55 protein-coding genes and 1 pseudogene (1 of these 56 only partly in view) are annotated in these 56,268 nt (G+C 60.0%); 23 read left to right on the top strand and 33 right to left on the bottom strand.

Translation table 11 applies throughout. The annotated features are described in order from the left end of the window. The 3 genes in view from BK662_RS01795 to BK662_RS01785 are tightly spaced (each overlapping or abutting the next) and all read right to left on the bottom strand, a layout consistent with a single transcriptional unit that may run on beyond the window. Positions 1–371, bottom strand: the beginning of a protein-coding gene (locus BK662_RS01795) for a sugar transferase (protein WP_123356224.1). The gene continues 376 nt to the left of window position 1, outside the view; the window shows 371 of its 747 coding nt (coding positions 1–371); it begins with the start codon at positions 369–371; its stop codon lies beyond the left edge, outside the window. Further along, the gene (locus BK662_RS01790) at positions 368–1,426 is read right to left on the bottom strand and encodes an NAD-dependent epimerase (protein ID WP_123356222.1); all 1,059 of its coding nucleotides are present in this window, start codon (positions 1,424–1,426) and stop codon (positions 368–370) included. The genes BK662_RS01795 and BK662_RS01790 overlap by 4 nt, the downstream gene beginning before the upstream one ends. Then, the gene (locus BK662_RS01785) at positions 1,423–2,775 is read right to left on the bottom strand and encodes a UDP-glucose dehydrogenase family protein (protein WP_123356220.1); all 1,353 of its coding nucleotides are present in this window, start codon (positions 2,773–2,775) and stop codon (positions 1,423–1,425) included. The genes BK662_RS01790 and BK662_RS01785 overlap by 4 nt, the downstream gene beginning before the upstream one ends. A gap of 379 nt (positions 2,776–3,154) precedes the next feature. Between BK662_RS01785 and BK662_RS01780 the strand changes: the two genes are divergently transcribed. The 6 genes from BK662_RS01780 to BK662_RS34705 all read left to right on the top strand — a co-directional run bounded on the left by BK662_RS01780 (position 3,155) and on the right by BK662_RS34705 (position 9,856). Then, a complete protein-coding gene (locus BK662_RS01780) occupies positions 3,155–4,852 on the top strand; it encodes a sulfatase-like hydrolase/transferase (RefSeq protein ID WP_123356218.1) in 1,698 nt (565 codons plus the stop codon). A 184-nt stretch (positions 4,853–5,036) separates the two neighbouring features. Further along, entirely contained in the window at positions 5,037–5,705 is a 669-nt protein-coding gene (locus BK662_RS01775) for an ABC transporter ATP-binding protein (RefSeq protein ID WP_123356216.1), read from the top strand. 1 nt (position 5,706) lies between these two features. Continuing rightward, complete coding sequence (locus BK662_RS01770) at positions 5,707–8,178, top strand: ABC transporter permease (RefSeq protein ID WP_123356262.1); 2,472 nt, start codon at positions 5,707–5,709, stop codon at positions 8,176–8,178. Then, entirely contained in the window at positions 8,168–9,241 is a 1,074-nt protein-coding gene (locus tag BK662_RS01765) for a lipocalin-like domain-containing protein (RefSeq protein WP_123356214.1), read from the top strand. Before BK662_RS01770 ends, BK662_RS01765 begins: the two co-directional genes overlap by 11 nt. A gap of 188 nt (positions 9,242–9,429) precedes the next feature. Beyond that, positions 9,430–9,672 carry a hypothetical protein gene (locus BK662_RS01760; protein ID WP_123356212.1) on the top strand — a complete coding sequence of 81 codons (243 nt, stop codon included), beginning with the start codon at positions 9,430–9,432 and terminating at the stop codon, positions 9,670–9,672. A 10-nt stretch (positions 9,673–9,682) separates the two neighbouring features. Beyond that, positions 9,683–9,856 (top strand): hypothetical protein, encoded by a 174-nt coding sequence (locus tag BK662_RS34705; RefSeq protein WP_176466896.1) that lies wholly within the window; start codon positions 9,683–9,685, stop codon positions 9,854–9,856. A gap of 501 nt (positions 9,857–10,357) precedes the next feature. Here the strand turns inward: BK662_RS34705 and BK662_RS01755 are convergent. The 5 genes and pseudogenes from BK662_RS01755 to BK662_RS01735 form a co-directional block, all read right to left on the bottom strand. Beyond that, entirely contained in the window at positions 10,358–12,226 is a 1,869-nt protein-coding gene (locus BK662_RS01755) for an ATP-binding protein (RefSeq protein ID WP_123356210.1), read from the bottom strand. A 298-nt stretch (positions 12,227–12,524) separates the two neighbouring features. After that, positions 12,525–12,749: a hypothetical protein gene (locus BK662_RS01750; protein ID WP_123356260.1), complete on the bottom strand. Its 225-nt coding sequence runs from the start codon at positions 12,747–12,749 to the stop codon at positions 12,525–12,527. A 4-nt stretch (positions 12,750–12,753) separates the two neighbouring features. Next, positions 12,754–13,028: pseudogene (locus tag BK662_RS01745) on the bottom strand (type VI secretion system tip protein VgrG); the annotation flags it as partial. A gap of 198 nt (positions 13,029–13,226) precedes the next feature. Then, the gene (locus tag BK662_RS01740) at positions 13,227–13,745 is read right to left on the bottom strand and encodes an Hcp family type VI secretion system effector (RefSeq protein ID WP_123356209.1); all 519 of its coding nucleotides are present in this window, start codon (positions 13,743–13,745) and stop codon (positions 13,227–13,229) included. 105 nt (positions 13,746–13,850) lie between these two features. Then, the gene (locus tag BK662_RS01735; RefSeq protein ID WP_123356207.1) at positions 13,851–14,045 is read right to left on the bottom strand and encodes a hypothetical protein; all 195 of its coding nucleotides are present in this window, start codon (positions 14,043–14,045) and stop codon (positions 13,851–13,853) included. 101 nt (positions 14,046–14,146) lie between these two features. Between BK662_RS01735 and BK662_RS01730 the strand changes: the two genes are divergently transcribed. Continuing rightward, positions 14,147–14,824, top strand: coding sequence for a type 1 glutamine amidotransferase domain-containing protein (locus BK662_RS01730; protein ID WP_123356205.1), 678 nt, complete (start codon positions 14,147–14,149; stop codon positions 14,822–14,824). Between the two features lie 172 nt (positions 14,825–14,996). Here the strand turns inward: BK662_RS01730 and hglS are convergent, their stop codons facing one another. From hglS to BK662_RS01705, 5 genes are all read right to left on the bottom strand, one after another. Beyond that, positions 14,997–16,388, bottom strand: a complete 1,392-nt coding sequence (gene hglS, locus BK662_RS01725; protein WP_123356203.1) for a 2-oxoadipate dioxygenase/decarboxylase HglS — start codon at positions 16,386–16,388, stop codon at positions 14,997–14,999. A 136-nt stretch (positions 16,389–16,524) separates the two neighbouring features. Then, positions 16,525–17,742, bottom strand: a complete 1,218-nt coding sequence (gene glcF, locus BK662_RS01720) for a glycolate oxidase subunit GlcF (RefSeq protein ID WP_123356201.1) — start codon at positions 17,740–17,742, stop codon at positions 16,525–16,527. Between the two features lie 12 nt (positions 17,743–17,754). Further along, positions 17,755–18,804, bottom strand: coding sequence for a glycolate oxidase subunit GlcE (gene glcE / locus BK662_RS01715; RefSeq protein ID WP_123356199.1), 1,050 nt, complete (start codon positions 18,802–18,804; stop codon positions 17,755–17,757). After that, entirely contained in the window at positions 18,804–20,303 is a 1,500-nt protein-coding gene (glcD, locus tag BK662_RS01710; protein ID WP_123356197.1) for a glycolate oxidase subunit GlcD, read from the bottom strand. Before glcD ends, glcE begins: the two co-directional genes overlap by 1 nt. Positions 20,304–20,483: 180 nt before the next feature. After that, complete coding sequence (locus BK662_RS01705; protein WP_123356195.1) at positions 20,484–21,413, bottom strand: alpha/beta fold hydrolase; 930 nt, start codon at positions 21,411–21,413, stop codon at positions 20,484–20,486. 208 nt (positions 21,414–21,621) lie between these two features. Between BK662_RS01705 and BK662_RS01700 the strand changes: the two genes are divergently transcribed. Both BK662_RS01700 and BK662_RS01695 read left to right on the top strand, forming a co-directional pair. Continuing rightward, positions 21,622–22,695 carry a diguanylate cyclase gene (locus BK662_RS01700; RefSeq protein ID WP_123356193.1) on the top strand — a complete coding sequence of 358 codons (1,074 nt, stop codon included), beginning with the start codon at positions 21,622–21,624 and terminating at the stop codon, positions 22,693–22,695. Between the two features lie 289 nt (positions 22,696–22,984). Then, on the top strand, positions 22,985–24,226 hold the full coding sequence (locus tag BK662_RS01695) for a M20/M25/M40 family metallo-hydrolase (RefSeq protein WP_123356191.1): 1,242 nt from the start codon (positions 22,985–22,987) through the stop codon (positions 24,224–24,226). A gap of 353 nt (positions 24,227–24,579) precedes the next feature. Here BK662_RS01695 and BK662_RS01690 read toward each other — a convergent pair whose 3' ends face one another. From BK662_RS01690 to BK662_RS01655, 8 genes are all read right to left on the bottom strand, one after another. After that, a complete protein-coding gene (locus BK662_RS01690; protein ID WP_123356189.1) occupies positions 24,580–25,449 on the bottom strand; it encodes an oxaloacetate decarboxylase in 870 nt (289 codons plus the stop codon). A 227-nt stretch (positions 25,450–25,676) separates the two neighbouring features. Then, the gene (locus tag BK662_RS01685) at positions 25,677–26,711 is read right to left on the bottom strand and encodes an arginine N-succinyltransferase subunit beta (protein WP_123356187.1); all 1,035 of its coding nucleotides are present in this window, start codon (positions 26,709–26,711) and stop codon (positions 25,677–25,679) included. 61 nt (positions 26,712–26,772) lie between these two features. After that, the gene (astA, locus tag BK662_RS01680) at positions 26,773–27,789 is read right to left on the bottom strand and encodes an arginine N-succinyltransferase (protein ID WP_123356185.1); all 1,017 of its coding nucleotides are present in this window, start codon (positions 27,787–27,789) and stop codon (positions 26,773–26,775) included. A 119-nt stretch (positions 27,790–27,908) separates the two neighbouring features. Beyond that, positions 27,909–29,258 (bottom strand): APC family permease, encoded by a 1,350-nt coding sequence (locus BK662_RS01675; RefSeq protein WP_123356183.1) that lies wholly within the window; start codon positions 29,256–29,258, stop codon positions 27,909–27,911. 57 nt (positions 29,259–29,315) lie between these two features. After that, a complete protein-coding gene (locus BK662_RS01670; protein WP_123356181.1) occupies positions 29,316–30,068 on the bottom strand; it encodes an N-formylglutamate amidohydrolase in 753 nt (250 codons plus the stop codon). Next, complete coding sequence (locus BK662_RS01665; RefSeq protein ID WP_123356179.1) at positions 30,052–31,383, bottom strand: type I glutamate--ammonia ligase; 1,332 nt, start codon at positions 31,381–31,383, stop codon at positions 30,052–30,054. The genes BK662_RS01670 and BK662_RS01665 overlap by 17 nt, the downstream gene beginning before the upstream one ends. Continuing rightward, on the bottom strand, positions 31,380–32,024 hold the full coding sequence (locus BK662_RS01660) for a cysteine hydrolase family protein (protein ID WP_123356177.1): 645 nt from the start codon (positions 32,022–32,024) through the stop codon (positions 31,380–31,382). Before BK662_RS01660 ends, BK662_RS01665 begins: the two co-directional genes overlap by 4 nt. Positions 32,025–32,026: 2 nt before the next feature. Further along, positions 32,027–32,881: a MurR/RpiR family transcriptional regulator gene (locus BK662_RS01655; RefSeq protein ID WP_123356175.1), complete on the bottom strand. Its 855-nt coding sequence runs from the start codon at positions 32,879–32,881 to the stop codon at positions 32,027–32,029. Positions 32,882–33,222: 341 nt separating this feature from the next. Between BK662_RS01655 and BK662_RS01650 the strand changes: the two genes are divergently transcribed. Together BK662_RS01650 and cobF are read left to right on the top strand one after the other, a co-directional pair. Beyond that, the gene (locus tag BK662_RS01650; RefSeq protein WP_123356172.1) at positions 33,223–33,795 is read left to right on the top strand and encodes a histidine phosphatase family protein; all 573 of its coding nucleotides are present in this window, start codon (positions 33,223–33,225) and stop codon (positions 33,793–33,795) included. Next, positions 33,795–34,550 (top strand): precorrin-6A synthase (deacetylating), encoded by a 756-nt coding sequence (gene cobF / locus BK662_RS01645; protein WP_123356170.1) that lies wholly within the window; start codon positions 33,795–33,797, stop codon positions 34,548–34,550. Before BK662_RS01650 ends, cobF begins: the two co-directional genes overlap by 1 nt. Positions 34,551–34,731: 181 nt before the next feature. On the opposite strand, the gene ftrA is transcribed toward cobF, so the two are convergent. Next, positions 34,732–35,706 carry a transcriptional regulator FtrA gene (ftrA, locus tag BK662_RS01640; RefSeq protein ID WP_123356168.1) on the bottom strand — a complete coding sequence of 325 codons (975 nt, stop codon included), beginning with the start codon at positions 35,704–35,706 and terminating at the stop codon, positions 34,732–34,734. 101 nt (positions 35,707–35,807) lie between these two features. Between ftrA and BK662_RS01635 the strand changes: the two genes are divergently transcribed. After that, positions 35,808–36,242, top strand: a complete 435-nt coding sequence (locus tag BK662_RS01635) for a rhodanese-like domain-containing protein (protein ID WP_123356166.1) — start codon at positions 35,808–35,810, stop codon at positions 36,240–36,242. 146 nt (positions 36,243–36,388) lie between these two features. Here the strand turns inward: BK662_RS01635 and BK662_RS01630 are convergent, their stop codons facing one another. Further along, entirely contained in the window at positions 36,389–37,045 is a 657-nt protein-coding gene (locus BK662_RS01630) for a type 1 glutamine amidotransferase (RefSeq protein WP_123356164.1), read from the bottom strand. Between the two features lie 307 nt (positions 37,046–37,352). Here BK662_RS01630 and aotJ point away from each other — a divergent pair, with 307 nt between their 5' ends. Both aotJ and BK662_RS01620 read left to right on the top strand, forming a co-directional pair. After that, complete coding sequence (gene aotJ, locus BK662_RS01625; RefSeq protein ID WP_123356162.1) at positions 37,353–38,132, top strand: L-arginine-binding protein AotJ; 780 nt, start codon at positions 37,353–37,355, stop codon at positions 38,130–38,132. A 224-nt stretch (positions 38,133–38,356) separates the two neighbouring features. After that, positions 38,357–39,073: an alpha/beta hydrolase gene (locus BK662_RS01620; protein WP_123356160.1), complete on the top strand. Its 717-nt coding sequence runs from the start codon at positions 38,357–38,359 to the stop codon at positions 39,071–39,073. Positions 39,074–39,084: 11 nt separating this feature from the next. Here the strand turns inward: BK662_RS01620 and BK662_RS01615 are convergent, their stop codons facing one another. Both BK662_RS01615 and BK662_RS01610 read right to left on the bottom strand, forming a co-directional pair. Next, on the bottom strand, positions 39,085–39,672 hold the full coding sequence (locus BK662_RS01615) for a DcrB/PsbP domain-containing protein (RefSeq protein ID WP_123356158.1): 588 nt from the start codon (positions 39,670–39,672) through the stop codon (positions 39,085–39,087). An 87-nt stretch (positions 39,673–39,759) separates the two neighbouring features. Continuing rightward, the gene (locus tag BK662_RS01610) at positions 39,760–40,515 is read right to left on the bottom strand and encodes a hypothetical protein (RefSeq protein ID WP_123356156.1); all 756 of its coding nucleotides are present in this window, start codon (positions 40,513–40,515) and stop codon (positions 39,760–39,762) included. Positions 40,516–40,663: 148 nt separating this feature from the next. Here BK662_RS01610 and BK662_RS01605 point away from each other — a divergent pair, with 148 nt between their 5' ends. Next, entirely contained in the window at positions 40,664–41,983 is a 1,320-nt protein-coding gene (locus tag BK662_RS01605) for an Nramp family divalent metal transporter (RefSeq protein WP_123356154.1), read from the top strand. Positions 41,984–42,128: 145 nt separating this feature from the next. On the opposite strand, the gene BK662_RS01595 is transcribed toward BK662_RS01605, so the two are convergent. From BK662_RS01595 to BK662_RS01585, 3 genes are read right to left on the bottom strand one after another with little or no spacing between them, the layout of a single operon-like run. Next, positions 42,129–43,307, bottom strand: a complete 1,179-nt coding sequence (locus BK662_RS01595; protein ID WP_123356150.1) for an acetyl-CoA C-acetyltransferase — start codon at positions 43,305–43,307, stop codon at positions 42,129–42,131. 11 nt (positions 43,308–43,318) lie between these two features. After that, a complete protein-coding gene (locus BK662_RS01590) occupies positions 43,319–43,984 on the bottom strand; it encodes a CoA transferase subunit B (RefSeq protein ID WP_052965168.1) in 666 nt (221 codons plus the stop codon). A gap of 36 nt (positions 43,985–44,020) precedes the next feature. Further along, the gene (locus BK662_RS01585; protein WP_123356148.1) at positions 44,021–44,719 is read right to left on the bottom strand and encodes a CoA transferase subunit A; all 699 of its coding nucleotides are present in this window, start codon (positions 44,717–44,719) and stop codon (positions 44,021–44,023) included. A gap of 249 nt (positions 44,720–44,968) precedes the next feature. Between BK662_RS01585 and BK662_RS01575 the strand changes: the two genes are divergently transcribed. Continuing rightward, complete coding sequence (locus BK662_RS01575; RefSeq protein ID WP_123356144.1) at positions 44,969–45,865, top strand: LysR family transcriptional regulator; 897 nt, start codon at positions 44,969–44,971, stop codon at positions 45,863–45,865. A 129-nt stretch (positions 45,866–45,994) separates the two neighbouring features. Here the strand turns inward: BK662_RS01575 and BK662_RS01570 are convergent, their stop codons facing one another. Further along, complete coding sequence (locus tag BK662_RS01570) at positions 45,995–47,041, bottom strand: class I SAM-dependent methyltransferase (protein WP_123356142.1); 1,047 nt, start codon at positions 47,039–47,041, stop codon at positions 45,995–45,997. Positions 47,042–47,337: 296 nt separating this feature from the next. Here BK662_RS01570 and BK662_RS01565 point away from each other — a divergent pair, with 296 nt between their 5' ends. Together BK662_RS01565 and BK662_RS01560 are read left to right on the top strand one after the other, a co-directional pair. Further along, positions 47,338–48,177: an HvfB family MNIO-type RiPP peptide maturase gene (locus tag BK662_RS01565; RefSeq protein ID WP_123356140.1), complete on the top strand. Its 840-nt coding sequence runs from the start codon at positions 47,338–47,340 to the stop codon at positions 48,175–48,177. After that, positions 48,170–48,928, top strand: coding sequence for an HvfC family RiPP maturation protein (locus BK662_RS01560; RefSeq protein WP_123356138.1), 759 nt, complete (start codon positions 48,170–48,172; stop codon positions 48,926–48,928). Before BK662_RS01565 ends, BK662_RS01560 begins: the two co-directional genes overlap by 8 nt. Before the next feature lie 320 nt (positions 48,929–49,248). On the opposite strand, the gene BK662_RS01545 is transcribed toward BK662_RS01560, so the two are convergent. Further along, positions 49,249–50,556: an ATP-binding protein gene (locus BK662_RS01545; RefSeq protein WP_123356136.1), complete on the bottom strand. Its 1,308-nt coding sequence runs from the start codon at positions 50,554–50,556 to the stop codon at positions 49,249–49,251. After that, a complete protein-coding gene (locus tag BK662_RS01540; RefSeq protein WP_123356134.1) occupies positions 50,553–51,293 on the bottom strand; it encodes a response regulator in 741 nt (246 codons plus the stop codon). Before BK662_RS01540 ends, BK662_RS01545 begins: the two co-directional genes overlap by 4 nt. Positions 51,294–51,598: 305 nt before the next feature. On the opposite strand from BK662_RS01540, the gene BK662_RS01535 reads away from it, so the two are divergent. The 5 genes from BK662_RS01535 (at position 51,599) to BK662_RS01515 (ending at position 54,814) form a co-directional block, all read left to right on the top strand. Next, entirely contained in the window at positions 51,599–51,862 is a 264-nt protein-coding gene (locus BK662_RS01535) for a DUF2790 domain-containing protein (protein WP_123356132.1), read from the top strand. Between the two features lie 48 nt (positions 51,863–51,910). Continuing rightward, positions 51,911–52,141 carry a hypothetical protein gene (locus BK662_RS01530; RefSeq protein WP_123356129.1) on the top strand — a complete coding sequence of 77 codons (231 nt, stop codon included), beginning with the start codon at positions 51,911–51,913 and terminating at the stop codon, positions 52,139–52,141. A gap of 152 nt (positions 52,142–52,293) precedes the next feature. Then, positions 52,294–53,505 carry a cytochrome c biogenesis protein DipZ gene (locus BK662_RS01525; RefSeq protein ID WP_123356127.1) on the top strand — a complete coding sequence of 404 codons (1,212 nt, stop codon included), beginning with the start codon at positions 52,294–52,296 and terminating at the stop codon, positions 53,503–53,505. A 186-nt stretch (positions 53,506–53,691) separates the two neighbouring features. Continuing rightward, complete coding sequence (locus BK662_RS01520; RefSeq protein ID WP_123356125.1) at positions 53,692–53,964, top strand: DUF4242 domain-containing protein; 273 nt, start codon at positions 53,692–53,694, stop codon at positions 53,962–53,964. A gap of 37 nt (positions 53,965–54,001) precedes the next feature. Then, the gene (locus BK662_RS01515; RefSeq protein WP_123356123.1) at positions 54,002–54,814 is read left to right on the top strand and encodes a class I SAM-dependent methyltransferase; all 813 of its coding nucleotides are present in this window, start codon (positions 54,002–54,004) and stop codon (positions 54,812–54,814) included. A gap of 138 nt (positions 54,815–54,952) precedes the next feature. Here BK662_RS01515 and BK662_RS01510 read toward each other — a convergent pair whose 3' ends face one another. Both BK662_RS01510 and BK662_RS35085 read right to left on the bottom strand, forming a co-directional pair. Beyond that, entirely contained in the window at positions 54,953–55,879 is a 927-nt protein-coding gene (locus tag BK662_RS01510) for a universal stress protein (protein ID WP_123356121.1), read from the bottom strand. 304 nt (positions 55,880–56,183) lie between these two features. Continuing rightward, a partial coding sequence (locus tag BK662_RS35085) for a DUF488 family protein, N3 subclade (protein WP_446033145.1) occupies positions 56,184–56,268 on the bottom strand: 85 nt, incomplete at its 5' end.

Here is a 56,268-nt window from a genome sequence, read left to right as displayed (position 1 = left end):
AGGTGCCGCAAGGATTCCTTGAGCTCCTCGGCGTTGCTCACCATGGTGCGGAACTTGTACATGCCGAACAGGCGGCCGCGGTAACCGGTGCGCTTTTGCACGAACATCACCGGCCCCGGGCTGCTGAATTTGATCACCAGCGCCAGGCCCAGCAACACAGGGGAGAGCAGCAGCAGAATCACCAGCGCACCGAGGCATGCAACCACCCGGTTGGTTCGCGACAGGGTCCAGGGGCGACCACCGTCACGGCCGGTCAGCCAGCCGCGACCCTGCATGTGGATCGCCGTGTCCAGGCGCATTCGGTGTTCGGGGTCCAGACGTTTGTCACGCTGCATGTGATTGAGCAACACGCCTTTTTCTTGTCCAGTCATAGTGGCCTCCGCTGAAGCCCGGACGCGAGTGGCGATGGGGCGTTGCGCAGTGGGTAGTAGTCGCGGAACCAGGCGATGAATCGTCCGAGTCCTTCATCCAGCTCGATCCGTGGCTGGAAACCGGTGGCTTGGGCCAGATCGCTGGCATCGGCGCAGGTGTTGAGCACGTCGCCCGGTTGCAGGGGCAGCAACTCGACGAGGGCTTTTTGTCCGAGGTGTTTCTCCAGCAGCGCCAGGTAGTCCTTGAGCTCCACTGGCTGTTGTCCGCCTATGTTGTAAATGCGCCATGGCGCCATGCTGCTGGCGGGGTCCGGTTGTTCGCGGTTCCACTGCGGTGTCGCTTGGGGCGCGCGTTCGATCAGACGGGCGATGCTTTCGATGATGTCGTCGATGTAGGTGAAATCACGCTGGTGCTGGCCGTAGTTGAACAGCTTCAGCGGCTGACCTTCGGCAATCGCCCGGGCGAACTGGATCGGTGACATGTCTGGCCGGCCCCAAGGCCCGTACACAGTGAAAAAACGCAAACCGGTGCAGGGAATGCCGAACAGATGGCTGTAGCTGTGGGCCATCAACTCATTGGCTTTTTTGGTCGCGGCGTACAGCGACAACGGGTGGTCGACGCAGTCCTTTACCGAGTAAGGCGTGTGCTGGTTGGCGCCGTACACCGAACTGGACGAGGCATAGATCAAGTGCTTGACCGGGTGGTGGCGGCAGCTTTCGAGGATGTTCAGGAACCCGCTCAGATTGCTGTCGAGGTAGGCCCGGGGATTTTCCAGGGAATACCGCACTCCGGCCTGGGCGGCGAGGTGAATCACCACTTCCGGTTGTTCACGAACAAATAGGGCGTCGAGGGCCGTGGCGTCGGCCACATCGACTTTCGCCAGCGGAAAATCGCCGACGAGCCCACGTACCCAATCCACGCGGTCGTGTTTGAGTTGCGGGTCGTAGAAGTCGTTGAAATTGTCCAGGCCGCACACCCGATGCTCGTCGCGCAACAACCGCAACACGCAATGGGCGCCAATGAAACCGGCCGCTCCGGTGACGAGTATCTTCATGACCGCGGCGCCTCGGGAACGATGTGCCGAAGCCCGATGCCGCTGTAGTGCAAACCGGCCGCCGCCACGTGCTCCGGGTTGTAAAGGTTGCGCCCGTCGACGATCACCCGCGCGCGCAGTTTGCTCGCCAGCAGGTCGAAATCGACCACACGGAAATTCTTCCACTCGGTGCAAATCACCAGCGCGTCGGCATCTTCCAGAGTGTCGTCGCGGGTGGCGCACAGGTGCAGGTCATCGCGGTAGCCGTAAATGCGCCGGCACTCGGACATGGCTTCCGGATCGTAAGCTTGCACGCTCGCACCTTCGGCCCACAACGCCTCCATCAGATAACGGCTGGGGGCTTCGCGCATGTCATCGGTATTGGGCTTGAAGGCCAGGCCCCAAATCGCGATGGACTTGCCGACCAGGCCATCGGGAAATAGCGCCTGCAGTTTGCTGAACAGAATGTGCCGCTGGCTGTCGTTCACGTCGGTGACGCTGCGCAGCAGACGCAATGGCATGCCGTTGTGTTCGGCGGTGTGCAACAGGGCACGCAGGTCTTTGGGAAAGCACGAGCCGCCGAAACCGCAGCCGGGGTAGATGAAGTGATAGCCGATGCGCGGGTCCGAGCCGATGCCTTTGCGCACCGCTTCGATGTCGGCCCCCAGCAACTCGGTGAGGTTGGCCAGCTCGTTCATGAAACTGATGCGGGTGGCGAGCATTGCGTTGGCCGCGTACTTGGTCAGCTCGGCGCTGCGGTTGTCCATGAATATGAGCTTTTCGCGGTTGCGGCAGAACGGCGCATAGAGTTCGCTCAATTGGTTGCGCGCTTCATCGTCATCGGTGCCGACGATGATCCGGTCCGGGCGCATGCAATCGGCCAGGGCGCTGCCTTCCTTGAGAAACTCCGGGTTGGACACCACCCGCACGTTCAACGCCTCTTTGCCACGGCGTTGCAGTTCTTCGTTGGCGGTGCTTGCCACTTGGTCCGCAGTGCCCACCGGCACGGTGGACTTGATGATCAGGGTGCGATCGGACTCCATGAAACTGGCGATCTGCCGGGCGACACTCAGCACATGGCTGAGGTCGGCGGAACCGTCTTCATCGGCGGGTGTACCCACCGCGATGAAAATCAGTTCGGCGTGTTCGACCGCGTCACTGGCCTGAGTGGAGAAGAGCAGGCGACCGGCCTTGATGTTGTCTTCCAGTGTGCCAGACAGTCCCGGTTCGCTGATCGGGGGCACGGCTTGTTGCAGTTGCTTGATCTTGTTGGGGTCAATATCAACACACAGCACACGATGTCCGACATCGGCCAATGCCGCAGCTTGTATCAGACCGACGTAACCCGTACCAAATACGCTCACGTCCATACTGGCGTGCCTCGTAAAACGGTGGATGTAACTGAAATGAGACTGTCAAAAGGGGTATAGCCCAGCCGTGGGAAAGCGAGTCAGCAAAATGACGGGTAACGCGACCGGGAAAACCCCGATTTCACGGGCTATTTGCCATCAAGTGCTTGCCGCTGCTGGATTTGCCGCGGTTTTGAGGGGTTGCTGAGGGTTTGAAGAAAACGATAAACGGTCTTAAGGCTTGAAACACAAGGGTTACAGACGTGTGAGTGTGTCAGATTTGAGGCAACGTTTTTTTGACGCTTTAGAAAAAAAACCGGCATTTCTTGCGCTTCGAAGGCTCGGTGCTAGTGTCAGAAAATGGCCGATCATCCATTGGCCGGGAGACGCTGTAATCACCATGATCCGATACCTCAAGGAACTGTTGCTGGTTCTGTATTTACTCAAAAACTACGACGACTACGTTGATCGCCTCACTGCTCTGGGCATCGGTTACCCGGTGTTGCTGTATGGTGGGATGTTCGTGGTACTGACGGTGACGCTGTTCATGACCGCGTACATCCGCCAGACGCTGATCCGTCATCTGTTCGCGTTGGCGATGTTTGGTTCGGCAGTGTTCTTTGACGTCTATACGCAAGTGACTGCCGGTTACATGACTTACAGCAGTTTTGTGTCACTGGTGTATTCCGGTGGGTTCATTCAAGAAGCGGCTTACCAGTATCGCGATGCAATCATCAGCGCGATGGTCAGTGGTCTTTTGCTGCTGTTCGGTATCGGGCTCAAACCGCGTCGACGGGCGCCATTGCCGGGTACGCTGTTGGTGGCGGCGCCTGTGCTCGGGGTGCTGATGCTCAGCGTAGTACTGTTCGTACGGGCCGGTGAGGGTGCCCGTGGCTTGCCGATCATGTACACGCCGTTGGCCTATTTGAATCTGTTCACCTATGAAGCGCTGCACAACACCGTTGGCCCGCGTGAACCGGTGAGCCTGACGCGCATCGATCAGCCGGTGGGGCACGACATTGTGCTGATCATCGACGAGAGCATTTCCGGCAACTATCTGGACATCAACACGCCGTTCGGTGTGCACAGCAACCTCAAGGAACCGCGCCCGGGCGTGGACATTTTCAATTACGGCTACGCGGCATCCATCGCCAATTGCAGCGCCGACACCAATGTCACCCTGCGCTACGGTGGCACCCGCGCCGACTACATGCGGATCAACAGCACGCTGCCCTCGATCTGGCAGTACGCAAAAAACGCCGGGCTGCGCACCGTTTACATCGACTCCCAGCGCACTGGTGGCAACTTGCAGAACCTGATGAACGCTGCCGAGAAAAAGGACATCGACGAGTTCGTGCAATTCGACCAGACCAGCGTGCGCGATCGCGACATGGCAGCGGCGGCCAAGCTGATCGATCTGCTCAACGACGGTAAGCCGGAGCTGGTGGTGATCAACAAGGTCGGCGCGCATTTTCCGGTACACGACAAGTACCCGGACGCGTTCATGGCTTACCGCCCGACATTGCCCCGTGGGCAGTTTGTCGAAGTGGCGGACACGGGCAACCGCGATGGTTTCAACGGTCAGCCGGATGATTGGTTGCTGTACCGCAATGCCTACAAAAATACCGTGTTGTGGAATGTCGGCGAGTTCTTCGCTCGGGTTTTCGCTCAGGCGGATTTGAGTCATGCGCTGCTGATTTACACCTCGGACCACGGGCAGGATCTGCACGAGCGCGGTAACCCGGGGCTCAATACCCACTGCGGCGGTGATCCGGTGGAGGAGGAGGGGGTGGTGCCCCTGGTGGTGATTTCGGGCAGCGGTTTGAAGACCCTGGACTGGCAGGCACAGTTGCCGGCCAACAAGGATCGCTCCAGTCACTACAACATCTTCCCGACGTTGCTGCAGGTGATGGGTTATGACCTGGCGGGAATTGAGGCGGTGTATGGCAAACCCTTGAGTGTGCCGACGGCGGACGATTTCACGTTTAACTATCGGTTCAATGCGCGGTTGGGGGCTACGCCTGAGTGGAAGCATATTGACCTGAACAGCATTGTGACGCCGGGGCAGGTGGTGCCGAGTGTGGCGGTGGGGCAGTGAGGTTGTTTGTTGGCTGATCTGACCTCATCGCGAGCAGGCTCGCTCCCACATTTGATAGGTGTGAACGCAAATTTTGTGTACACCAAAAATTCAATGTGGGAGCGAGCCTGCTCGCGATAAACGATAACTCGGTGTCGCTGCCGTCCGCTATCCTAGGCCCACTGTCTTCAACGAGTCTCCCCTCATGCTTTCGGTCCAGGGCGTCTTCAAAAGCTACGCCACCCCCCAAGGCCCATTGCCCGTGCTACAAGGCGTCGACCTCACGTTGAAGCCCGGCAGCAGTCTGGCGCTGATGGGGGAGTCGGGCAGTGGCAAAAGCACCTTGCTGCACCTGATTGCCGGGCTGGACAAGGTCGATCGTGGCAGCATCCGCAGCGGTGAGCATCGGCTGGAGCAGATGACCGAAGGCCAACTGGCGAACTGGCGCCGCACCGAGATCGGTCTGGTGTTCCAGCAGTTCAACCTGATCGGCAGTTTACGCGTCGAAGACAATCTGGCGTTTCAGGCGCGTCTGGCCGGGCGCCACGATCCACGTTGGCAAGCGCATCTGGTGCAACGTCTGGGGTTGGGAGATTTGCTGCGACGCTATCCGGAGCAACTGTCTGGTGGGCAACAGCAGCGGGTCGCATTAGGTCGCGCCCTGGCATCGCAACCGAAACTGCTGCTGGCCGACGAGCCCACCGGCAGCCTCGATGAAGCCACCAGCGATGAGGTGTTGAAGTTGTTGCTGGAACTGCTCGACGACAGCCCGACGACGTTGTTGATGGTCACTCACAGCCCACGGGTCGCCGCGCGGTTGGCAGACAAAGTGGTGCTGCACGGTGGCCGTCTGGCTGGCGCGGACGAGCGCTGAGGTGCGGGTTTTTCGCGAAACGTTGCGGGCGCTGCTCAGCCATTGGCGACAGCACCCGGTGCAATTTTTCAGCGTGCTGACCGGGCTCTGGCTCGCCACCAGTCTGCTGACTGGCGTGCAAGCGCTGAACAGCCAGGCGCGAGAAAGCTACGCCCGGGCCAGTCAGCTGATCGGCGGCGAGCCGCAAGCCAGCCTCAGTGCTCCCGGTGGTGGGGTGTTTTCCCAGCAAGTGTTTGTCGACCTGCGTCGTGCGGGGTGGCCGGTATCGCCCGTGTTGCAAGGCCGGGTGACGCTCAAGGGCCATGAAGACCAGCGCTTGCAGTTAATGGGGATTGAGCCGGTATCGCTGCCGGCCGGTTCCGCAGTGGCCGGTCGGTCGTTGCCGATCGAACAGGTTGTGGAGTTTTTCACCCCGCCGGGCAGCACCTGGATTTCACCGCAGACTTTGCAGGCGTTGGGCTTGCACGAAGGTGACACCCCGGTGGCCCAGAGTGGAGTCGCCTTGCCGCCGCTGCATGCACAGACCGACATGGCGCCCGGTGTATTGCTGGTGGACATCGGCTTCGCCCAACAGATTCTGCAATTGCCCGATCAATTGTCACGCCTGCTGCTGCCCAAGGATTTCAGCGCGACCCTGCCTGGTGAGCTCAAGGGCCAACTTCAGTTCAAAAGCAGCGGCGAAGAAAACAATCTTGCGCGCCTGACCGAGAGCTTCCACCTGAACCTCGATGCCTTGGGCTTTTTGTCATTCGTGGTCGGCCTGTTCATCGTTCACGCGGCGATCGGCCTGGCGCTGGAGCAACGCCGAAGCTTGCTCAGAACCCTGCGCGCCTGTGGGGTCAGCGCACGCATGTTGATTGCCTGCCTTGCCGTCGAACTGGGTGGGTTGGCGCTGATCGGTGGTATCGCCGGCGTCGTCAGCGGCTACCTGCTGGCCGGCGTGCTGTTGCCGGACGTCGCCGCCAGCCTGCGTGGCTTGTACGGTGCCGAGGTGCCGGGGCAGTTGAATCTCTCCCCGCTGTGGTGGCTCAGCGGTATCGGCCTGAGCCTGTTCGGTGCCTTGCTGGCCGGTGCCAACAGTTTGCTGCGAGCGGCGCGTTTGCCGTTGCTGGCGCTGGCCAATCCGCAAGCCTGGCATCAGGCCCACGCGCGCTGGTTGCGGCGTCAGGGTTGGGTCGCTGCGATAACTGCGATGATCGCGTTATTGGCGTTAAGCTTCGGCGACAGCCTGAGCAGCGGCTTCGTGCTGATGGCTGCGTTATTGATCGGCGCCGCACTGGCCTTGCCGGTGGTGTTGAATAGCGTGCTCAACTGGGTGCTTGGGCGCAGTCGTTCGGTGCTCGGCCAATGGTTTCTCGCCGACTGCCGTCAGCAACTGCCGGCCCTGAGTCTGGCCTTGATGGCGCTGTTGTTGGCGCTGGCGGCAAACATCGGCGCCGGCAGCATGACCGCCGGTTTCCGTCAGACGTTCAGCAACTGGCTCGAACAACGCCTGACCGCCGAGCTGTACCTCAATCCGCAAAATCCCGCCCAGGCTCGAGAACTGCACATCTGGCTCAAACAACAACCTCAAGTCACGGCGGTGCTACCGAACTGGCAAGTGTCGATCCAGTTGCAGGGCTGGCCGGCGGACGTCTTTGGCGTGATCGATCACCCGACTTATCGTCAGCACTGGCCCCTGCTGGAAGCCTTGGGCGACGACCCTTGGGAGCGACTGGCCAAGGACGACGCGCTGATGCTCAGCGAGCAACTGGCCCGGCGCTTGAAGGTTCACCTTGGTGATCACCTGACGATCCCCACACCGAATGGCCCATGGTCGCCACGGATCGTCGGAATCTACGCCGACTACGGCAATCCCAAGGGGCATCTGCTGGTCAACATCAATCATCTGCTGCGCGGCTGGCCGCAATTGACGCCCAGTCGTTTCAACCTGCGCATCGAACCGGCATCGATCCCTGGGTTCCTGACCACGCTGCAAACCCGCTTCACCCTGGACGACAGCCGCATCGTCGATCAGACCCGGCTCAAAGGCTGGTCCACGCAAGTGTTCGAACGCACCTTCGCCGCCACGGCCGCGCTCAACAGCCTGACGCTGTGCGTCGCGGGCGTGGCGCTGTTCATCAGCCTGCTGACCCAAAGCCAGAGCCGCCTCGGGCAACTCGCGCCACTGTGGGCGCTGGGCGTGACCCGTCGACAATTGATGCTACTTAACCTCGGACAGACCTGGTTGCTGGCGGTACTGACGCTGGTGCTGGCATTGCCCTTGGGCATCGCATTGGCGTGGTGCCTGGACACGGTGATCAACGTTCAGGCCTTCGGCTGGCGCTTGCCGTTGCGGGTGTTTCCGCTGCAACTGTTGCAGTTGATGGGCCTGGCGTTGCTCGCGACGTTGCTCGCGTCAGCGTGGCCGTTGTACTCGCTGTATCGCACGCAACCGGCGGATCTGCTGAGGACGTTTACTCATGAAGATTAAGCTCGGTGTGTTGTTCCTGGCCGCGCTGCTGAATGGATGCGACAACACGCCTGCGCCGGAAAAAGGCTTCGCCGGCCTCGGTCATCAGGCCGAGGCATTTACCCCGGTGGTACCCGAACGAGTCTTCAATTTTCCGGCAGACCACGGCGCGCACGATGGCTTTCGCATTGAATGGTGGTACGTCACCGCCAACCTCAAGGATGATCAGGGCCAGGAATTCGGCGCGCAATGGACGCTGTTTCGCAGTGCCTTGAAAGCGACTCCCGAACAATCGGGCTGGAGCAATCAGACCATCTGGCTGGGCCACGCGGCCGTGACTTCTGCCACGGCCCATCATGCCGCCGAACGCTACGCCCGAGGCGGCGTCGGCCAGGCCGGCGTGAGCCTGGCGCCGTTCAACGCATGGATCGACGACTGGCGTTTCAGCAGTCAGGCCACCGATGAAGACCCTCTGGCGAACCTGCAACTCAGCGCCCGCGACAAGACTTTCAGCTACCAGCTTCGACTGACCTCCACACGTCCGCTGGTACTTCAGGGAGATAAAGGCTTCAGCCAGAAATCCGAACAAGGCCAGGCTTCGTATTACTACAGTCAACCGTTTTTCCAGGCCAGCGGCACCCTGGAAATCGACGGCAAAACCTACACCGTCAGCGGCCCGGCCTGGCTCGACCGCGAGTGGAGCAGCCAACCCCTGACCGCCAACCAGACCGGTTGGGACTGGTTCTCCCTGCACCTGGACAGCGGCGAACAAGTCATGCTCTACCGCATGCGGCAAAAGGACGGTTCGCCGTACCTCACCGGCACCTGGATCGATGCGCAAGGGCAGACGCTGTTATTGCATGCCGACGATATCAGCCTCACACCGCAAGACACCGCCAACGTGGCCGGGCGTTCGATGCCCGTGCGCTGGTCGATCAAGATTCCCGCCAAGCACCTCAATATCACCATCGGCGCCATCAACCCCAAGGCCTGGATGGACTTGCGCATTCCCTATTGGGAAGGTCCGGTTCGGCTCAGTGGCAGTCATGGCGGACAGGGGTATCTGGAGATGACCGGGTATTAAGATCAAAAGATCGCAGCCTTCGGCAGCTCCTACGGTTATGCGTACGCCGCAATGTCACGGGTGTACTCGGTCGGTGTAGGAGCTGCCGAAGGCTGCGATCTTTTGATCCTGCTCTTAATGCGTCCAACCCACAGGAACTCCGAGAGACCTCCATCTCTCTACCGTAATAATACCGGCAGGAGCCCGCCATGAGCGACGACCTCAAACCGCCCACCCTTGTCACCTGGCAGCGGCTGTTCGACGACAAGGCCTACTGGCAGCAATCTCCCGACGCGCATTACAGCGAATTGTTGCGCATCGCCGACGATCTGCTGGGGCAGGGCGCCATCGACCTCGATCAATGGCAGATCCTCAAGACCAAGGCCGATCAATCCCACAAAGACTCGCCCGCCGTGAACGTCGCCCACGAAGTCGACGATCCCGAAGCCTGAGGAAAACCCCATGAATCCGAAACCGACCACCCCCTCGGAAAACCCTGACGAACCCCGGCCACCAGGCGAAGTCGAGCGCGACAACGACGCCCTGCGCCCCACCGACCCGACCCGGCGCAAGGAAAGCGGCAAGGGCACAGACAGCGGCGAATCCACCGCGCAAGAAACTGCGAACACTCCCTGAGTAGCGTCTATGCAGGCGAAAAATGAAAGATCTGAACGTAGAACAGAGCGTTGTGGTGATCGACACCGATAGGTTTGAAAGTGACCCGCTAGCACCAAGTCGATCATTACTTGTACATATTGATTATTTTTGTGCAGATGGTTGTATAAGAACAATCAATTTTAATGGTCGAACTGGGGAGTTTGTGAAGTTTGTAGACGTTGTGTAAGCAACGCCCTACAAAGTATTGTGTGTATAAAATTTCATGTTTATACATGAGGACATATCAGCCAATTTCTATTAAAATCCTTCCCGTTCGCCCGGTGTCAGGGCTCTTTACCGGTGCATGGATTGCCAGGCCATTACACTGGGCGAACACCTCCTCTGGAACGCAATGTTTAAAAGTTTCGGACATAAAAAATGGGCGACCTTGAAGTCGCCCATTTTTATTGGCTGGGTTAAAAGGGGGGCATTGGACACCCCACCAGAGGGTTGTCATGGCGTTTGTAGCCTGAGTCCATTTCAACCCGAAATTGTATCCATTACCGGAGTGCTGGCCTGGAGCTGCTGCCGGTAGTTGACTGCACGCTGTAGCACTCGGCTCAAGGCCTGAAAATTTGCCGGTTTGGTCAAAATATCATTGGCACCGGCGGCCCTGAAACGTTCTATCTCGCTCGAAAAAGCACTCGCGGTGAAAGCAACGATGTAGCAAATATCGCCCAGTGGTAGTTTGCGGATTTTACGGATGGCCTCCAGCCCATCCATGACAGGCATGTTGATATCCATAAAAATGATATCTGGAGTCGAAGTCATACACTTATTTACCGCCTCCAGGCCATCTGACGCAAGGTCGGGTGTATAACCCAGCTCTTGTAACATCGCCATGGCAACTTTCTGACTCACGGGATGGTTTTCTACCAGCAGGATATCGAGCGGGTAATCCTCGGCAAAAGATGAGTCGAAACCAATCGATGCATGGTCGTCCCGGATGGGTAGTTCCGAGACTGAAAAAAGCTCCATGGGGAGTGAGAAGGAGAACGTCGATCCGACGCCAGACTGACTGGTAAAGGATAAAGTCCCCTGCTGCGCCTCGACCAGATTTTTGCAGATGGAAAGACCGAGCCCACTCCCGGTAAAGCGTTGACTGGCCAGTCCTTTAAACTGAGTAAAGGGCTTGAACAGGCTGTCTTGCCGTTCGATGGGGATACCTATGCCGGTATCGCGTATGGAGAATTCGAGTCGGGCTCGCGTGCCGTAACCGCTAGTCGTGACCATGAGCGATACTTTTCCGGCTTCGGTGAATTTAACCGCATTGCCCAGCAAGTTGATCAATATCTGGCGAAGGCAATTGGTATCGGTTTTGACCAAACGAGGTACGTCTGGTGAGACTTGGACCTCAAGTACTATTGGCTTGTCCTGAATGTTTTGCCGGATCATTTCAATACTGGATGAAACCAGAGCTCTTATTTCGAAGACACGAGGCTTCAATTCAAGTTTGCCTGCTTCGATTTTTGCAAGGTCGAGAATGTTGTCGATAAGAGACAGCAGGGCTCGTCCGCTTGTATTAATCGTTTTTAGCAGACTGCTTTGCTCAGGGTTCAGGGCGGACCTCGCCAGCAACTCGGTCGCGCCGATAACACCGTACATGGGCGTGCGGATTTCATGACTCATGGTAGCCAAAAATCTGGTTTTTGAACGATCAGCGTCCTCGGCGGCATTTTTTGCCTTATTCAATACTTCTTCGTTTATTTGCAGTTGCTGGAGATGAGCGCGCATGCGAAAAAGGCTGAAGACGAGAAATACCAGAATGGCCAGGATGATATGGTGCAGGGAGTCTTGATTAAGTTGCTGGTAGTAATCCGCCAACGTCATCTCCGCACCCGCGATATAAATCGTACCGTCCTGCGATTTCATCGGGACGAAGACAGCGCGAAAATTTCCCCAGTGATCCGAGTAGTCGATCCAGGTGGGGTCGGTGCGTTCAAAACTGTCGAGCAAAGCCTGACTGGCATCCGGGTAGGGATCGAAAAAGCGTACGAAATTCTTCTCCAGGATCTCTTTTTCCGATGCGCTGGAGCTGACTAGATAGGCCTTGCCCGAGCGTTTGACCACGCTGTAGACAAAGGCAGTACCCATGGAGTCGTTAAACCGGGAGAGCCGCTGGATGGCATTCCAGTCTTCTGCTTCGGATTTGGACTGTTTGTCGATCAGATTGTCATGGTAGCGGTCGCCAAGGATGGCCGAAGCGCCCAACGCGGCATGCAGCAGCTTGTTATTAATATTCTCCGTGAGGATTCCTTGAGTCTCGACGTAGAGATAGTAGATATAGCCACTGACACCTACGGTGTAGACCAAGAGAAAAATCCATGTTTTCCGTTTGAGTTTGAACATAAATCACAGCCTCCATACTGTAGGCCCAAGCATAATTTGAAGAGGGGCTGAAAACCATTGTTTTGTTTTTTGCTGCTTTTCAGGTGAGGCGGTGAGGTGTTACTTGACCGAATAGCCAGTTTTTTTGTTTTTTGTGTTCACGGTGCTGAGTCGGTTTTTTGGATTGATCAGAAGTTTAAAGACAGTTTTTAACAAACTCTTGCGAAGTGCTGCGTGCATAAGTCTGGGAGGCAGTGTTTAAAAGTTACGGATATAAAAATGGGCGACCCTACCTGGGGCGTCTATTTTTATTGATGATTTAAAGTTGCGCTCGCAACCGCCGTCCGACCACATCCAGCAAATCGCAGCCATCGCGCAACGGGATGGCCAACACCCGCGCAAACTCTTGCAACAGCGCAGCATCACCAATCGCTTCGCCCAAGGAAAGCGTTTCCAACAGTTGAGTGACGCTGCGAATGCGATACGTCGCCGTGTCGTGCAACACGTCGACAGGCGCTTCGGTGTCGATCAGCAGGGAAGGGATCGTACATCCGTGGGATGGCGATGTCGCCGTAACGGGCGCCGGCCCAGGCGGAGGGCACGCGCAGCCAGCAGCTGGTCTTGTCGTTGGCCGCACCGATGCGGTCCCAGTGGAACTGCACTTTGACGCGGCCGTATTGGTCGCAGTGGATCTCTTCACGCTTGGCCCGGTGACCACGGCGCTCTGGCTGCCGAGGATGCGTGGTTTGGGGTGGTTCAGCGGCGGGCGGTTGGGCACGTCCCAGGGGATGGCCTGGAAGCGGTTGCGGTAGCCCTGAGGAAAGGACCTGGAGATCGTTTTCCAGACCTTCGATAGTCAGGGCAAAGTGAGTCTGATTGACCGGCGCGAACATCCCTTGTTCCTCGTGCAGTGCAGCGGCGTTCGCGGCACCCGGGGGAGCTTGCGGACGCCAGAATTCTTGGAGGGCGCAAACAACATCGACCAGCAGAGCCGGCCGATGCTTGAAACGGTCGGCCAGACTTAGCCAGCGACCGGGGACCGCCAGTCATCGGAACCCGAAGTACCGGATACTTCGTGGGTCCAGGTGATTTTGCGGTAGGTGAATTGCACTTCTTCCAGGTGAGTGAAGTGCGAGTTCGACGGATCCTGGCAGTTGTGCATTTTGTTGTTGATGGCGACGATGGTCGCGCCTTCCAGTTTGGTGGTGTAGTAGTGCTCTTGGGTGCCTTGAGCCGAGGTGCGGTACCACTGAATAACGATTTCGCTCATGCGCTCGCCGGAGGTCAATGCCGCTTGCAGCAGTGGCGAAGACTTGTCGTATACCTTGGTGATCACGACTGGCTTGTGTACACGCTGACCGGTCGATTGGCCGGACTGTGGGTCACGCGGGAGGATCACGTCGTGGCTGAAAGCCTGAACCATGACCTGGTCTTCGTGACCTTCCTGGTAGGTGTTGCCAACGGAGTCGGCGGTGAACGCGCCGGCAGTGATCAGGCCTTGTTTCTCGCCGGTAACGGACATGTACGCTGGTGTAGCCATGGATGTGCTCCTTGCTAAAAGTCAGGGTGCCCGGGAGGCGGTATCGCCCGGTGGGTGCCTGACTGTTATCAAGGTTCGTGCCATAAATGATTAAAGCTATATAAATCAGGTGGTTGAGGCGATTTGTCCAGCGCCGAAAGGATTTTCGGCAAGGATCAGCTGAAAAGGTGCGCAAGAAGTTGCGCAGCACTGCGCAACTTCTTGCGCACTCGGCTGGAGGGCTTGATAAACCTGGCTTCCAGCGTCGCTGGGGAGCTTTTTATCGAAATAGTTGCGCAACTTCTTGCGCATCAAGGCCATGAGCCGTCACCCCCGACAATGGGCGCAACAAACAGCGCTGTCCGATGGTCAAACCCAGCGCCAAGATCACTGAACAATCCTGAAATCGACTGGAGAACGACATGAAAATCCTGATGGTTCTAACGTCCCACGATCAATTGGGTAACACCGGTAAGAAAACCGGCTTCTGGCTCGAAGAATTCGCCGCACCGTATTACACCTTCAAGGACGCTGGCGCGCAGCTGACCCTGGTTTCGCCCAAGGGCGGCCAGCCACCGCTGGACCCCAAGAGCGATGAGCCAGACGCGCAAACCGCGGCCACCGATCGCTTCCGCAAGGATTCCGCTGCCCAGTCCGCATTGGCGTCTACCGGGGTGCTGAGCACCGTGAGGGCCGAAGACTATGACGCTGTTTTCTATCCAGGCGGGCATGGCCCGTTGTGGGATCTGGCTGAAGACCCCTTTTCAATTGCGCTGATCGAATCGTTTTACAAGGCGGGCAAACCGGTGGCGGCGGTCTGTCATGCGCCGGGGGTGTTGCGCCACGTCAAGGATGCGGACGGCCAGCCATTGGTCAAAGGCAAGCGCGTGACAGGCTTCACCAACTCCGAAGAAGCCGCTGTGCAGCTGACGGATGTGGTGCCGTTTTTGGTGGAGGACATGCTCAAGGCCAACGGTGGTCTTTTCTCCAAGGCCGATGACTGGGCGAGTTACGTGATCGCGGATGGACTGTTGCTGACCGGTCAGAACCCAGCCTCGTCGGAAGCGACCGCCAAGGCGTTGTTGGCGAAGCTGGGGTAAGCCCAGATAGCCAGCGGGTCGAAAATTTTTATGTGGCGAGCGAGCTTGCTCGCGTTGGGCTGCGCAGCGGCCCCAAAATTCTGCGCACGAGCGGAGATTTTGTGAGTGCTACGCACTCAAGCGGGAGCAAGCTCCCTCGCCACAAAGTGTGTTTGACTGAAAGCTCTTTGGGTCAAGTCAGACTCGGTAATCCCAATGTCTTGCAGCACTCATCAATCGACCGCCGCTGCGTCTCGGCATACAACCCAAGTTCATCAATCGTCGATCTTCCCAAGGCTTTTTCGAACGCTTGCTGGTTCGAATGCACGCCATAGTGGGTTTGCGCCGCATCCCCCAGATTCGACTGAAAAATCCCCGCCGCACTGACCGGCAGAAAGTCTTCGTACACCAATGGTTCAACCCGCACATAGCCGCCTTTGAGCAAATCTTCCAGCGACGCGCCTTTCAGTTCATCCGCCGTCAGGCCTTTTTCCGTTACGAAGTAGCGAAAGTACGCCAGTTCCTGTTGGCGCATGTCCTCGACGGTGTCAGGGAATTCGCCGAAGTGCTGCGTCATTAGCGCGTTGTAGCGTGCGGCGTTGGCTTCATTGGGGAAGTCCTTCAGTTCATCCCGGGCAGCGTTGAGCAAGCGGTCGTAAAGCGTCCGGCCTTTGGGGGTGAGTGCCGCGCCGCGTTGCTCGATTTCACCGAAGCGGGCGCTATGGCTGCCACGGGTTTCGGTTTGATCGGTAAACGCAATCGGTTCGTCCAGCGCCTTGAAGCTGGTTTGCCGCAGCAGGATCGGGCATTGGCGGCGGGGCGGGCCTTCGATCACCGCTTTGGGGGTGATGCCATGGGCGGGCATTTGCGCCTGGACGATGTCGATGTCCAGGGTGCGTGGCGTCAGGTGGTTGATGTGCGGGCCCTTGAACGCCACCACGTCGGCGATCAGTCGATGCTGGGCGCTGAGTTGCTGGTATTGCGCGGCGGTGACGGTGGCGCTGTGGTGCCAGCGGAAGGTTTCCAGGGCTTGTGCGACAAAGTCCTGCGTCTCGTACTCAGTCAGGCCACCCTGGGTTTCAGCGCGTTCAATGAGGGTCAGTGCCGCCGGTGTGAAGATAGAGCGCTGGTCCAGCACCGACTGGGCAAAGGCCCGCAGTTCGGCGTCTTCGATCAGCTCCAGACGCAGCAGCGAGGTGAACACCCGGAACGGGCTGACCTGCAACGCCGCCTCATGCACGGCACGGAACGCGGTGGAATGCACCGGCACGCCCGCCGGGGTCAGGTCGTAATAGCCCACCGGCTGCATGCCCATCACCGCGAACAGGCGGGCGAGGGTCGCCAGTTCGGCGGCGGTGCCGACGCGGATTGCGCCATGACGCTCCAGGTCCAGCCGCTGGATTTCACCGGTACTGTGCAGCTGTCGGGCGATTTGTGGGTCGCTGTCCAGCACGTGGCGGTTGGTCTGTTCCACCAGCTCCATCAGCGCGCCGTATAGCGGCACTTCTTCGCGGTACATGTCGGACATCGCTTTGGAGAAGCGTTGGCGGATCAGGTCAGGGCTGACGAAGTTCGGATGGCTCATGAAAAGTTTCCTGGCGCAGTGACGTAACGGATGCCGGAAAAGATCGCAGCCTTCGGCGGCGCCGACAAACGAAGTTTCTGACGAACTTCATTCTGCCAAGGACTGTTCTTGCAGCGCAGGCTGTTCTTGCAACGTGTTATCGCAGCACTTGGTCCACCAATTCGATCCAGTGCCTGACCGGCGTTCGTCCGGCGCTGTTGAGGTGGCTCTGGCAGCCGATGTTGGCGGTGGCGATGACCTCGGGGTGATCGCTTTCCAGGGCGTTGAGTTTGTTGTCCCTGAGTTGCCGCGCCAGTTCCGGTTGGGTGATCGAATAGGTGCCGGCCGAGCCGCAACACAAATGACTGTCGGGCACCGCCGTGAGATTGAAGCCCAACCGGGTCAGCACGGCCTCTACCGCGCCGCCGAGTTTCTGCGCGTGCTGCAAGGTGCAGGGGCAGTGGAAGGCGATCCGCTGTTCGGTGGCTGCGCAAACCCGTTCCAAAGGTTCATCGGCCAGCACTTGCACCAGGTCCAGCGCCAGTTCGCTGACCCGCCGGGCCTTGGCCGCATAGACCGGATCGCGCTCCAGCAGATGCCCGTAATCCTTGATGAATGCGCCGCAGCCGCTCGCGGTTTGCACAATGGCTTCGGCGCCATTTTCCAGGTGCGGCCACCAGGCGTCGATATTGCGTCGGGCGCGGTCCAGGCCCATGGCTTGGGCGTCGAGGTGATAGTCCAGTGCGCCACAACAGCCGGCTTCCGGTGCCGGAATCACGCTGATCCCCAACCGATCCAGCACTCGCGCGGTTGCGGCATTGGTGTTCGGCGACAGACCAGGTTGCACGCAGCCTTCGAGCATCAGCACCCGGCGCGCATGCCGAGGGGCAGGGCGCTCGCCTGCGGCGGGAAGGTCGTGGGGCAACTTCGCCTCAACACCCCGTGGCAGCAACGGCCGGAATGTGGCGCCGATTTGCAGCAAGGTCTTGAACAGATTCGGGTTCGGCGCCAATGCCCGCAACCCTTGGCGCAACAGCCACTGACTGGCCGGGCGCGGCACCGCTTGATCGATCACGGCGCGGCCAATGTCCAGCAAGTTGTGATAATCCACCCCGGACGGGCAGGTGGTTTCGCAGTTGCGGCAGGTCAGGCAGCGATCCAGGTGCAACTGGGCTTTGGCCGTGGCGGGGGCGCCTTCGAGCACTTGCTTGATCAGGTAGATGCGCCCGCGCGGTCCGTCCAGTTCGTCGCCCAGCAGTTGGTAGGTCGGGCACGTGGCGTTGCAGAACCCGCAATGCACACAGGTGCGCAGAATCTTGTCCGCTTCTTCGGCGCGGGGCAGTAGTTTGGACTGTTCGCTGAGATTGGTTTGCATCGAGAGCGCCCCCTAGAGTTCCGCGTACATCCGGCCGGGGTTGAACAGCCCTTGCGGGTCCAGTTGCGCCTTGAGTTGCCGGTGATAGCGCAGCAGCGCCGGGGCCAGCGGCTGGAATGGTGTTTCGCTGACGCCATGGCTGAAACAGGTGGCGTGGCCGCCGAGTTCATGGGCCCGCAACTGAATGTTGTCGGCGGCGGACTTCAACCAGCGTTGCGCGCCGCCCCAGTCGATCAGTTGCTCACCGGGCAAGTCCAGAGGCCCGAGGTTGTTGGGCAATGACAAGCGCCACAGCGGCAGGCCCTCATTAAAAAAGTCTAGTCGTTGTTCGTTCAGGTCGGCCCAATAACCGGAATCCAACGGTTCGCCGCCAAGCCGTTGATGGGCGGCCGTGACCGAACCTTCGCCGCCTTCCAGCCGCAGATACAAACGCTGACCGTCATGGCAGGCGGCGCTGATGGGCAGCGGCTGCTGGCCCCATTGCGCCAGATTTTCCAAGGCGCGGGCGCAGTCGATGTCCAGGCTGATGCTCAAGCATTGCCGGGGTTTGGGCAGTACTTTGAGCGAGACTTCGGTCAGCACCCCGAGGCAGCCATAACTGCCCACCATCAGGCGCGAGAGGTCGTAGCCGGCGACGTTTTTCATTACTTCACCGCCGAAGCGCAGGTGGGTGCCGAGGCCGCTGATCACCCGGGTACCGAGGACAAAATCGCGCACCGAACCGGACCACGGGCGCCGCGGTCCGGACAGCCCCGCCGCGATCATCCCGCCAACAGTGGCGCCTTCGCCGAACGACGGCGGCTCGCAGGGCAGCATTTGCCCCTTTGCATCCAGTGCGGCAAACAATTCGCTCAGCGGCGTGCCGGCGCGAACGCTGATCACCAGTTCCGTCGGGTCGTAGCTGACGATGCCGCAATGGGCGCGGGTGTCGAGTATTTCGCCTGCAACCTCACGGCCAAGAAAGGCCTTGGTATTACCACCCTGAATGCGCAGCGGCGTGGCGTTCTCCCGCGCCTGTTTGACCTGCTCCAGCAGGGCTTCACTGGCATCGAAGTCCGGCATCAGAAACGCTCCAGCTCAGGGAACGGCAGTTGCCCGGCGTGGATGTGCATCGCACCGAATTCCGCGCAGCGGTGCAGCGTAGGGATGTTCTTGCCGGGGTTGAGCAGGCCCTTTGGGTCGAACGCGGCTTTGACGGCGTGAAACAGCGTTAACTCATCACTGTTGAACTGCGCACACATCTGATTGATTTTCTCCCGGCCGACGCCATGTTCGCCGGTGATGCTGCCGCCGACTTTCACGCACAGTTCGAGGATCTTGCCGCCGAGGGCTTCGGCCCGCTCCAGCTCGCCGGGCTGGTTGGCGTCGAACAGGATCAGCGGGTGCATGTTGCCGTCACCGGCGTGGAAAACGTTGGCCACGCGCAAGCCATATTCTTGCGCCAGGCTGGCGATGCCCTTGAGCACACCGGGCAATTCGCGGCGGGGGATGGTGCCGTCCATGCAGTAGTAATCCGGCGAGAGGCGGCCAATTGCCGGAAAGGCGTTCTTGCGCCCGGCCCAGAACCGCACGCGTTCGGCTTCGTCCCGAGCCTGGCGCACCTCGCTGGCGCCGGCCTGTTGCAGCACCTCGCGGACTCGTTCGCAATCGTCGTGGACATCGGCTTCGACACCGTCCAGTTCGCACAGCAGAATCGCTTCGGCGTCCACCGGGTAACCGGCGTGAATGAAATCCTCGGCGGCACGGATCGCCAGGTTGTCCATCATCTCCAGGCCTCCGGGGATGATCCCGGCGGCGATGATCTCGGCCACCGCGCGACCGGCCTTTTCCACGGAATCGAAACTCGCCAGCAGGACTTTGGCGACCTGGGGTTTGGGCAGCAGTTTGACCGTGACTTCGGTGATGATCCCCAGCAAGCCTTCGGAACCGGTGAACAGTGCCAGCAGGTCGAAGCCCGGCGCGTCCAGCGAATCGGCGCCGAGGGTCAGGTGTTCGCCTTCAAGGGTTAGCACGTCGAGTTTGAGTAGGTTGTGTACGGTCAGGCCGTACTTGAGGCAATGCACGCCACCAGCGTTCTCCGCGACGTTGCCGCCGATGGAACAGGCGATTTGCGAGGACGGGTCCGGCGCGTAATACAAACCGAAGGGCGCCGCCGCCTGGGAAATTGCCAGGTTACGCACCCCTGGCTGGACCCGAGCGGTGCGGGCGGCGGGGTCGATGTGCAGAATGTTGTTGAACCGCACCATCACCAGTAGCACGCCTTTGTCCAATGGCAGCGCACCGCCGGACAACCCGGTGCCGGCCCCGCGCGCCACCACCGGCACGTTGCGGGCATGACAGAGCCTGAGCAGCGCCTGCACCTGTTCCAGCTGCCGGGGCAGGGCGACCAGCATCGGCGTGGTGCGATAGGCCGAGAGGCCGTCGCATTCGTAGGGTTTGAGTTCTTCTTCGCGCCAGAGAATGTCCAGGTCCGGCACCTCCTGCTGCAAGGCCTTGAGCAGCGCGGCTTTGTCTACATTCGGCAGAGCACCGTCGATGCGTTCGTCGTAAAGAATGTTCATCGAGCGAACCTCAATGGCGAGGGAACTTGCCCCAATGCCAGTCAGTTAAGGTGCGGACTGTGGGAGCGGGCTTGCTCGCGAAGGCAGTGTGTCAGTCGACATCAATGCTGGATGTGCCGCCGTCTTCGCGAGCAAGCCCGCTCCCACAGGGAATGTGATCAGGGCTTGCCACAGGGGATCTCACCAGTTTTTCCTTCCCAAAAACTCCCGGTACAACCGCGCCGTATTGGCCGGTTGCTCAACCATCGGCATATGGCCGACACCGTCCCAGATTTCCACCCGCAGATCGGCGATGCCCTTGCTCCAGACCGGTACGCTGCTGACATCGATCAAACGGTCCTTGCGCCCCCACAGAAGCAGCGCCGGGCATTTGATGTCGGGCAGTTTCGGCTCCATCGGCGGGCTGGCGTGAAAGTCCCTGAAAATTTCTTCCAGCTCGTCGCGCTGCTGTTCATAGCGTTGGGCGACGGCGTCCAGCACGATCCCCGGCACCCATGGCGGTGAGACCATGGTCATGGCGTAGAAATACTGGAACTCCTCCCGGGAATGAATCAGAAACGGGTTGTGCCCGCGGGCCAGGTGTCGCTCCATGTCACTGGGCTCCGGGGCGGTGACGCCGGCCGGGTCGAGCAGCGCCAGCGAGATAATGCGCTCCGGGTAATTGGCCGCCAGCCACGCCGCGATGTAGCCGCCCATGGAGTTGCCGATCACATGCACCTTTTCGACCCCACAGATATCGAGCAACTGGATCAACCGTTTGGCCTGGACCGGAATGTCATAGCCACCGCCGGCCTTGAAGCCGGTTTCGCCATGCCCGGCGAGGTCAGGAATAATCACCCGGTAGTCATCGACAAAGTGCCGGGCAAAGCGCAGCCAGATGTTCTTGTCGGCGCTGTAGCCGTGCAGCATCAGCACACTGCTGGAGGCTTCGTAAGGCCCGCCTTGCCAAGTCGAGACCGTCATTTCGGTGATTGGCACGACGATCTTGTGCAACCGGTACAGCCGGGCCTCCAGCGCCATGTTCAAGTCATAGAGCCAGTAACCGATGGTCGGGTAGCTCAACCAGCTCCAGGCCACGAAGACGGCGATAGTGACAACCAACAAAAGCATCAGGCTATTCCTTTGCAGTGATCAGGGCAGGTTGTTTATCGATCCCTCCCTTCATGTATAGACCAAACATTGGGCACTCAGCTCATGGCGAGGCCACGCTATTCAGACCGCCAACCGGTGATGGCTATTTGCCGTCGCCCTGATAGACTTCAAACACACTTTCAATCCCGTGTGTTGTCAGGCTCCGTTCAGTGGTACAGAGGCCGCTATGGAAAAAAAGGGAGGAAAGGGACTTTCACTGGCCAGGAGGCTTTATGGGTCGCGAATCCTGGGGCTGGCCCTTGGATTATTGTGCGTCGGCGCAGGGATGTATCCACTCGACCCGGCGCCTTGGGTGTGGGTGGTGATGCTGCTCAACGGGCTGCTCTGGCCGCATGTGGCCTATCAATGGGCGCGCCGGGCGAAAATTCCTTACCACGCCGAGCACCGCAATATCCTGGTAGACGCGTTTCTCGGCGGTTTCTGGGTGGCCGCCATGCAGTTCAATCCGCTGCCCAGCGCGGCAACGCTGTCGATGATGGCGATGCACAACGTGGCCATCGGCGGTTTGCGTTTTCTGTTGATGGGCGCCATCGCGCAGATGCTCGGGATCGGTGTCGGGCTGCTGGTGTTCCTGCCGGCCTTTGTCCCGCAAACCAGTCCGTTTCAGCTGTACGCCTGCTTGCCTTTGCTGTCGATTTATCCGATGTCCCTGGGCTGGATCTGCTTCCGTCAGGCCTACACCCTCGGCCAACACAAGCGCGAGTTATTGGCCCTGAGTCGCACCGACAGCCTGACGGGCCTGCTGAATCACGGCGCCTGGAAAGATCAGCTGGAAATCGAGTTTCAGCGTTGCCAACGCCAGCAGCAGGGCGGGGCGATTGCGCTGATCGACATCGACCATTTCAAAATCATCAACGACACCTACGGCCATGTCGCCGGAGACATTGTCCTGCGTCAGCTGAGCAAAATGCTCAAGCAGAACCTGCGGGCAGCGGATGTCGCCGGGCGCTATGGCGGCGACGAATTCTGCGTGCTGTTGCCGGACCTGCCGCTGGACCGCGCCGCCGTGGCGATGGATGCGCTGCGTGATCGTTTCGCCACGTTGGGTTACGAGCAGAACCCGGCGCTGAAAGTCAGTTTGAGCATAGGCCTGGCAGCCTTCAACCCGGCCCACGACGACGCGACCCTGTGGCTCAACGACGCCGACCGGGCGCTCTACGAAGCCAAGACCACCGGCCGCAACCGCGTCATCTGCCACAGCGATGGTAAACCGCATAAAGCGTTGTTCAATTCGGTCTGACCGATCACCACAAATCCCTTGTGGGAGCGGGCTTATGTGGCGAGGGGGCTTGCCCCCGTTGGGGAGCGAAGCGCCCCTAAAACCAGTCACCGCAATCTTGAATTAGACAGCGGTGACTGGTTTTACGACTGCTTCGCAGTCGAACGGGGGCAAGCCCCCTCGCCACAAAAGCCGCTCCCACAGGGGATGTATGGTCATTCAGGTTTGTATGTGTCGCATCCGGTGTAGAGCCTTGCGTTGTAGTCAGGTAGGGTATTTTTGACTCCCGACACGAAACAAGGATCGATTCATGACGTTCAAACGCTCTCGCTCCCTCCTGGCCACCAGTCTTGGCCTGACCCTCGCCCTCGGTGCTTTCTCCCCCATAACCTTCGCCGAACCCCATAAACAAGTCCTCGCCGATGCCGAACAGTACAAGGGTGAAGCCCTGAAACTGCTGGAACGCTTGGTGAACATCGACTCCGGCTCCGGTTATGAGCCGGGCCTGACCCAGGTGAGTGACATCGCCATCGAAGAGTTGAAGAAACTCGGTGCCACCATCGAACTCGTGCCCAACACTCCGGACAAGAGCAACCATGTGCTGGCCACGCTCAAGGGCACCGGCAAGGCGAAAATCCTGCTGATGGCGCACATGGACACCGTGTTCAAGGAAGGCTCGGCCGCCGCGCGCCCGTTCCAGATCAAGGAAGGCCGCGCTTACGGGCCGGGTGTGATGGACGACAAGGGCGGCATCGTCGCCGGGATCTATGCGCTGAAAGTCCTGAAAAACCTCGATTTCAAGGATTACGCGCAAATCACCTTCCTGCTCGACGCCAGCGAAGAAACCGGCTCGGACGTCGCCACCGACCTGATCAAGAAAACCGCCAAGGCCCACGACGTGACCCTCAACCTCGAACCGGGTCGCCCGGCCGATGGTTTGGTGGTGTGGCGCAAAGGCAGCGCCACCGCCTTGGTCGAGGTCAAAGGCAAGGCGTCTCACGCCGGCGTCGCGCCGGAACTGGGGCGTAATGCGGCCATGGAAGCCGCGCACCAGATTCTGCAACTCGGCAAACTGGGGGACGCGCAGAAGAAAACCACCATCAACTTCACCGTGCTGAACGCTGGCGACCGCACCAACGTGATTCCGGATCAGGCCACGGCCAAGGCTGACGTGCGGGCAGCGGTGCCGGAAGAGTTCGACCGGATCGAAAAGGACCTGGCACGGGTTTCCAAGGACAAACTGATTCCCGAGACTGAAGTCACCACCACCCTTAAACGCGGCTTGCCGCCGATGCCGCAAACGGCGGAGTCGGATCGCTTGATGGCCATGGCCCAAGGGATTTACGGCGAGATCGGCCGCAAGCTGACGGAAGAAGGCAGCGGCGGGGCGGCGGATGCCAGTCTCTCGGCCGGGGTGGGTACACCGACGCTGGACGGGTTCGGGATTGTCGGCGGGAATATCCATACGCCCGAGGAATACGCCGAGGTCGAGAGCGTGGCGCCGAGGATTTATCTGTTGTCGCGGATGATTATGGAATTGACCAAGAAATAGGCCATACAGCCTCCAGACTTCGGGCGCAGCTCTCTGTGACGAGGGGGCTTGCCCCCGTTGGGACGCGTAGCGGCCCCCTGCATTCTTTCAGACCACCGAGTCGACTGGATTTACGACTGCTGCGCAGCCGAACGGGGGCGAGCCCCCTCGCCACGGGGGGCGGCGGTGGTTCGGAGTAGGGAGGTTCAAGGTCGTGATTTAGCGGTGTCTCATCTGGCCTCTTCGCGAGCAAGCCCGCTCCCACATTTGATTGCTGGCGTACACAAATAATGTGTTCACAGAAAGTCCAGTGTGGGAGCGAGCCTGCTCGCGATGGCGTCATGTCGGTTCACACCATCATTTCAGCCGAACCCTCACTCCTTGACGCTCATGTATTCCTCCGCCCAACGAATGTAATCCTCAGGCTGCGTATAGGTGTGAGTCAGTTCAGTGGCGCTCAAGTCCGACGCCTGAGTGAAGAACTGCCGCTGTTCCCGCAGACTGTCGTAAGTGGCCTTGATCGCGGCGAAGTAGGCGCCATGGCCGTCGATGGTGACGCGCACGCCCAGTTCGGCGAGGCGTTTGTCGTCGCGCAGCAGCGGGTTGCCGTAGGTGACCAGCATCAGCGGCACACTCAGGTGCTCGGCGATTTGTTCGAGGTGGTCGAAGTCCCGCACGCCCACCATGCAAATCCCGTCGGCCCCGGCCTGCTGGTAATGCTGGGTGCGGCTGATGATTTCCTGAACCGGCAGGATCCCCGCGTTGGTGCGGGCGATGATCGCCATTTCCGAGTCGACCCGGGCTTCGAGCGCTGCGCGGATCTTGCCGACGCCTTCCGCGACCCCGATCAGGTCAGTGGACTTGCGGCCGAATTGTGCCGGCAACAGGGTGTCTTCGATGGTCAGGGCGGCCACGCCGGCGCGTTCGAGCTCGACGATGGTGCGCATGACGTTGAGCGCGTTGCCGTAGCCGTGGTCGGCGTCGGCAATCACCGGCAATTGGGCCACGCGGCCGATGCGGGTAGCCTGCTCGGCGAATTCGCTCAGGGTGATCAAGGCAAAGTCGGGGGCGCCCAACACCTGCAACGACGCGACCGAACCACCGAGGATCCCCACTTCAAAACCCAGGTCAGCGGCAATGCGTGCCGACATGGGATCGAAGACCGACGCGGTGTGATAGCAGGTGTGGGAAGCGAACAGTTGGCGGAAATTACGGCGCAAATCTTGATGTGAGAGCCTGGACATATGAGTTCCACCAATACAAAGGAATGGAAGGGCTTGAGCAAAAGTGTCAACGCCGAAGGAACAAAAGGCTATCACGTGGGCGGGTGAAGAATGATGACGAATTTGCCGGCCAAGGAATGCAAGATCAACAGATCGCAGTCTGCGGCAGCTCCTGCAGGATGTTCAACGATCGATGCGGGCGGGTAAAGAATGATGTAGGCGCTGCCGAAGACTGCGATCTTTTCCGATCACGCCGCCACCGCCTGCTGCTGTTGGTTGCGCAGCGGCACGGCGCGGACCGAGTTGCCTGGTTGCAATTGCAGGCGTTTGGCGGTGAGCCGGTCGACGATCAGGCTATTGCCGACCAGCCGCGCCTGGGCAGTGGTGATGCGGCAGTTTTCCAGGCGGCGGTTGTGGATCAGCCATACCGGCGCCTGGTCGTCGGGCGTGCCGATGGCCAGCTCCAAGCGTTGGCTGTCACGCACCGTGCGGATTCTCGATATGGGGGCTTCGATCACCGGGCCGGCGTCGAAGATGTCGATGTAACCCTTATGGGCAAACCCCTCGGTGGTGAGGATCTTCAGCGCCGGCTCCGTGTTCGGGTGCGGCTTGCCGATTACCGCTTGCGCCTGTTCGGTGAGCAGGCAGGTGTAGAGCGGCTGGCGTGGCATCAGTTCGGCGATAAAGGCTTTGCTGCCCAGCCCCGACAAGTGATCGGCATGGCTGAAATCCATCTTGAAAAAATGCCGGCCCAGGCTGTCCCAGAACGGTGAGCAGCCTTGTTCGTCGGCACTGCCGCGCAGTTCGGCAATGAGCTTGTCGCCGAACAGATGGGGGAACTCGGCAACGAACAGCAGGCGTCCCAGCGATAGCAATCGACCATTATTGCCGTGACGTTGATCGTGTCGCAGAAACAGCGAACAGATTTCCGATTGGCCGGTCATTTCGTTGTTCAGGAACAATGTGGGGATCTGGCGCTGAATACCCAGGTCCGGCGACGAGCTGACCGTGAGTCCGACCCGGTAGTTGTACCAGGGCTCCCGCAGGCCGACGGCTCCCGCCAGGGCACTGACGCCGACCACTTGTTGATCGTCGTCTTCAAGCACGAACAGGTAATCGGCGTCCGCACGCTCGACCTGTTCGGCAAAGGTGCGCTGAGACCAGCGCACTCGGTGGGCCAGGCGTTCCTCACTGGCCGGCAGGGTGGTGACCCCGGGGGCGGCCCGTTGCACCAGATCCAGCAAGGCGGGCAGGTCGGTGACTTGAACCGGGCGGACAATCATGATGCAGCTCCTTCTTCGCGCTTGTTCGGGCGCTGTCGTTGGGCACAGGGCCGGTGGCGGCTCACAGGGCGATCAACCGGATCGCACTGGCGTCGGTCACATTCAGGGCCGCGCACATCTCGGCGCTCAAGGCCACGGGTTGCCCGGCGCGATAGTCCAACTCGGCGACGATGGCGCGGTAATCCTTCAACGAATCGTTGCTCACCAAGTAGCTGCCGCGCGCATCGATGGCTGAGCCAGGGTGCACCGTGCCGGTCTGGCTTTGGGCGATGGAGCGAATGTTCGAGGTGCGTGCGTACAACGTCGGGCCACCGTCGAACAGGTCGATGTAGCTGTTGGTCTCGAAGCCTTCGCGTTCAAGAATGTCGAAGGCCTCCTGACCGTCGGGATGAATCCGACCGATACATGCCTGTGCCGCCGGGGGCAGCATCGGCACGTAGATCGGGTACTGTGGCATCAGTTCGGCGAGAAATGTCCGGCTCTGCAGACCGCAAAGCCGCTCGGCCTCGACGTACGGCAGGTCGAAGAAATGCTTGCCCAGCGCATCCCAGAACGGTGACTGACCCTTTTCGTCGCTGTAGCCAACGATTTCGGTGATCACCGCTTCGGCAAAGCGCGCCGTGTGTGCGGCGATGAACAGCAGCCGCGCCCGGGACAGCAATTCGGAAAACCGCGTGCGTTCCAGCGCTGTGTCGATATGGAAACCGCGCAGCAAAGTATGACCACTGAGGTCGTGGCACACCGACAGCGCCGGCACCCCATGCTCGATGTTCAGCTCCCGTGAGGCGCTGGTGAAATGACGGTTGCGCAAACTGTAGAACGGTTCGCTGAACCCTGCGGTGGCGAGGATTTCCGAGCAGCCGGCCAGACGGCGAGTCGTGAGATTTTCCAGCACGAAGAAATAATTCTCCGGGCCAGGCCCCTGGACGTCTTTCTCGAACGAAGCGCAAGAGTCGAGAATCTTCTCGCGCAGGCGTTCGGTGTCGTCCGGCAAGGACGTGACCCCCACCAGACTGTCGCGCGCCAGTTGCTGCAACTGGGGCAGGTCGGTTAACTCCACTGGGCGTAAGACCAGCATGGACATACTCCTGTATCAAAGGGTTCGGTGGTTTGCACCGAACCTGACTATCACTGTCGGTTTCCACGCGTTAAATCGGCTGTCGCCTGAATTCATGTCAGACGCTGCTCTTTTTCTTGTCAGCCATTGCTTGGGTCGGGTAGGACCGTGCTGGCACCCAGTTTGTTGAGGAAGAATAGATAGACCAGCCCCAGGGCAATCCAGATCAGGCCGAGTTTCTGTGCATCGACGCCCATGTTGTACATGATGGCCGCGACGATGATGAAGCCGATTACCGGGCAGAGCAGGTGACGAATCACCTGGCCGGACTTCTGCCGACGCCAGTAATAGTTGATTACGGTCAGGTGCAGCAACATAAAGCCGCTCAGGGCGCCGAAGTTCACCAGGGAGGTGAGGGTGTCCACCGAGTTGATGAACAGGTAGCAGATCACCAGCGACAGCGCTGCCACCAGATAAATGCTTACATACGGCGTGTTGTGTTTTGGATGCACCTTGGCCAGCACTTTTGGCAGTTTGCCGTCCCGCGCCATACCGAACAGCAGGCGCGAAACCGCCGCTTGCGAGGTAATTGCAACTGCCACGCCCCAGGCCAGGGCGGTGGCCACGGCGGTCAGGGTTGCCAGCCAGCTGCCGGCGGCGATTTCGGCGATTTCATAGAACGCAGTGTCGGCGGACTTGAAGCCCAGGCCGGCGGCCAGATCCGTGGCAATCCAGGTCTGCACGACGAAGATCACGCCCATCACCAGCAACGTGATCAGCGCTGCCTTGCCGACGCTGCGACCCGGGTCGCCCTTGATTTCTTCGGCGAGGGTGGAAATCGCATCGAAACCGAGGAACGACAGCACGGCAATCGACACCGCTTGCATCAGCAGGGCGAAGTTGAACGTCTCGGGGTTATACAGTGGCGCCAGAGTCAGCTCGCCGTTACCGCCGCCGTTGTGCAGCGCGTTCCAGGCATAGAACAGGAAGATCCCCAGCACCACCAGTTGCGCCAGTAGAAAGATAATGTTCATCCGTGCGGTGAAGGTAATGCCCCGCAGGTTGACGAAGGTGGCGCTGACCAGAAAGGCCAGGATGAAGCCGACTTTCGGGATGTCCGGGTACAAATGATTCAGCGCCATCGCCGCATAGACGTAGAGCAGTGGCGGAATCAGCAAATAATCGAGCAGCATCAGCCAACCGGCGATAAACCCGACATGCGGGTTGAGGCCGCGTTGTGCGTAGGAATATACGGAGCCCGCAATCGGAAAGGCCCGGGCCATGCTGCCGTAACTGAGGGCGGTGAACAGCATCGCCACCATGCCGATGATGTAGGCCAGCGGCACCATCCCCGGGGCTTCGGCGTTGACGTAACCATAAACGCCGAATGGGGCGATGGGGATCATGAAGATCATCCCGTACACCACCAGGTCCGTCAGTGACAGGCTGCGTTTCAACTCTTGCTTGTAGCCGAATTCTTCAATTTCCATGAAGCCCTTCTCCTTGATATGAAAGCAGCTGCACGCTGCGAGTTTGAAGCTGTTGCTCTACAGCAGTGGCGCCAGATAGTCGGTCCAGCGACCGATGTTTTCGGACGTGCGCAGCAGATCGTTGCGTACCTCGATCAACACCGACTCAAGCCCGCGTGCATCGCCGTGAACCGGCACGGTCATGTCACCCCGCGGATCGACTTTGTACGGCTGATTACCCGCGACTTTCAAAGGGTGCCGACTCAACCCGTCGATCACTCGCTGCGCGTATTCCCCGGCCTGTCCGTACAACACGCCGACTTCCAGCACTCGTGGCTGGCCGTAATATATCGGCGTGAAACTGTGAATCCCCACCACGCGAACCGGCCGACCTTGCGCCACACGGGTGTCGATCAAGGTTTTCAGGCGTGTATGAAATGGCTCGAACAGGCAGTGGCGGCGATAGTCGCGGGTGGCCTCGTCCAGATCCCGATTGCCCGGCACCTGATAAATCTCGCTTTGCAACGCAATGCTGTCCGGCGCATGGCGCGGGCGATTGAGGTCGATCAATAGCCGTGAATAGTTGGCCGCCAACAGAGTGGCGCCCAGTGCTTCGGACAAGCCCTCGGCCAGCGCCAGGGCGCCGATGTCCCAAGCGATGTGTTCGCGGGCGGCTTCGTGGCTCAAGCCCAGGTCATTCAACCCGGCCGGGATAAAACGACTGGCGTGTTCACACACCAGAATCAGCGGGTGCTCGGAGGCTTCCCGGCTCAGGGTGTAGGCAGGCTGGGTGTAGAGCCCCAGTTCGGCGGACTCAATACAGGCGCGCATAGTGCTCACAAAGATCGGCGGGCGAGAGCTGGTCCGTGAGCCTCAGTTCTTCGGTTTTAAGGGCAAACCAGGTGTCCAGCAAGACGCTCGGCAGGGCTTCGATCAGCGCCTCGCTGTTGCGCAGGCATTCCAGGGCCTGGGGCAGGGACGCCGGCAGGGCGACGATACCGCGGGCCTGGCGTTGCTCTTCGTTCAGGGAATCAGGGACTTCATCGGTAATCGCGTTGAGGGCCAGACGCTGCTCGATGCCCAGGCGCCCGGCGATCAGCAACGCGGCCATGGCCAGATGCGGCGAGGCGGTGGCGTCCATGGCGCGAAATTCCAGGTTGTACTGCGCCGCCACGGCTTTGCCGCCCAGGCTCACGGTCGGGCAAATCCGCAGTGCCGCTTCGCGGTTGCGTTGGCCGAGGCAGGCGTAGGAAGCACTCCAGTGATGGGGCTGCAAACGTTCGTAGGAAACCGGTGTCGGCGCGGTAAAGGCACAGAGCGCCGGCAAATAATGCAGAACGCCGGCGGCCCAATGCTGGCCGAGGGTCGACAGGCCGTTGGTGGTGCCCGCGTCGTACATCACCGGGTGGCCGGCCAGATCCTGCAGGCTCACGTGTAAATGCACGCCATTGCACACCGCCTGCTCGGAGGTCTTGGGGGCGAAACTCAGGTCCAGGCCCATTTGCCGAGCAATCTCACGAGTGATCTCGCGCACGTTCACCGCGCGGTCGGCGGCGGCGACGCCAAGGGCCGGGCGGCAAGTGATTTCGTATTGGTGCTTGCCGTATTCCGGCAGGAACATCTCTGGTTCCACACCGCCGGCACGCAGTGCGCTGAGCAACCAGCCGCCGAACTCGGCGCCCTGGCGCTGCGCCTCAAGAGAGAACGCCAGATGCTCAGCCGCGCCGCTGCCAAGGTTGAATTCATGTTCGAACGCGGCGTTGATCTGCAGTCCCAATTCGTCGCGATAACGCTCTACCTCGTTGCGCAACAGCGTGCGCGGACAGGCGCCCCACGGGCGGCCATCGGTTTCACGAATATCTCCATGAATGAAGTCCAGCGCCGGAGCATTGGCGTCCGGGCCGTTGTTGACGGTCACGCGGCTGCTCAAGTCGGGGATCAGCCGCAAGTCTCCATAAGCGCCCCATGGATTGCTGGAGGCGATGATGTCTTGCGGGGTCAGGGCGCTGTTGGCCGGCACCCAGCCGCAGCCCGCCACTTGATAGGCATCGAGTTCGTCGGTGGGAAAGGAACGGCCGCGCGTCACGCCGATCAGGTCGGTGGTGACGATCGTGGTCATCGGCAGTGGTGACAGGCGTGCGCTCATGGCTGCATCTCCTGTAACCGGCGGAGCACGGTTTGGGTATCGGTGATCCAGCAGTAGCCTTTGATGGCATTCAGGCAGGCGTGATGCCGTTGTTCGGTGTAGGTGGCGCAGGCATCTTCGACCAGCGTCACCAGATAGCCGCGGTCGGCGGCATCGCGCACGGCCATGTCTACGCACTGATCGGTGACAATGCCGGCGATGATCAGGTGCCGGGTTTCAAGGTTGCGCAGCACGTAGTCGATGTTGGTGGAGTTGAAGACCCCGGAAGAGGTCTTGGGCAGCACGATTTCGTTTTCGATCGGCGTCAGGTCATCGATGATTCGTGCTTGCAGGCTGCCTTTGGGCAGGTGCATGTCCGAGAGTTTGTGATCCAGCGAACGATCGCGACCATCGGCGGTGAGACTTTCGATGAGCGTGTGCAGCACGTTTTGTCGCGCATTACGAAAGGCACTGAGCAGTCGGCGTTGATTGGGCACCACTTGCATGTGGGCGCGGGTCAGAAAGTATTCGGCATCCGGCCTGTTGAGGTGCGGGTCGAACTGCGGTTCGAGCCAGGCACGCTGCATGTCCACCAGCAACAGCGCGGTGTGGTCGGCGGCAAACGGCAAGTCCCGGGGCGAGTGGTGGGGGAGCGTGAACATCCTTATTTATCCTCCAGCAGGTGAGTGTCGAAGTCGGTCCGCAGGGCATCGATGCCTTCCAGGCGATCGGCCAGATCGGGGCTACGCAGGGACAGGCAGGCAACCAGTGCTTCAACCTGGGCCAGCGCCGGAACCATCGAGTCGAAGGCCGACGCCGATTCCACCGGCGCACTGATGATCAGGTCGGCCATTTCCCGCAGCGGTGATGCGTAGACGTCGGTGAACAGCACGACCCGCGCATGTCGACTCTTTGCGGCATTGGCGACTCGCAGGGCCTGGGACTGGTAGCGGCGATAGTCGAACATCAGCACCACGTCCTGACGCTGCACGTCGAACAACCGGTCCGGTAATTGCGCGTTGTCTTCCAGGGCAAAACAGCCGGGCCGCAGCAGGCGCAGATGGTTGAGCAAATAGTTGGCGAGGAAACTGCTGAAGCGGCCGCCAAAGCAATGGATCTGATGACGGATGTCGAGCAGCCATTCGATCAAAATTCGCACGTCTTCGGGTTGGGTCAGCGCCTGGGTATCGACCAATGCCCGATGGCTGTTCGCCAGATAGTGGCTCCAGGGGTCATCTTTCTTGAGATGAGCGCGGGGTTGCAACAGGGTACGGGGAGAGCGCAGGCGGTCGTCCATGTCGCGGAGCAAGGCTTCCTGAAACTCGGCATAACCGCTGAAACCAAGCTTCTTTACCAGCCGCACAATGGTCGGATCGCTGACACCGGCATGTTCGGCCAGACGTGACATGGGGCCCAGTCCGTTACGCGGATACTGGTCCAGCAAGGCTCGTATGACTTTGCGTTCCGACGGGGTGAAGTCCAGGCCGGGATTGGTGATCAGGTCTCTGAGAGAGGGCATCCGGGCTCCTGCTGGATGGGTGTGTCGGTTTCATTTCATAAATTGCCAAAACAGTATTTATGTAACGTGTGCTACATGTCTAGTGAATTATTGTGTGGATTTTAAACGCCCCAAAATAGGGTGAAAACCCCGTGCGCAGTGGGCTACGCGGATGTCGACTGCCTTTGTAGGACATCGCCCATAGAGGTGTCAGAGATTGCTACTTATCGGGGATAAAATGGGGTCGCCAACCTTGAACGACTGCTGAAACGAAGCGCCCCGGATCGCGCTTCTTGCGGCACAATGGGCCGATTATTGGTGGCATCGTGCCGTTCTCCATCCCATCGACAGAGAAATCTTCCGTGCAGGCGACCCGCTTGACCCTGATGTGCCACGCTCGAACCGTCGCACAAAAATTGGCGTGTTTTCCTACGAATGAGCCGTTGGAAATGGATTGGCAATCGGTGAAGGGTTCGCGTTGCCGCCAGTTCAAGGGCACACCCCGTTTGCTCTGTGGCCCGGAACGGCGGACCCGGCAAACCGCTGAGCTGTTTGGCGACGACGTGGAGATTGTCGCGGCACTGGCAGATTGCGATTTCGGACGCTGGAAAGGCACGTCGATCGACGATCTGCAAACAGCCGAACCCGAGACGCTCCAGGCCTGGCTCAATGACCCGACCTCGGCGCCTCACGGTGGAGAATCGGTGGCGCAACTCGGTAAGCGGGTGGCTGGGTGGTTGAATAGCCTTGAGGCGACGCCGGGGCATATCGTTGCCATCACCCATCCTTTTGTCATCCGCGCCGCACTGATGCAGGTGCTGCAGGGCGCGGCGTTCAACCAGATCGACGTCGAACCGTTGTCGGCCATCGAGTTGCGGTTCAACGGTCGCTGGCGGCTACGCTTGATGGGCACGGACCCTGAGGGAGCACATTGATGAAAAAACTTCTGGTCATCGGTGTCGGCGCCGGCAACCCCGATTACATCACGATGCAGGCGGTGAAGGCGCTGAACTGCGTCGATGTGTTTTTCCTCATGGACAAGGGCCAGAGCAAAGACAAACTGATCGACCTGCGCCGCGAGATCTGTGAGCGCTACATCACTGGTCAGGGCTACCGCTTCGTCGAGGCCCACAGCCCGGAGCGGGAGCGCGGGGATGTGGACTACAAGGTCAGCGTCGAAGACCTGAACCGCGCCAAGCAGCAGACCTTCGAGCGGTTGATCAGCGAGGAAATGACCGACGACCAGTGCGGCGGTTTTCTGGTGTGGGGTGACCCGGCGTTGTACGACAGCACCATTCGGATTCTGCAGGCGATTCTGGCGTCAGGCCGGTGTGTGTTCGAGTTCGAGGTGATCCCCGGAATCACCAGCGTGCAGGCGTTGGCGGCGCAACATAAGGTGCCGCTGAATCGCATCGGTCGCTCGATTGAAATCACCACCGGCCGGCGGTTGGCGGCGGGGCAGGTGAGTGACGCCGACAGTCTGGTGGTGATGCTGGATGCGCAAGATGCCTACCATCACGTGGCCGATCAGGAGACGGAGATTTACTGGGGGGCTTATCTGGGGACGCCGGATGAAATCCTGATTAGCGGCAAGCTCAAGGATGTCGCGGATGAGATTGAGCGCGTGCGCAAGGCGGCGCGGCTGGAGCATGGGTGGATTATGGATACCTATTTGTTGCGCAAGTCTTGAGAGAATGGGTGTCTGGGGGGGCGCCATCGCGAGCAGGCTCGCTCCCACAGTGGATCTCTATTGATCACAACATTTGTGTACGACGCCTTCGCGGGCAAGCCTCGCTCCTACAATGGTCTTGTGGTCACCACAGATCTAATGTGGGAGCGAGCCTGCTCGCGAAGGGGCCCTCAAGCACACCTCAAAAAATCGCCTTTACCTCGCGCCCAAACCGCTCCCGATAAACCGACGGCGGCACTCCGACCATACTGCGAAACGCCACCCGGAAACTCTCCACCGAACGATAACCACAATGCTGGGCAATCTGCTCGGTGTTCTGGCGGGTGCTCTCCAGCAACTCACGGGCCCGGGCCAGGCGCTCATGTTGCAACCATGCCTTGGGTGGCAGGCCGCTGGCTTCGGTGAACCGCCGCAGAAACGTGCGTTCACTCATGGCCGCCTCGCTGGCGAGGTCGCGAACTTCCAGCGGTTCGTGCAGACGTTCCCGCGCCCATTGCATGACCCGCGACAGATCGCTGCGCGGCGTCGGGCTGACCGGTGACGGAATGAACTGCGCCTGGCCGCCGGTACGTTGCGGCGACATCACCAACCGCCGTGCCACCGAGTTGGCCACCTGAGTGCCGAAATCCCGCGCGACCAGGTGCAGGCAGGCATCGATGCCGGCGGCGCTGCCGGCTGAGGTGATCAATTGGCCCGAATCGACATAGAGCACGTCCGGGTCCACCTGAATGTCCGGAAAACGTTCGGCCAGTTCAGCGGTGTAGCGCCAATGCGTCGTGGCGCCGTGACCGTCGAGCAAACCGGTGGCCGCCAGCACGAATACCCCCGAACAGATCGACAGCAATCGCGCACCCCGGGCATGGGCCTGGCGCAGGGCGGCGAGCAAAGGTTCAGGCACCGCGGCGCTGCGGTCGCGCCAGCCGGGGATGATGATGGTCCGGGCCTCTTCCAGCAGTTCCATCCCGCCGTCGGCCAGCACCTGAATGCCGCCCATGGCACACATCGGCCCTTGGTCGACAGCGACGATACGATGCTCATACCAAGGGAAATCGAACTCCGGCCGCGCCAGGCCGAAGATCTCCACGGCGATGCCGAATTCGAAAGTACAGAGGCCGTCGTAGGCCAGAATCGCGACCAATCCAGGGGTGGGCTGCATTTGGCGGAAAATTCCCGGTGAGTGTCTTGTGCGCCACTGTAGCGGCAAGCGCGGGGCAGATAAAGTCTTCCCACACCCACCGAGACTTTGGAGTACAGCCCATGCCCAGCCTGGTTCGCGAAATTCCCGCAGCCCCATCCGCCATTGCCCTGATGCATTTCAGCAACCGTCTGACCTTCGAAACCGATTGTTCCGACGTCTACGGCAGCCAACAGGCCGGCGAGGTGGATTTTGTCCTGGTGGACGTGCGCGGACCGTTGGCGTTCGAGCGCGGACATGTGCCGGGCGCAATCAACATCCCGGGCCGACTGATCACGGCTGACGGCCTGGCGACTTATTCGAAATCCACGCTGTTCGTGGTCTATTGCGCGGGGCCCCACTGCAACGGCGCCAACAAGGCTGCGGTGAAATTGGCGGCGCTGGGTTACCCGGTCAAGGAGATGATTGGCGGGGTGACCGGGTGGCTGGATGAGGGGTTTGAATTGAGTGTTGCGGTGCAACCTGTCGTTGCGATGCCCATAAGTTGTGAATGCTGACTAATGTGGCGAGGGAGCTTGCTCCCGTTGGGTCGCGTAGCGGCCCTGAAAACACTCAACCACGATTCCCTGGGTAACTCTCATTCTCAGTATTTACGACTGCTTCGCAGCCGAGCGGGAGCAAGCTCCCTCGCCACAGAAATCCATCAGATCTCAGGTTCAGCGATTAGCTGATGAAGCCCCCACCATTCATCCAGCGTCGCCTGCAACCAATGATTGACGGCTTGATAGGCGATGCTGTCCTGTGGCCCCCGAGGCAACGGTGATTCCTCGGCAAAGTACTCATTGAGGGTCGTCACCGATTCAGCATTCCACTCCGGGTGGAACTGCAACCCCACCCGCGTGGCCCCGACGCGATACATCTGCTGCTCGCACACGTCACTGCTGGCCAGCAATTGCGCATCGCCCGGTAGATCGATCGCGTCTTCGTGCCACTCCAGCACCTTCAGCCTCTGGCCATCCGCAAAGGTCACAGTCGTCCAGCCAGTTTCGGGGCGAGACATCCGCCGCACATTGCCACCCAGACTCAGCGCCAGCAATTGCGCGCCCAGACAAATCGCAAACACCGCCGCGCCCTGATCCAGATTGCCTGCCAGCCACTGACGCTCCGCTTCCAGCCACGTCGGCCCGGCATTGGATTCATAAGGCCCGCCCAACAGGATCACCGGTGCTGCGCTCACCGGCGGCAACTGGCCGAGGTCGGCGCGAAACACCTCCAGCGTAATGCCACGGGCCCGAGCCCATTCGGCAATGGCGCCAGGACCTTCGGCAGGATGGTGCTGGATCAGGTTCAACGTGGGCATCACGCTTCTCTTCCGGGAATGGGTTGGCGGGGTCAATGTGCCGCAAAAAAAGTTCATCGCCAGTGCGACTGTTCAATCGGATCACGCCCGAAATCTTGTAGGTTTTGTCTGAAGCAAAGGATTGTCCTACAGCCCTTGCACCACCTTGGCGCACGCTTCAAGCGCCTTGAATCCCTTGGCTGTTATTCTATAACTATTTGTCGCCTAAACACAATTTGCCCTCCTGCAGCCGCTCTAGACTGCCGGCCACTTCGGTCTTCACCAGCCGAAAGTTGCCAATAAAAGCCTCCGCATACAGGAGTTATAAATGAAGAAGCGAGTGATGTTCGGTGCCCTGGCACTGTCGATGTTGTCCCTGACCGCCGTGGCCGATGACGCCAAGCCGATTCGCCTCGGTATCGAAGCCGGCTACCCGCCATTCTCGATGAAAACCCCGGACGGCAAACTCACCGGTTTCGACGTGGACATCGGCGATGCGTTGTGTGAGCAGATGAAGGTGAAGTGTACCTGGGTCGAGCAAGAGTTCGATGGTCTGATCCCGGCCCTGAAGGTCAAGAAAATCGACGCGATCCTGTCGTCCATGACCATCACTGACGATCGCAAGAAGAACGTCGACTTCACCATCAAGTACTACCACACCCCGGCGCGCTTCGTGATGAAGGAAGGCACCGACGTCAAGGACCCGCTGACCGAGCTCAAAGGCAAGAAAGTCGGTGTGTTGCGCGCCAGCACCCACGACCGTTTCGCCACTGAAGTGCTGGTACCGGCCGGCATCAACCTGGTGCGTTACGGTTCCCAGCAGGAAGCCAACCTGGACATGGTCGCCGGTCGCCTCGACGCGATGCTGGCCGACTCGGTCAACCTGGACGACGGTTTCCTGAAAACCGACGCCGGTAAAGGCTTCGCCTTCGTAGGCCCGACCTATGAAGACGCCAAGTACTTCGGCGGCGGTGCCGGCATCGCCGTGCGCAAGGGTGATAAAGAACTGGCGGACAAATTCAACACCGCCATCACTGAAATCCGCGCCAACGGCAAGTACAAGCAAGTGCAGGACAAGTACTTCGACTTTGACGTTTACGGCCATTAATCACGCTGTTCAAAAAAGGTGGCTACTGTTGACGCGGTGGCTGCTTTTTTATTTTTTGAGAAACACATTCTCGTAGGAGCTGGCGCAGGCTGCGATCTTTTGATTTTGCTTTTAAAACAAGATCAAAAGATCGCAGCCTGCGCCAGCTCCTACAGGAGGCGGTGCATCGGCGGGAAGAGATGTTAGGCTCTGCCCCGAATCCTGCGCACTGTGAAGGAAGGTTTATGTTGAAGTTGCTCGCTCTGCTCACGCTCCTGGCGTCCTCCGCCGTCCACGCTCAAGCCCCGCTGCACACCGATCTGCCGCTCAAGTACCTGGAGCAGGCCGACGCTGAATCCCGCAACCAACCCCTGGTGATTTTCCTGCACGGTTACGGCAGTAACGAACAGGACCTGTTCGACATCAAGGATGAGTTGCCGCCGCAGTACAACTACCTGTCGGTGCGGGCGCCGATGACGTTGGAGGAGGGCAGTTACCAGTGGTTTCGCCAGAAGGGTGAGGGCGCCTATGACGGCGAGACGGACGACCTGAAGGCCAGCGGCCAGGTGCTGAGGGATTTTGTCGCACAAGCGGCGAAGAAATATCACACCGAAGCGGACAAGGTATTCCTGGTGGGTTTCAGCCAGGGCGCGATGATGTCCTACGAGGTCGCGTTGCGTCATCCCGAGGTGGCAGGCGGGATTGCGGCGTTGAGCGGGCGCATCCTGCCGGTGCTCAGGGCCGAGCTCAAACCGGATGAAAAACGCCAGCAGCTGGCGATTTTCATCGGTCATGGCACCGCCGACACACTCCTGCCCTACAACGACGGTACTGAGGCCGACAGCCTGTTGCAGCGCCTGTCACTCAAGCCCGAGTTTCATGCCTATCCGGGTGTCGGTCACAGCCTCAGCGCCACCGAGATGCAGGATTTGAGCGCCTGGTTGCAGCGCCTCAATCCCTGAATCGGTCAGGTTTATTTGCCGCTGACGATTTGTTTCACCAGTGTTTCGTGGCCGGTTTTGTCGTTGGGGCGGGAAATGATCTGAACGATGGCCATCCGCGTGCCGGAAGCGGCCATCAACGTGCTGTCCAGCGTCATGCCACCGCCCTGGGTGGCGGTGCTGTCGATCTGCCGAAGGCCCAGGCCCGTGCCTTTCTGGGTCAGGCTTTTCTCGCTGGTTTTGTTGAAGTCCGGCAAGGCGTTGCGTTGCTCGGTGGCGAACGCGGACACGGTGGCGTCGAGGAACTCACCGTCGTTGTCCTTGACGTTGGCGCCGCCGGGGATGGTGTTTTCGGCCGCGATAACTACGGTTTTGGTGGTCTGGTTGGTGTACATCGTGCCCGTCGCCCCGGCGGTGCCGGTGGCCGCATCGCCGGCTGGCAGCGGGTTGGCGATGAAGCCCTTGGGCAGGGTGAAGGTGAACTTGCCGCCGAGCATCGAGACCTTCTGGGTCGGTGCTTTGTCGCTGGCAGTGGCCTTGGCCGCCTGCGCATTCATGGCGCCCAGGCTGGCAGCCGCCATCAGCAGCAGAACAACGGCTTTTTTACTCAACAATGACATTCAAACTCTCCGTGGGATGATCCGCGCTTTGATGGCGATCATCCCACGGATCGCGATCGGTAGCAGCTGCCGCAGCCTGCTGCGTTCTCACCTTGGACGCAATGCCAGCCGTTTGGTGATCACCAGCATCGCCAACGACACGCCTACCCCTAAGACAAACCCCAGCCATCCCAACGTTGGCAACGCCAACGCCAGTACCAGACAAAACGCCGCAAACGAATACATCCCGGTCGCCGTCGCCCTGAGCAACGCTGCAGTAAACGCCGGCCCGCGAGTCTGCTGGGAGAACACCGCCATCACACTGCCCAGCACCGGGAATACCGCGAGCAGCCCGCTCCAGCGTTCGCCGACGGTGCTGGCCAGCAATGTCACAGCCAAGGTGAGCAGGGCGCCGGCCATCATGCGCAGCAGCAGTTTGTCGGACTTCGGCGCCGGGCCTGAAACGATGGGCTGCACCACGGGAAACAGGTACGGCGCGGCCAGCAATGCGGTGGCGGCCGCGATTACCGAGAACACCAGCGACGGCGGAATCAGTGACAGCACAGTAGCCGCCAAGGCCCAGACCAGCAGCGAAATCGTCAGCGTCCACGGCCAGCTCAAACGTTGTGCAGCCTGGGCGTAGGTCACGCAGAAAGCAATCATCGCGAACATCGCCGATAACGCTGCCGTCGCCGCCTGAGCGGCGAACATCACGCCTTGCTCGATGGCGAGAAAAAACAGAATCGGCCCGACCACCACCGGCAACCCCGACAGCCAACCGGCCACGCCAGGGCCCCAGCGTTTACCGGCCAGGGAAATCAGCAAGAGAAATCCCGGAATCACCAGCAGTTTGAGCATCAGCACGCACGCGTCTCCGATCGGTGTGAGCCGGCCACGTTAGCATTGCGGGCGATGGATTGCTCTGCGTGGTCTCTGCGCAAGCGTTGAGCGTCTACACCGCAATGCGCGAAACGTCTAAGCTGCGCGCTTCCACCTGTTGACGGATGATTGCGTGAAATTCAGTTTGCCCAAAGTCGGCACTGCGCCGTTTTGCCCTCCGGAAGTGGCCGGCACTGTTGCCGTTGACCCGAGTGCATCCTTCTTCAAACGTGTCCTGCGCTTTGCCGGCCCCGGTTTGTTGGTGTCCATCGGCTACATGGACCCGGGCAACTGGGCCACTGCCATCGAAGCCGGTTCGCGGTTTGGCTACAGCCTGTTGTTCGTGGTGTTACTGGCGAGCCTGGCGGGAATGGTGGTGCAGTGTTTGTGCTCGCGTCTGGGCATTGCCACCGGACGTGACCTGGCGCAACTGTCCCGCGAACGCTACAGCACGCGGACCGCACGGACCCAGTGGCTGCTGGCGGAAATTTCGATCATCGCCACCGACCTTGCCGAAGTGCTCGGCTGTGCGCTGGCGTTCCACTTGTTGCTGGGTTGTTCGCTGACATTTGGCATCACGCTCACAGCGTTCGACACGCTGCTGGTATTGGCACTGCAAAACCGCGGCTTTCGCCGGCTTGAGGCGATCATGCTGGTGCTGGTGGGCACCATCGGTGCGTGTTTCTTCGTCGAGCTGTGGCTGATCAAACCCTTCTGGCCGGACGTCGCCCGTGGTTTTACCCCGTCATTTTCGGCGATTGGTGATGCCGCGCCGTTGTACCTGGCCATCGGTATTCTCGGGGCCACGGTGATGCCCCATAACTTGTACCTGCACACCTCGATCGTGCAGACCCGGATGATCGGCAAGGACCTGGCCAGCAAGCAAGACGCGGTGAAACTGGCGCGCATCGACACCATCGGCTCTCTGGCCCTGGCGCTGCTGGTCAACGCGGCGATCCTGATTCTCGCGGCGGCAGCGTTCCACAAAACCGGACACACCGACGTGGTGGACATTCAGGATGCCTATCACCTGCTTGATCCGTTGGTGGGTGGCGCTTTGGCCAGTGTACTGTTCGGCGTGGCGTTGCTGGCGTCAGGGCAGAGTTCGACCTTCACTGGCACCATCGCGGGCCAAGTGATCATGGAGGGTTACCTGAACCTGCGACTGCCTTGCTGGCAACGGCGGTTGATCACTCGTGGGCTGGCACTGATCCCGGCGTTCATCGGTGTCTGGCTGATGGGCGATGGGGCGATCGGCAAACTGTTGGTGTTGAGCCAGGTGGTGCTCAGCCTGCAACTGCCGTTCGCGTTGTATCCGTTGATTCGCATGACCAACGACCAGAAACTCATGGGGCCGTTTGTGAATCGACTGCCGACACGGGTGTTGGCGTGGGGGTTGTTTGTGGTGATCAGTGGGGCGAACAGCTGGTTGATTCTGCAGTTTGTGGCCTGACTCGGGAGAGAGGTTGTCTGGTCGGGCCTCTTCGCGAGCAAGCCCGCTCCCACATTGGAACTGCGCCGATCACAAAATTTGTGATCAACCCCGATCAACTGTGGGAGCGGGCTTGCTCGCGAAGAACGATAACGCGGTCTTGGGGCTAGCGCTCGATGGCCAGTGCTACGCCTTGGCCTCCGCCAATGCACAACGTCGCCAAACCTTTCTTGGCATCACGCTTGATCATTTCATGCAGCAAGGTCACCAGCACCCGGCAACCCGACGCGCCGATCGGATGGCCCAGGGCAATAGCGCCGCCGTTGACGTTGACCTTGTTCAAGTCCCATTCCAGATCCTTGGCCACGGCCAGAGATTGCGCGGCGAAGGCTTCGTTGGCTTCGATCAGGTCCAGTTGATCGATGGACCAACCGGCCTTGTCCAGGCAACGACGAGTGGCCGACACCGGGCCGATGCCCATGATCGCCGGGTCGACGCCCGCGTTGGCATAAGCGGCGATCTTCGCCAGCACTGGCAGCCCCAGCGCTTTGGCTTTTTCCGCACTCATCAGGATCACCGCAGCGGCACCGTCATTCAGCGAAGAAGCGTTGCCGGCAGTCACCGAGCCGTCTTTCTTGAAGGCCGCTTTCAGTTTGCCCAGGGAGTCGGCGGTGGTGCCGGCGCGAGGCTGTTCATCGGTGGCGAAGGACAGCGGATCGCCCCTGCGCTGCGGGATCAGGATCGGCGTGATCTCATCGGCAAACCGCCCGGCTTCGATGGCGGCCACGGCTTTCTGCTGGGAGGCGGCAGCGAAGGCGTCCTGTTGCTCACGGGTCAGGCTGTACTTCTCGGCCAGATTCTCGGCGGTGATGCCCATGTGGTAATCGTTGAACGCATCCCACAAACCGTCGCTGATCATCGTGTCGACGATCTGTGCATGGCCCATGCGCAAACCGGTGCGGGCGCCGGGCATGACGTAATTGGACAGGCTCATGTTTTCCTGACCGCCAGCGATGATCACTTCGGCATCGCCGCAGCGAATCGCCTGAGCCGCCAGATGCAGCGCTTTCAGGCCCGAGCCGCAGACTTTGTTCAGGGTCATGGCCGGCACGGCGAAGGGCAGGCCAGCCTTGATCGCGGCCTGACGCGCAGGGTTTTGTCCGGCGCCGGCGGTCAGCACCTGGCCCATGATCACTTCATCGACTTGCGCCGGGTCCAGCCCGGTCCGCGCCAGCAACTGGCGGATCACCGCAGCACCGAGTTCAACCGCGGACACATTGGCCAGCGCTCCCTGGAAGCTGCCGATGGCAGTACGAGTGGCGGCAACAATCACGACTTCTTGCATGGAAGGATTCCTCACTGGGCAGCGAACTGCATTTCCGGGACGTGGTCAGGCACGATCAGTTTACCAGCGGTCTTGGCGACGATTTCCTCGACGCTGACACCCGGCGCGCGCTCCTTGAGAACGAACGCGCCGTCCTTAATTTCCAGGTAGGCCAGGTCGGTCAGCACGCGTTTGATGCAACCGGCGCCGGTCAGCGGCAGGCTGCAACGCGACAGCAGTTTCGACTCGCCGTCCTTGGAGGCGTGGGTCATGGTGACGATGATGTTGTCCGCACCGGCCACCAGGTCCATCGCACCGCCCATGCCCTTGACCAGTTTGCCGGGGATCATCCAGGAGGCGATGTTGCCTTCGACGTCCACTTCAAATGCGCCCAGCACGGTCAGGTCGATGTGGCCGCCGCGAATCATCGCGAACGATTCGGCGGACGAGAAAATCGATGCGCCAATACGCGCGGTCACGGTTTGCTTGCCGGCGTTGATCATGTCGGCGTCGACTTCTGCGTCGGTCGGAAACGCGCCCATGCCGAGCAGGCCGTTTTCCGATTGCAGCATGACTTCCATGCCTTCAGGGATGTAGTTGGCGACCAGGGTCGGGATGCCGATGCCGAGGTTCACGTAGTAGCCGTCTTGCATTTCGCGGGCGACGCGCTGAGCCATTTGTTCGCGGGAAAGTGCCATTGTTGTTATTCCTTCATTCGGTCCGGGGGCAGGGGATCACTTACGCACGGTGCGCTGTTCGATGCGCTTCTTGAACGTGCCGCAAATGACCCGGTCGACGTAGATGCCAGGGGTATGGATCTGCGACGGGTCCAGCTCGCCGGGTTCAACGATTTCCTCGACTTCGACCACGGTGATCTTGCCGGCAGTGGCGGCCAGCGGGTTGAAGTTCTGGGCGGTGTGGCGATAGACCACGTTACCGAAATGGTCGGCTTTCCAGCCTTTGACGATGGCGAAGTCACCGGTGATGGATTCTTCCATCAGGTACTTGCGGCCCTTGAATTCGCGGACTTCCTTGCCGTCGGCCACCGGAGTGCCGACGCCAGTGGCGGTGAAGAACGCCGGGATGCCGGCACCGCCTGCGCGCATTTTCTCGGCGAGGGTGCCTTGAGGGGTCAGGTCGACTTCGATTTCGCCGCTCAGCAGTTGCTTCTCGAACAGCGCGTTTTCGCCGACATAGGAGGCCACCACCTTGCGGATCTGCCGGTCTACCAGCAGCACACCGAGGCCGAAACCGTCGACGCCGCAGTTGTTGGAGACCACGGTGAGATCACGCGTGCCGCGGTGCTGGATCTCGGCGATGAGGTTTTCCGGAATCCCGCACAGGCCGAAGCCGCCGGAGATCACGGTCATGCCGTCTTCAAGACCTGCCATCGCTTCCTCGTAGGAATACACGCGCTTGTCGAACCCTGCCATATGCACCTCTTTTATTCTTTGTGGGCGGCTGGCTAGCCGGATGGGGAGGGAGTGTCTCGCCGGAGGATTTATTTGTTAAGTTGATTTTTAAGGTTGATTGATAGATAAAACTCACTAATACGCAGGAGCTGCCGCAGGCTGCGATCTTTTGATCTTCTGCACCTTCAAGGGCGCCGAAGATCAAGATCAAAAGATCGCGGCCTTCGGCAGCTCCTACCTTGAATGTGCTTACCGTTGGAGGCAGTGACCATGACCGTCAAACAGATCCGTGCATTCCTGGCCGTGGCCCAGAGTTTGAGCTTTGCCGTGGCGTGCGAGCGGCTGCACTTGTCCCAGTCGGCGTTGAGCCTGACCATCAAGGCGCTGGAGGAGGGCTTGGGCGGGCGCTTGTTCACGCGCAATACCCGCAACGTCGCACTGACCGCCGAAGGCGAATCGCTGCTGCCACTGGCTCGTCGATTGATCGCGGACTGGGACAATGCCGAGGATGATTTGCGCCAACGCTTCACCCTCCAGCGCGGCCGCGTGACCCTGGCGGCGATGCCGTCGTTTGCCGGCAACTTGCTGCCGCCGATCCTCAAGACCTTTCGCGCGCGTTATCCCAAGGTCAACGTCACAGTGAATGACGTGATCAACGAGCAGGTGCTGGAAATGGTTCGCGACCGTCAGGTGGAACTGGGCGTGGCGTTTGAACCGACCCAGAGTTCATCGCTGGTGTTCACGCCGTTGTACATCGACCGGTTTGTGGCGGTGGTGCCGTTCGATTCACCACTGGCGGATCTGGGCGATATCGATTGGCAGACCTTGCTCAAGGAGCCGTTCATTACCTTGCAGCGACCGTCGACGGTGCGGGTGATGCTCGAAGAGCACTTGCAGGCGCGGGGCATGAAGTTGCCGGTGGAGTTTGAAAGCCATCAGTTGGCGACAGTCGGGCGGATGGTGGCCAGCGGATTGGGAGTCAGCGCGGTGCCGGCGTTGTGTGCCGGGCAGATGCGCGAGCTGGGCGCACGTTGCATTACCCTGCGTGACCCGGTGGTGGAACGGGCGATCGGGGTGCTGACGACGGGGCATGAACTGTCGGCGGCGGCGCAGGCGTTGTTCGATATTCTCAAGGCTGAAAACCTTGGCCAACAACGTCCCCTCTGAAATCCAGCACGGTCCCGTAGGAGCTGCCGAAGGCTGCGATCTTTTGATCTTGATTCGGCGATATTGAAATCGCTGAAGATCAAAAGATCGCAGCCTTCGGCAGCTCCTACGGTTATCAGTCAACGGTGTTTATTTACGCGCCTCCAGAATCAGGTTGAACGGCGTTTCCGTGGCCCGCCGGAATTGGGTGAATCCTGCCTCGGTGAAAACCTTGCGCAACCGTGCCTCACCCGCCTGGGCGCCGAGCCCGAGGCCGACCTCCTGGGACAGTGAGTTGGGTGTGCAGATAAAGGTCGAGGCGGCGTAGAACAGCCGTCCCACCGGGGTGGTGTTGGCATCGAGCGTGTCGTTGGCGAAGGGCTCTACCAGCAGCACCGAGCCGTCGGGTTTGAGCGATTCAAAGGCATGCTTTGCGGCGCCGACCGGGTCACCCATATCGTGCAGGCAGTCGAAGTAGCAGACCAAGTCATAATCGTCGCCCGGATAGCTCTTGGCGGTGCCCTGGAAGAACCGCGCCCGGCCTTCCACACCACCTTCTTCGGCGCGCTGGGTGGCTACGGTGACTGAAGGCGCGTGGTAATCGAAACCGACGAACCGTGAGTTCGGAAACGCCTGGGCCATGATCACGGTCGAGGCGCCGTGGCCACAGCCGATGTCCGCCACCTTGGCGCCGGTTTCCAGTTTGGCGACCACCCCGTCGAGGGCCGGCAGCCATTCGTTGACCAGGTGCGCCTTGTACCCTGGGCGGAAAAACCGTTCCGTGCCGCTGAACATGCACGGATGGTGATCGCCCCACGCCAGGGCGCCGTTGCCGCGCATGGCGTTGACCAGTTTGTCCTTGTCATGGAAAAACGATGCAACCACCCCGATACCGCCGGCCACATAGACCGGTGAATCTTCGATCGCCAGCGCTAGGGCTTGCTCTTCGGGCAGGCGGAACTGGCCGTCGCGGTGTTCCATGTAACCGGAGGCGGCGTGGGCGCTGAGCCATTCACGCAGCAGGCGGGTATTGCAGCCGGTCTTTTCGGCGAGTGCTTCGGGGGTGACTGGCTGACTGTCGGCCATGGCCCGATAGAGGCCGAGTTCTTCGCCGAGGATGACGTTGGCGAGCATCGCCGCGCCGCCCATGTCGTTCACCAGTTTGCCCATGAAATCATTGAGTTTGGCCTCGTCCATAATATGTGCTCCTTCAGCAGGATCACGGTCCGGAGGCATTGTTTGTCGAGGCATGCACCTTTGGACGGTGATCGTGGGAATGAACAGGACGATAACCGCGTCCTGGCTCCCCTACGGGGGTAATCAATAAGTCTAGTTCGTGTATCCCTCTGTATCTGACTGCCTGTCCGATACAGTGACCTGAGAAGAGCGGCGTTTGTGACACTGACCCGACACACCACGGCGCTTGACTGGGCCTGCCGGCCGGCACTGAATTTTCAGACGCTGGAGACCGGATCCCAGGATGAGATCGACACATGCAGACTCCCCTCACATCAACGAAGACGACCGTCGGGTTAGGTTTGCGCCGCGGCTTAATGAAGGACCTTCAAGCGGCCCCGGTGGGTGCTTTCGACTTCCTGGAAGTCGCGCCGGAAAACTGGATCGGCATCGGCGGCGTTCATGGCGCGGCGTTTCGCGCCCTGGCCGAGTGCTATCCGTTGGCCTGTCACGGCTTGTCCTTGTCTTTGGGCGGGCCGGCGCCGCTGGACGTCGGGTTCCTGCAGGAAGTGCGGGTTTTCCTCGATCACTACAAAGTGCCGCTGTACAGCGAACACCTGAGCTACTGCAGCGATGACGGGCATCTTTACGATCTGCTGCCGCTGCCGTTTACCGAAGAAGCGGTGCATCACGTTGCTGCCCGAATTCGCCAGGCACAGGATATTCTCGGTCGACGCCTGGCGGTGGAAAACGTCTCCTACTACGCCGCGGCACAACAGGACATGGACGAATTGACGTTCACCAACGCGGTGCTGCGCGAAGCCGATTGCGACCTGTTGCTGGACGTCAACAATGTCTACGTCAACTCAATCAATCACGGCTTCGATCCGCAGACATTTCTGTCCGGCATCGACGCGGGGAGGGTGGTTGCCATGCATGTGGCGGGGTATTTCGATGAGTCCGACACACTGAAAATCGACACCCATGGCGCCTCGGTCAAACCGGTGGTCTGGTCGTTGCTGGCCGAGGCGTATGTGCGGTTTGGTGTGCAACCGACGCTGCTGGAACGGGATTTCAACTTTCCCGAATTTTCCGACTTGGTGAGCGAGTTACAGACCATTCGCCGCCTGCAAAATAAGGGGGTGAGCCGTGGATAAACCGACGCTGTATCAGCAGCAAGACACATTGACTCGCTACCTGCGCGACCCCGACCACTGTGCGCCGCCTGCCGGGATGGACGTGACACGGGCGCAGGTTTATCGCGACCTGGTGTTTTCGAATCTGTCGTCGTTGCTCAGCGGGACTTTTCCGGTGCTGGTGAAGATATTGGGTGACGGTGAGTGGCGTTCTCTGGTGCGGATCTTCCTGCGGGACTACCGCGCTCAAACGCCGAAATTCGGCGAGATCGCCCAGGAATTTGTTGCGTTTCTCGCCTCTGAGCCGTTGGCGTTGAGCGATGGAACGTGGCCGCCGTTCATGGTTGAGCTGGCGCATTACGAATGGGTCGAAATGGCACTGCAACAATCCGACGCTGAGCCGTTGCGGGCCAGCGATGCCGCATTGCTGCTGGATCGACCGTTGCAGGTTTCACCGCTTGCCTGGCCGTTGGCGTATGGCTGGCCGGTGCAATTAGTGGGGCCGGATTACCAGCCGGACACGCCGCCACTTCAGCCGACGTTGCTATTGGTTCGTCGGTCCGAGGACTGGAATGTGCGCTTCTCCGAACTGAGCCCGTTGGCGTGGCGGTTGTTGCAAAGGATCAGGGAGTTTCCTCAACTCGATGGTCGAGCGCAGCTGGAAGGGCTGGCGGTGGAGGCGGGGATGGTTGGGTCGCTGGAGTTTATCGACAGCGGATTGGCGTTGTTGCGGCAGATGCACGGGGAAGGGGTGATCGGCATCGCCGCCTGATCGCAATCTTCAAAACACCACGCATCAATTGTAGGAGCGAGCGGTGCGGCGATCCGACTTGCCCGCGAAGGCGGAGTGTCAGTCAACATGGATGTTGGATGTGCTGGCCTCATCGCGAGCAGGCTCGCTCCCACAATGGATTTGTGGTGTTGTCGGTTTGTGGTCGATATGGCTACCTGACCGAGCACAGTTCCCCCAAACACCCACGCCCCCTGTGGGAGCGAGCCTGCTCGCGATGGCGGAATGTCAGCCAACATCAATGCTGGATGTGCTGGCCTCATCGCGGGCAAGCCCGCTCCCACAGGGATATTGGGTGTCTATTAGGTCTTCGGCAACCTGAGCTCCGCAGACAACCCACCACCCTCACGATTGCTCAAGGTCAGCGACCCGCCAATCGCCAGCGCCAACTGCTGCGCAATCGCCAATCCCAACCCGGTCCCTCCCGTACTGCGATTACGTGAATTCTCCACGCGGTAGAACGGCTCCATTACCTGCGCCAATTCCTCTTCGGCAATCCCCGGTCCACGGTCCATCACCTTCACCGACAAGCTGCCATCAGCCTTCGTTTCCACCCACAACTCTGCCGCGCCGGCGAATTTCAGCGCGTTGTCTATCAGGTTCACCAGCACCCGTCGCAAGGCATGCGGCCGGGTGTTAATCACGGCTGCGCTTTTGCCGTCGAGCTGCACGTCTTTGCCCATGTCCTGATAGTCGAACACCAGGCTGTCGAGGAACGAATCCAGATCGGTGCGGCGACTCTCCTCGGTGGCACCGTGAATGCTGCGGGCATAGGCCACGCCTTCGCGCACCAGGTGTTCCATCTCGCCGAGGTCGTTCCACAGCTTGTCTTTCTCGCTGGAGTCATCCATGAACTCGGCGCGCAGTTTCATGCGGGTGATCGGGGTTTGCAGGTCGTGGGAAATCGCTGCCAACAGTTGCATGCGTTCCTTGAGATAAGCCGCAATGCGCGCCTGCATCGCGTTGAAAGCCCGGGCGGCGTAGGCGACTTCGGTCGGGCCTTTTTCGTCCAGGTGTATGGCGTGGGTATTGGGGTCGAGGGTTTCCACCGCTTGGGCGAGGCGGGTGAGTGGGCGGATGGCGATTCTCACGGCCAGCCAGGTGCAGGCAATCATCAGCGCCAGTTGCCCCAGCAATACCGCCGGCAACCACGGCGACAACGGCACCATCGAAGGCCGCACATCGATGGTGACAGGGCTGCCGTCCTTCAATGTCAGGTGGGCCTGAAAGTGTTTCTTCGGGCCAGGGATGTCGGTAAAGGTCAGCGGGTAATCATGGCCGATGGCGTCCTGAATCGAAGTCACTGCAATCGGCACATCGCTGGCTGCCATCGGCGTGCCCGGCGAGCCTTCATTCAGCAGATAGCTGTAGTTGGTGCGCTCCAGACGCTGCAGCCAGTTCACACGCTCATCGGCGGGCAAACGGTCGAGGATGGCTAGGGAAGTCGAGACATCGGTTTCCAGATTGCCCAACATCGTATTTTTCGCGCTTTCGTAACGCTCGTAGTACTGAGCGCCAAAGGACAACCCCTGGGCGAGGATCAGGCCGATCAGGAAAATCAGCGACAGCCGCGAGGCCAGTGTGCGAGGCCAGTGCAGCGCAAGATTCATGACGGCGCACCGAGCACTTCCACCGGCAGGGAGAACACATAACCTTCACTGCGCACAGTCTTGATGTAGGCCGGTTCCCGGGCATCGTCGAGCAGGCGCTGACGCAAGCGGCTCACCAGCAAATCGATGGAGCGGTCGAACAGATCTGCATCACGGCCCTGGGTCAGGTTGAGCAATTGGTCGCGATTGAGCACCCGCTGAGGATGATCGAGGAACACCCGCAGCAGGCGATATTCCGCGCCGCTGAGGGCGACCATGGTGCCGTCCTCATCCAGCAGATGCCGGGCCGAGGTGTCCAGGCGCCAACGACCGAACCTCAGCAGGCGACCGCTCTCGGTGATCACCAGGTTCGGCGGCAACATCCGCGTACGCCGCAGCACGGCGTTGATGCGGGCGAGCAATTCACGGGCGGCGAACGGTTTGACCAGGTAATCGTCGGCGCCCATTTCCAGGCCGATGATGCGGTCGGTTTCATCGTTGCGAGCGGTGAGCATCAATACCGGCGTGGCCTTGTGTTTGCCGGCGCGCAGCTCGCGGCAGAGCACCAGGCCATCGTCACCCGGCATCATGATGTCGAGCACGATCAAATCCACCGGCGTGGACTCCAGAAACGAGCGCATCTGCCGTCCATCCGCGACCACGGTGGTGCGCAGGCCGTTCTTCTTCAGGTAGTTGCCTACCAGTTCCCGGATCTCGCGGTCATCGTCCACGATGAGAATGTGATCGACGTGTTCCATGGTGACCAAGCCTCTTGAATGGGAGTTGTCGCGCAGTCTATCGAGACTCGGCCCTCTCGCCTGCCATCGATTGTATTGCAGTGTATCTGGCGTGCCGAAAGATACACGGGGACGTAAAAATGGCCGATTTCAGGGGGGTTGTATCGCTGTGTATCTCCAGCCTGCGCGGATACACAGCGATTTACTCGCGCCTGTTCCGGACACAGACGGGATACCTCGCGGGTTTCAAATAGGTTCCATCGAGGCAAACCCAACTGCCTCGGCTCAATCAACGATTGACCTATTGAAGCCCTGAGGAAATCACCATGAACACCAAAGCCGTCTACGCCGCCTGCCTGTTTGCCGCCCTGAACATCTGCACCTTGTCGGCCCGGGCCGAAGCCGATGTTACCCCTCAAACCTACACCTACGGCACACATCTGGACATCCAGAAAGTGCTGTCGATGAAACAGGACGCCAGCCCTACCTGCGGGATTGTGAATGCCCGGATGACCTACCTGGATTCCCAAGGCAAAACCCAGGTTCTGGATTACAGCAAATTCGCTGACGGCTGCAACGAAGGCAGCTGAGTCCTTCGACTACCCATTGCCCATCCCCTTTGAAACAGGAAGAACACTATGAACAACGTCACCCGCTTTTTGACCGCCATCATTTTCTCCGTAGCTGGCGCCGCTGCCCATGCCAATGCTGCAGTTGAACAAAATACCTGTGGCAGCAGCACCTGCTTCCAACTGACTCCGCTGCTGACTGAGGATGGTTCCAGCCGCACGCCGCAAGGGCAACTGGTTGCAGAGAACGGCTACAGCCGGACGCCACAGGGCCAGCAGCTGGACAACCAGACGGCTTGAAGCCCAGCACTGTTCCTATGAACTCAATATTTCCAGTGTGGGAGCGAGCCTGCTCGCGATGACGGCAGCACATTCAACATCTATGTGACTGCCAGACCGCTATCGCGAGCAGGCTCGCTCCCACATGGGACTCGTATCTCAAGGTGATCCCCATGTTTCTCATCGCATTCCTGGGCGGCATTTTGACCGTCCTCAGCCCCTGCATCCTCCCGGTCGTGCCGTTTCTGTTTGCCGGGGTTAAACGCACGTGTTCTTCGATCCTGCTCACCCTCGGCGGCATGGCCCTGACTTTCGCCCTGATCTCCAGCCTGGCCGTGGTCAGCAGCGATTGGGTGATACAAGCCAACAACACTGGTCGCCATGTGGCACTGATCGTGATGGTGCTGTTTGCCCTGTCGCTGATCTCCGCACGCATCGGTGGCTGGCTGGCACGTCCGTTCGTGCTGCTGGGCAATCGCCTTGATCCCAACACCCGCAAAATGTCTGGCCCGTTAGGCTCGGTGATGATCGGCGTCGCCACGGGTCTGCTCTGGGCGCCGTGTGCCGGGCCTATCCTCGGGGTGATCCTCACTGGCGCCATGCTGCAAGGTGCCAATGCTCAGACCAGTCTGTTGCTGCTGGCGTACGGCCTGGGCAGTGCGTTGTCCCTGGGCACTTTGATCTTCGCCGGTCGCGGCCTGGTCAATCGCTTGAAACCGTCGATTCCGCTCACCGGTTGGCTGCGTCGCGGCGCGGGTGCTGCGGTGTTGGCCGCTGCGGCGGTCATCTCCACTGGCGTCGACAACACGTTGCTCGCCAGCACCTCGTCCGAAGGCGTCACCACGGTTGAGCAGCGCGTGCTGGAAACCGTACCGAAAGTGGTCGATTACTTTGTCAGCAAGGTCAAGGCCGACTCGACCATGGACGCGGCCAAAGGCGCGATGCCGTCACTTTCCGGCGCAGTCGAATGGCTCAACTCGCCAGCGCTGAGCAACGATTCCCTGCGCGGCAAAGTGGTGCTGGTGGACTTCTGGACGTACGACTGCATCAACTGCCAGCACACCTTGCCCTACGTGAAGGACTGGGCGAAGAAATACGAGAAGGACGGCCTGGTGGTGATCGGCGTGCATACCCCGGAATACGGTTACGAACGCATCATCGACAACGTCCGCGATCAGGTGAAAAAACTCGGTATCACCTACCCAGTGGCAATCGACAATAACTACGCGATCTGGCGTGCCTTCGACAACCAGTACTGGCCCGCTCACTACCTGATCGATGCCAAGGGGCAGGTGCGTTACACCCACTTTGGCGAGGGCCGCTACGAGACTCAGGAACAGATGATTCGGCAACTGCTGGAAGAGGCCAAAGCGCCTGCCGCGTGATCCGTTTCAGTGAAGCAAACCAACCTGTCAAGGCGGCGTTACAAATGGCGACCATGCATCGGAGAATGCCATATTTCGTGAATTCTCCGGACGATCGGCAGGACGTCGGCGTATCCGGGAGCGATAGTTTGTGGATGACGGGATCACCTCCGATCCTGTCATCACCATCAAGAAAAGGAAGTTGCCATGCCTAAATTCATTATTGAACGCGAGATTCCGGGCGCCGGCGCACTGCCGCAACAGGAACTCAAAGCGATCTCGCAAAAATCCTGTGATGTATTACGCGAGATGGGGCCAGAGGTGCAGTGGTTGGAGAGTTACATCACTGGCGACAAGATTTACTGCGTGTACATCGCGCCGAATGAGGGACTCATCAGGGAGCACGCCCAAAAAGGTGAATTTCCCATCAACAGCGTTTCTCGGGTCATGAACATCATCGATCCCACCACGGCGGAGTAAGCCGGGACGTGTTCCAACCCGCAACGGAGCAGACTCCATGAGTACCCCCATTGACCTCACTGCCCTGAAAAACCGTCAAATGGCCTCGTGGGCCAGCGGCGACTACGCCGTGATCGGCACCACCTTACAGATCGTCGGCGAACAACTGGCCGAAGCCTGCGACTTGCTCTGTGATGAGCAGGTGCTGGACGTCGCCGCCGGCAACGGTAACGCAACGCTCGCCGCCGCGCGCCGGGGATGCAAGGTCACGTCCACCGACTACGTGGCCAAGCTGCTTGAACGCGGCGAAGACCGCGCGCGGGCGGAACATCTGGACGTGACTTTTCAGGTGGCCGATGCCGAGGACTTGCCGTTCGAGGACGCCAGTTTCGATGCCGTGCTTTCAACCTTTGGTGTGATGTTTACGCCGGATCAGCCCAAGGCTGCAGCGGAACTGGCGCGGGTGTGCCGTCCTGGCGGACGGGTCGGCCTTGCCAACTGGACGCCTGAAGGCTTCGTCGGCCAGATGTTCAAGACCCTGGGCCGCCATATGCCGCCACCTGTGGGCGCCCAACCGCCTTCAAACTGGGGCTCTGAAGCCTGGTTGCACTCGCAGTTCGATCAGCGCGACTTTCAGCTCCAGGTGACACGGCGGTTGTTCAATTTCCGTTATCGTTCGGCCGCGCACTTCATCGACACCTTCCGCACCTGGTATGGCCCGGTTCACAAGGCCTTTGCGACCCTGCCACCCGAAGAGGGCACAGCCCTGGAAAACGACCTGACTGAACTGCTGAATCGGCTGAACCGGGCGGGGGAACGGTCGCTGGTGGTGCCCAGTGAATACCTGGAAGTGGTGATTACACGGCGTTGAAACGACAACACAAATCCCCTGTGGGAGCGAGCCTGCTCGCGATGAGGGTCTTAAATTCAACATGCATGTTGACTGAAGATCCGCCATCGCGAGCAGGCTCGCTCCCACAAGGGAGATGTGCAAAATTCGGCCCGCCCCTCACTCATCCAGCCGCTCGGTGTACACCACCCACACACTGCACGGCATTTTGTACAGCAGATGTTCCACCGTGCTGCCGATCAACCGGCCCATGCCGCGATGGCCGACCCGGCCCATGACAATCACGTCGACGTCATAGCTGTCGGCATAGCGGGTCAGCACTTTGGTCGGGCTGCCCATGAGCATGTGCCGTTGCTCCGGCGCGATGCCGTTGCGCGCGGCCAATTCGTTGAAGGCATCCTCCTGGAAGTCGAACAGGGTCTTGGCCTTGTCCGAAGCGAAAAACGCCGAGCCGTTTTCGAAGCTGAACTCGTCCGAGCTGATTGACGAAAGGTCATAGGCATAGACCACGTCGAGCTCGGCATTGCAGGCGCTTGCCAGTTTTGATGCTTCGTGAAGGATCCGGTCGTTAAAGCTTTTGTAGTGATCATCACGATGGAACGGATCGACCGCGGCGACAATCTTGCGCGGCAACGCATGAATGGCATGGCTGACGAAGTGCAGCGGCACCGGGCATTCGCGCAGCAAATGCACGTCGAGAGGGGTAAACACCAGCCGCGACAGCCGTGATTGATGTTCCAGCGCCTTGATCAGCACGTCCATCGGCTGCTCTTTGAGGTGAGTCAGGATTTCTTCCAGCGGATTTTCGACCCAAGTCACCTCCGTGGTGACATGCACACCGATCTTGCGCAGGGGGCGGGCCTGTTCCTCAAGCCACTGGCGGTGGCGCTCGACGTACCCCAGACGCATCTGCTCCAGGGCCTTTTCGTTGACCAAGCCAGCGGTCGCCAGGCCTTCCAGATAGTCGAAAGCCACGATGTGCAAGGCCGCGTCCTCAGCCTTGGCCAGCGCCGCCGCCCGGTCGAAGGCAGGGCTGTGTTCCATCAGGGGCGAGGCGACCAGCATGAAACGTGCTTGACCAGACATGACAAACCTCCCGTGGGTAAACGAGCAAACGACGGTCCCCCGGGGCTGCAATGGGAGAGCGCCTGTGCGCCCGACGTGTGGTCATTCGATAGCCATTCAATCCTCTAAGTATTGACCATGATCAACCTCTCGTCCGCAAGGCCGGTGCGGGCTGAAGTTCGTGCTCAGAAATGTCACACCGGAGTTCAAATGTGGGAGCGGGCTTGCTCGCGAAGGCGGAGTATCAGGCAACATTTCTATCAACGGGAAGACCGCCTTCGCGAGCAAGCCCGCTCCCACAGGGGATTTGTGCTGTTCATTTTATTTAAACAACCTTCGCGCCCCGTTCCTCCAGCAATTCCCGTAATACGGAACGGTGGCAGTGTGCCTCTTTCTCGCAATAACATCCT

This window comes from Pseudomonas frederiksbergensis (genome assembly GCF_003732275.1).
Classification (GTDB): Bacteria; Pseudomonadota; Gammaproteobacteria; order Pseudomonadales; family Pseudomonadaceae; genus Aquipseudomonas; species Aquipseudomonas frederiksbergensis_H.
Note: the sequence above shows the minus strand (reverse complement) of the source record. Positions and strands in the feature narration are given on the sequence as shown.

Excerpts from the sequence above, each read along its gene's own strand:
- BK662_RS01570 (WP_123356142.1), bottom strand. The coding sequence starts at position 47,041 with ATGGACGAGGCCAAACTCAATGATTTCATGGGCAAACTGGTGAACGAC.
- BK662_RS01785 (WP_123356220.1), bottom strand. The coding sequence starts at position 2,775 with ATGGACGTGAGCGTATTTGGTACGGGTTACGTCGGTCTGATACAAGCT.
- BK662_RS01535 (WP_123356132.1), top strand. The coding sequence starts at position 51,599 with ATGAACACCAAAGCCGTCTACGCCGCCTGCCTGTTTGCCGCCCTGAAC.
- BK662_RS01520 (WP_123356125.1), top strand. The coding sequence starts at position 53,692 with ATGCCTAAATTCATTATTGAACGCGAGATTCCGGGCGCCGGCGCACTG.
- hglS (WP_123356203.1), bottom strand. The coding sequence starts at position 16,388 with ATGAGCCATCCGAACTTCGTCAGCCCTGACCTGATCCGCCAACGCTTC.
- BK662_RS01755 (WP_123356210.1), bottom strand. The coding sequence starts at position 12,226 with ATGTTCAAACTCAAACGGAAAACATGGATTTTTCTCTTGGTCTACACC.
- glcF (WP_123356201.1), bottom strand. The coding sequence starts at position 17,742 with ATGCAAACCAATCTCAGCGAACAGTCCAAACTACTGCCCCGCGCCGAA.
- BK662_RS01515 (WP_123356123.1), top strand. The coding sequence starts at position 54,002 with ATGAGTACCCCCATTGACCTCACTGCCCTGAAAAACCGTCAAATGGCC.
- BK662_RS01665 (WP_123356179.1), bottom strand. The coding sequence starts at position 31,383 with ATGAGCGCACGCCTGTCACCACTGCCGATGACCACGATCGTCACCACC.
- BK662_RS01780 (WP_123356218.1), top strand. The coding sequence starts at position 3,155 with ATGATCCGATACCTCAAGGAACTGTTGCTGGTTCTGTATTTACTCAAA.
- BK662_RS01765 (WP_123356214.1), top strand. The coding sequence starts at position 8,168 with ATGAAGATTAAGCTCGGTGTGTTGTTCCTGGCCGCGCTGCTGAATGGA.
- BK662_RS01730 (WP_123356205.1), top strand. The coding sequence starts at position 14,147 with ATGAAAATCCTGATGGTTCTAACGTCCCACGATCAATTGGGTAACACC.
- BK662_RS01595 (WP_123356150.1), bottom strand. The coding sequence starts at position 43,307 with ATGCAAGAAGTCGTGATTGTTGCCGCCACTCGTACTGCCATCGGCAGC.
- BK662_RS01740 (WP_123356209.1), bottom strand. The coding sequence starts at position 13,745 with ATGGCTACACCAGCGTACATGTCCGTTACCGGCGAGAAACAAGGCCTG.
- BK662_RS01565 (WP_123356140.1), top strand. The coding sequence starts at position 47,338 with ATGCAGACTCCCCTCACATCAACGAAGACGACCGTCGGGTTAGGTTTG.
- BK662_RS01660 (WP_123356177.1), bottom strand. The coding sequence starts at position 32,024 with ATGTTCACGCTCCCCCACCACTCGCCCCGGGACTTGCCGTTTGCCGCC.
- BK662_RS01620 (WP_123356160.1), top strand. The coding sequence starts at position 38,357 with ATGTTGAAGTTGCTCGCTCTGCTCACGCTCCTGGCGTCCTCCGCCGTC.
- BK662_RS01635 (WP_123356166.1), top strand. The coding sequence starts at position 35,808 with ATGCCCAGCCTGGTTCGCGAAATTCCCGCAGCCCCATCCGCCATTGCC.
- BK662_RS01705 (WP_123356195.1), bottom strand. The coding sequence starts at position 21,413 with ATGCTTTTGTTGGTTGTCACTATCGCCGTCTTCGTGGCCTGGAGCTGG.
- BK662_RS01675 (WP_123356183.1), bottom strand. The coding sequence starts at position 29,258 with ATGGAAATTGAAGAATTCGGCTACAAGCAAGAGTTGAAACGCAGCCTG.
- glcE (WP_123356199.1), bottom strand. The coding sequence starts at position 18,804 with ATGCCGGACTTCGATGCCAGTGAAGCCCTGCTGGAGCAGGTCAAACAG.
- BK662_RS01545 (WP_123356136.1), bottom strand. The coding sequence starts at position 50,556 with ATGAATCTTGCGCTGCACTGGCCTCGCACACTGGCCTCGCGGCTGTCG.
- BK662_RS01590 (WP_052965168.1), bottom strand. The coding sequence starts at position 43,984 with ATGGCACTTTCCCGCGAACAAATGGCTCAGCGCGTCGCCCGCGAAATG.
- BK662_RS01700 (WP_123356193.1), top strand. The coding sequence starts at position 21,622 with ATGGAAAAAAAGGGAGGAAAGGGACTTTCACTGGCCAGGAGGCTTTAT.
- BK662_RS01525 (WP_123356127.1), top strand. The coding sequence starts at position 52,294 with ATGTTTCTCATCGCATTCCTGGGCGGCATTTTGACCGTCCTCAGCCCC.
- BK662_RS01655 (WP_123356175.1), bottom strand. The coding sequence starts at position 32,881 with ATGCCCTCTCTCAGAGACCTGATCACCAATCCCGGCCTGGACTTCACC.
- BK662_RS01690 (WP_123356189.1), bottom strand. The coding sequence starts at position 25,449 with ATGTCCAGGCTCTCACATCAAGATTTGCGCCGTAATTTCCGCCAACTG.
- BK662_RS01530 (WP_123356129.1), top strand. The coding sequence starts at position 51,911 with ATGAACAACGTCACCCGCTTTTTGACCGCCATCATTTTCTCCGTAGCT.
- BK662_RS01735 (WP_123356207.1), bottom strand. The coding sequence starts at position 14,045 with ATGGCCTTGATGCGCAAGAAGTTGCGCAACTATTTCGATAAAAAGCTC.
- BK662_RS01540 (WP_123356134.1), bottom strand. The coding sequence starts at position 51,293 with ATGGAACACGTCGATCACATTCTCATCGTGGACGATGACCGCGAGATC.
- BK662_RS01630 (WP_123356164.1), bottom strand. The coding sequence starts at position 37,045 with ATGCCCACGTTGAACCTGATCCAGCACCATCCTGCCGAAGGTCCTGGC.
- BK662_RS01575 (WP_123356144.1), top strand. The coding sequence starts at position 44,969 with ATGACCGTCAAACAGATCCGTGCATTCCTGGCCGTGGCCCAGAGTTTG.
- BK662_RS01585 (WP_123356148.1), bottom strand. The coding sequence starts at position 44,719 with ATGGCAGGGTTCGACAAGCGCGTGTATTCCTACGAGGAAGCGATGGCA.
- ftrA (WP_123356168.1), bottom strand. The coding sequence starts at position 35,706 with ATGCAGCCCACCCCTGGATTGGTCGCGATTCTGGCCTACGACGGCCTC.
- BK662_RS34705 (WP_176466896.1), top strand. The coding sequence starts at position 9,683 with ATGAATCCGAAACCGACCACCCCCTCGGAAAACCCTGACGAACCCCGG.
- BK662_RS01760 (WP_123356212.1), top strand. The coding sequence starts at position 9,430 with ATGAGCGACGACCTCAAACCGCCCACCCTTGTCACCTGGCAGCGGCTG.
- BK662_RS01775 (WP_123356216.1), top strand. The coding sequence starts at position 5,037 with ATGCTTTCGGTCCAGGGCGTCTTCAAAAGCTACGCCACCCCCCAAGGC.
- aotJ (WP_123356162.1), top strand. The coding sequence starts at position 37,353 with ATGAAGAAGCGAGTGATGTTCGGTGCCCTGGCACTGTCGATGTTGTCC.
- cobF (WP_123356170.1), top strand. The coding sequence starts at position 33,795 with ATGAAAAAACTTCTGGTCATCGGTGTCGGCGCCGGCAACCCCGATTAC.
- BK662_RS01790 (WP_123356222.1), bottom strand. The coding sequence starts at position 1,426 with ATGAAGATACTCGTCACCGGAGCGGCCGGTTTCATTGGCGCCCATTGC.
- astA (WP_123356185.1), bottom strand. The coding sequence starts at position 27,789 with ATGCTGGTCTTACGCCCAGTGGAGTTAACCGACCTGCCCCAGTTGCAG.
- BK662_RS01670 (WP_123356181.1), bottom strand. The coding sequence starts at position 30,068 with ATGCGCGCCTGTATTGAGTCCGCCGAACTGGGGCTCTACACCCAGCCT.
- BK662_RS01685 (WP_123356187.1), bottom strand. The coding sequence starts at position 26,711 with ATGATTGTCCGCCCGGTTCAAGTCACCGACCTGCCCGCCTTGCTGGAT.
- glcD (WP_123356197.1), bottom strand. The coding sequence starts at position 20,303 with ATGAACATTCTTTACGACGAACGCATCGACGGTGCTCTGCCGAATGTA.
- BK662_RS01510 (WP_123356121.1), bottom strand. The coding sequence starts at position 55,879 with ATGTCTGGTCAAGCACGTTTCATGCTGGTCGCCTCGCCCCTGATGGAA.
- BK662_RS01615 (WP_123356158.1), bottom strand. The coding sequence starts at position 39,672 with ATGTCATTGTTGAGTAAAAAAGCCGTTGTTCTGCTGCTGATGGCGGCT.
- BK662_RS01695 (WP_123356191.1), top strand. The coding sequence starts at position 22,985 with ATGACGTTCAAACGCTCTCGCTCCCTCCTGGCCACCAGTCTTGGCCTG.